The sequence below is a fragment of the Variovorax sp. LG9.2 genome, from assembly GCF_035018885.1.
In the GTDB taxonomy this organism is placed as follows: domain Bacteria; phylum Pseudomonadota; class Gammaproteobacteria; order Burkholderiales; family Burkholderiaceae_C; genus Variovorax.
This window is the reverse complement of record NZ_JASJXB010000007.1, coordinates 113,173-169,691: the sequence shown is the minus strand read 5'-3', so window position 1 is coordinate 169,691 and position 56,519 is coordinate 113,173. Positions and strand designations below refer to the sequence as shown.

Here is a 56,519-nt window from a genome sequence, read left to right as displayed (position 1 = left end):
TCACGATCGAGAAAGTCTTTGAGCTTTCACAACCTTCAAGCAACTGGAGACACCATGAATGCTGCCCTTCCCGTCGCCAACCTGATGTCCGGCGACGAATATCGCGACTCGTTGCGGCGCTACAAGCCCACCGTATTCGTCGACGGACGCCGCGTCGAGAGCGTGGCCGACGAAGTCGCATTCCAGCCCGGCATCAATGCCATCGCGCTCACTTACGACTACGCGTTGAAGCCGCAGTACGAGTCGCTGATGACGGCCATTCAGCACTCCAGCGGCAAGCGAGTAAATCGCCTGTCGCACATCAACACCGGCTCGGGTGACCTGCTCAACAAGCTCGAAGCCGTGCGGCTCGTCTGCCAGGAAACCGGCTGCGCGCAGCGCTACCTCACGCACGATGCGCTGAACGCGATTGGCCAAGTGTCGGCCCGCATCGACGACGCGCGCGGTACGACCGAGAACACCGCCCGATTTACCGAGTATCTGCACCGCATCCAGGACCAGGACCTGACGCTTGGCGTGGCGATGACCGACGCCAAGGGCGACCGCAGCAAGCGCCCGCACGAACAATCGAACATCGACAGCTACCTGCACATCGTCGAGCGCAATGCGCTGCGCAACGGCGTGCGCGGCATCGTGATCTCGGGCACCAAGGCCATCGTGACCGGCGCGCCCTACGTGCACGAACTGCTGGTCATGCCATGCCGCAACATGAGCCGCGAAGACGCGGATTTCGCGGTGTGCTGCGCCGTGCCGCTCGACGCACCGGGCTTGACCATCGTGGCACGCCCGGCCGGTCGGCCAGGCGAAAAGCTCGAGCATGGCGATGCGCTGTTCAGCCGCAAATTCGGCCAGAGCACCGGCGTATGCATGTTCGACCGCGTCTTCGTGCCATGGGACAACGTGTTCTATGCCGGCGAGTGGGAGCACACCGGCCACCTGACCTACAGCTACGCCACCCACCACCGCCACAGCTGCATCGGTGCGCGCGCCGGCTTCGGCGATTTGCTGATCGGCGCCGGCGCGCTGATGTGCGAGGCCAACGGCTTCGACCCCGGCAAGGAAACGCACCTGCGCGAGCAGATGGTCGAACTCATCACCATCACCGAGAGCTTTTTTGCCTGCGGCGTGGCGGCCAGCGTCTACGGCAAGGCCGACGAGCACTGCGACATCTTCATGCCCGACCCGGTGTTCAGCAACATCGGCAAGCTGCTGCTGGCCACCAAGATCTACGACATGCACCGCATCGCGCACTACGTGAGCGGTGGACTGATCGTCACGCTGCCCGGACCTGACGAAGACCACAACCCGGAGACTGCGGCGCGCCTGTCGGAGGTGCTGCGCGCCAGTCCCGACGTGCCATACGAACAGCGCATCGAAACCGCACGCTTTATCGAAGACCTGACTGCCGGCTATCAAGGTGGTTGGTACAGCGTGATCAGCCTGCACGGCGGCGGCTCACCGGCCGCGATGAAGCAGGAGATCTATCGCAACTACCCCATCGGCTCCAAGGTCGAGCTGGTCGAGAGGTTGCTCGATCGCGGCGTAGCGCACGACCCGGACCGCGCCATCACGAAGAACCGGCAACCCGGCAAATGCTGCGACACCGGCTGCACGACGCCGGGACAAGCCGTCATGGTCGATCTGCCGGCACCGCGGTCAGTGCGACTGCCGCCGACGACGCCGTCCCCGGTCTAGGCAGCAACCGATGCCATCTTTCGTCCACGGGCGCCGCGGTTTGAGGCTCGCGGCGTTAGCGGCGGCGGTAGCGCTGGCTTCCTTGCTTGCGTCAGGCTGCACCGGCCTGCGCCCGGCCAAGGCGCCGATCGACACCTTCGTCGACAAGAGCACCTGCACGGCACGCGCCGACACCTTGCTGATCATGTTGCCCGGCGCCTATTCGCATCCCGACGAGTTCGTGCGTGAGAACTTCGTGAGCGCGGTGCGGGAGCGGCAACTCGCTGTCGACATCGTGCGCGTCGATGCGCACCTGGGTTACTACAACAAGGGCGCCGTCATCGAGCGCCTGCAGCAAGACGTGATCGCACCTGCGCGGGCGCGGGGCTACAAGGCGATATGGATCGTCGGCATTTCCATCGGAGGGCTGGGTGGGCTGATCTATGCCAACGCACATCCGGTCGACGTGACGGGGCTGGTCGTGTTGGCGCCCTACCTCGGCGATCGCGTGCAGAGCTTGGATGTCGCCAACGCCGGCGGACTCGTGCGATGGCAAGGGCCGCTCACCGACCCCGTCGGCGACGACCGAGCCGGCGGCGAAAGAGCGCAGCGCGAGACGGCACTGTGGCAATGGCTGAAGGCTTACGCGCGCCGGCCGCTGCCGGTCGATCACCCGCCGCTCTACCTGGGCTATGGCCTCGACGATCGGTTCGCCTTCAGCCATCGACTGCTCGCGGCCGCCTTGCCGCCGGAGCGCGTATTCACCACTGCAGGCGGGCACGACTGGCCCGAATGGACGCGGCTCTGGCGCGCGGTGCTGCCGACGCTGCCGCTGCCGGGTTGCAATGGCTGAGGCCAACTAACTTTGCGCCGTCGGCCGGACAATGATCTCGCCGACATCGACAACGGAAGGCTGCTCTATCGCGAATGCGATGGCACGGGCAATTGCATCCGGCGGTATCCCCATCTTTTCCATCGTGGACTGCGTCTGGGCTTTCAGCTCCGGGCTCGTCATGGAATCCGCGAAGCCGGTGCGGGTCATGCCCGGCGAGATCACCGTTACCCGCAACGCAGTGCCCGCTTCTTGTCGCAAACCTTCCGAGATCGCTCGCACCGCGAACTTGGTGCCCGCATAGACCGCCATGCCTGGGACGATGCGGTGCGCTGCCGTGGACGCGACGTTGATGAAATGACCTGCCCCCTGCTTGCGAAAGGTGGGCAAGGCGGCCGCGATGCCATAGAGCACACCCTTGATGTTGATGTCGATCATCGCGTCCCAGTCGTCGACGCGCGCCGTCACATCCAGTTCGCCGGCATTTTGGAAGGCTCGTTCTGGCTTTGGACCGAGGACGGCGAGCCGCCGTTGTATCTGAACACCGGCGATTTCTACCTCCTGACGCACGGCCAGCCCTACTGCACCGGCAGCGATCCGACACTCGTGCCCATCGATGGGCGCGAAGTGCTTGCCAGTTGCATGGATGCGGATGGCATCGTTCGCTACGGCCAGCACGGCGACAAGGTGAGTGCCGCCGGTGGTCGCTTCGTCTTCGACGCCGATGCGGAGGACCTCTTGCTGAAGTTGCTGCCGCCACTCGTCCATGTGCCGGCCGGATCGGAAGGCGCTCCGTCGCTGCGGGCGCTGCTCGAACTCCTTCGCCTAGAAACCGAGGCCGTACGACCCGGCGGCGCGGTCGTCGCGACCAACCTTGCGAACATGGTGCTGATGCAGAGTCTTCGGTTGCGCATGGCTTCCTGGGCTCATCTGCCGGGCTGGCTGGGTGCGCTTGCGGATCCAAAGATCGGAGCAGCCCTGCACCTGCTGCATGCCGACATCGCGCACCGCTGGACCGTCGACGAGCTTGCATCCAGCGTCGCCATGTCTCGCACGACCTTCGCCGAGCGGTTCAAGGCGATGACGGGTGTTCCACCGCTTCGCTACCTGATCGAATGGCGAGTGGCCGTGGCCAGCGCGGCGCTGAAGTCGAACCACCGCAGCATTTCAGAGGTCGCCGAGATCGTCGGCTACGGCTCGGCGGCGGCCTTCAGCTCCGTATTCTTTAAAGTGACCGGACGACGGCCTGGGCAGTACCGGGTTGAGAGCGCAGTGGTTGAAAGGGACCCGTGACAGGGCCAGGTTCGCCGCGAGGTAGGCATTGCAGTCCGCCGTAGTTGCGGCCGGCGAGCGGGATGTCGATCTCGTCGCCACCTTGCGGACCGTGCCCGGTTTCCCACACCACCGACCGTTCGACTTAGGCCCAAAAGTGGCAACGAGAGCATCCGCCATCCTTTGCAAATTGGTACGGCCGCAGCATGACCCGATCACCCACCGACACAAGCAATTCACATTCCTTTGACTTACATCACGCGAAGCGCTTATGCCGGATAACCGATGAACTTTACAAATTCATATCACAGAATTTGTAAATATCTAATTAGAACAACAAGTTAGGATAGAAATCCAGAAACTGGATGAAATTGACATCAATGAGTGTCGTCAATATCCTACGTACCATGCGTTTATTTGTCTTACCTGCCATCCTCCTCATTGCTTTTGCGGCGCATGCCGCGCCACAACAGGAGCGCAGCGACGACATAGAACGAATGCTTTCGGATAAAGGCTTGATCAGCAAGCTCGATCATGTTCGCCAGACCGTCAGCGATCGCACCTCCGAACTGGTGGTCACCGCCGTCGGTTTCCTGGGCGTACCTTACCGCCGTGGCGGCAACACCGCCGAAACCGGCTTCGATTGCAGTGGCTTTGTCCGCGCCATGTACAACCAGACCATCGGCCTCGTGCTGCCGCGTCGCGCTGTCGAACAGGCTGCAGCCACCGAGCCCATCGCACGCACCGATCTCAAGCCCGGAGACCTCGTGTTTTTCAACACCATGCGCAGGGCGTTCAGCCATGTCGGCATCTACGTCGGAGAAGGCAAGTTCATTCACTCGCCCAAGCCAGGCGCCCAGGTCCGTGTGGAAGACATGAGTGGCAGCTACTGGCAGAGCCGCTTCAATGGCGGACGCCGCGTGCAAGCAGTCCAGGGCGAAGAAGCCAAGGTCGGCGATTGAGCGCTGCCTGAGCGACCAGAGACCGAGGCCCTCCTCTGCAGGGCACGCATGAAAAAACCCGCCGTCGGCGGGTTTTTTGTTGGGCGCAACCTGCTCGACGAGTTCAGCGCTTGACCGGCGGCAAGTCGGTGCAGTGACCGTGGAGCGCCTCTGCGGCCAGGCCGATGCTTTCACCCAGCGTCGGATGCGGGTGGATGGTCTTGCCGATATCGATCGCATCGGCACCCATCTCGATCGCCAGCGCAATCTCGCCGATCATGTCGCCTGCGTGTGTGCCGACGATGCCGCCGCCCAGGATCTGCTCAGTTTCTGCATCGAACAGCAACTTGGTAAAGCCTTCGTCGCGGCCGTTGGCAATAGCGCGGCCTGAAGCGCTCCACGGGAAGAGCCCCTTCTTGATGTTGATGCCTTCCGCCCTGGCCTGGTCTTCGGTGAGGCCGACCCAAGCCACCTCGGGGTCGGTGTACGCCACGCTCGGAATCACGCGGGCATTGAAGGCCGCCGCGGCAAGTTGCTTGTCGCCCTTCTGCTCGCCAGCGATGACCTCGGCTGCCACGTGCGCCTCGTGCACAGCCTTGTGTTCCAGCATCGGCTGACCGACGATGTCGCCGACCGCGAAGATGTGCGAGATGTTGGTCCGCATCTGGATGTCGACAGGAATGAAGCCACGGTCGGTCACGGTGACGCCGGCCTTCTCGGCACCGATCTTCTTGCCGTTGGGCGTGCGACCGACGGCCTGCAACACCAGGTCGTACAACTGCGGCTCTTTGGGTGCGGCCTCACCTTCGAAGGTGACCTTGATGCCGTCCTTGGTCGCTTCAGCGCCGACGGTCTTGGTCTTCAGCATGATGTTGTCGAAGCGTGGAGCGTTCATCTTTTGCCAGACCTTGACCAGGTCGCGGTCAGCGCCTTGCATCAGGCCGTCGAGCATTTCGACCACGTCGAGTCGAGCGCCGAGCGACGAATACACCGATCCCATTTCGAGCCCGATGATTCCGCCGCCCAGGATGAGCATGCGCTTGGGATCGATGCCCAACTCCAGCGCGCCGGTCGAGTCGACCACGCGTGGGTCTTTGGGCATGAACGGCAGGTGCACGGCCTGCGAGCCAGCCGCAATCACGCAGTTGCGGAACTTGACGATCTGCGCCTTGCCGGTCGTGGCCTGGCCATCACCGCTGGTCTCCTGCACCTTCACGTGGAACGCGTCGATGAACTCGCCGACACCGCGCACGGTGGTGACCTTGCGCATCTTCGCCATCGCGGTAAGCCCACCGGTGAGCTTGCTCACCACCTTGTTCTTGCGTGCGAGCAGCTTGGTGCGGTCGATAACGGGCTCGCTAAACGTCACGCCCATGTCGGCGAAGTGCTTGACCTCGTCCATCACCGCAGCGACGTGCAGCAGCGCCTTCGACGGAATGCAGCCGACATTCAGGCAGACACCACCCAAGGTCGCGTACCGCTCGACCAAGATGACCTTGAGTCCAAGATCCGCCGCGCGGAACGCCGCGGAGTAGCCACCGGGACCGGCACCCAGCACGAGCAGATCGCATTCGTGATCCACGGTGCCGCCATACGTACTCGCCAGCGCCGCCTTGCTCCCGCCCCCCACGGGGGAGGGTTTGGGTGGGGGCACGGAAACCGGCGCTGAAGCGGTGGGAGCAGGCGATGCCTGAGCAGCCGCAGCCGGCGATGGCACCGATGCAGCAGGCCCAGCGGCCGCAGCCCCGCTCACCTCCAGCGTCAGCACCACCGACCCCTGCTTGACCTTGTCGCCGACACCCACAGCCAGCGACTTCACGACGCCCGCGGCCGACGATGGAATCTCCATCGACGCCTTGTCGGATTCGACCGTGATCAAAGACTGCTCGGCCTTGACCGTGTCGCCGACCTTCACCAGCACCTCGATCACTGCCACTTCATCGAAGTCGCCGATGTCGGGTACCTGAATTTGTTGTTCGCTCATGGGGACACCTTCAATTTGAGAGTGAGTACATCGGCCGGTCCGGCCGAGTTGCGATCGAATTCACAGCCGGCCGCGATGCCCGCGTCGGCCACCTCACGCGCCGATCGAGCCTTCGCATACACCGCGTGCATCGCGCCGAGTGCAAAGCTGCGTCCGGAGCCGATGCTCCAGAACTGCTTGAACTCGAACACTTCGCGGTAGCTGTAGACGCCATAGATGCCGGTCGCATTCGCCAGCATCAGGCTGAACTGGCTCGACTCGTAAGGGTCGTGCTCGTCTTCCTTCGTCTGCAGAAAAAACGACTCTTTCAGCAGCGGATGCAGCTTGGTGAACGTGCGGTAGATCTCGTCGCGGCTGCGCAGCTTGAGGTCGTCTTTGCCGATCGCTGCCAACGCATGCCGAAGTGCCGGAAAGTGCGCTACCGAACCCGACGCGGCAAAAAGGCTGCGCCTCCCTGCATCGTCGACTTCGAACACCTTGCGGTTGTCTTCCTGCGCATGCGAGAGCCGCGTATCGCCGAAAGTGACCAGCGTGTCCGCCGCGATCACCACCTGGCTGCCCTTGCGGACAGCCACCACCGTGGTCATAGCAAGACTCGACGGAAGTCGGCGAGCACCTGCCCTAAGTAGGTGTTGAAGCGCGCAGCCGATGCGCCATCGATCACCCGATGGTCGTACGACAGCGACAGCGGCAACGTCAGGCGCGGTACGAACTGCTTGCCGTCCCACACCGGCTTCATCGCGCTCTTGGACAAGCCGAGGATCGCCACTTCAGGCGCGTTGATGATGGGCGTGAAGTGCGTCCCGCCGATGCCGCCGAGCGAGCTGATCGACATGCAGCCGCCCTGCATGTCGGCCGAGCCGAGCTTGCCGTCGCGCGCCTTCTTGGCGAGCTCGCCCATCTCGGTGCTGATCTGCAGGATGCCTTTTTTGTCGGCATCCTTGAGCACCGGAACGACCAGACCGTTGGGCGTGTCCGCCGCGAACCCGATGTTGTAGTACTGCTTGTAGACGAGCGTGTCACCGTCCAGGCTGGTGTTGAAATCAGGAAATTTCTTCAGCGCCGACACGACTGCCTTGATCACGAAAGCCAGCATCGTTACCTTGACGCCGGACTTCTCGTTCTCCTTGTTGGTCGAGACGCGGAAGGCCTCGAGCTCGGTGATGTCGGCATCGTCGTTGTTGGTAACGTGCGGAATCATCACCCAGTTGCGATGCAGGTTCGCGCCGCTGATCTTCTTGATGCGCGACAAGTCCTTGCGCTCGACCGTGCCGAACCTGGTGAAGTCGACCTTGGGCCACGGAATCAATCCGAGCGCCGCGCCGTCGCCGGCACCGCTGGCCGGCGCTTTTGCCGCCGATGCTTTGGTACTCGATGCACCGCTCATCACGGCCTTGGTGAAGGCCTGAACGTCTTCCTGCGTGATGCGACCCTTGGGACCAGAGCCCTTCACTTCTTCGAGCGGAACGCCGAGCTCGCGAGCGAACTTGCGAACCGATGGCGATGCGTGCGGCAGGCTCGCGCTGGGTGCGACCGAAGGGTTGTGGCCGGCCGGTGGCGCCGACGCCGCTGGCGCCTCAGCAGGTACTGCCACGCTGGCGGCAACAGGTGCGGCAGCGGCTTGCGCGGCCGCTGTTACCGGAGCCGAAGCCGTCGGTGAAGGCGTCGAAGCGTTGCCGGTGGCGCCCTCCACGATCGCTATCAGGTCGCCGATGTTGACCGTGTCACCGACCTTGACCTTCAGCTCCTTCAGCACGCCGGCAGCCGAAGCCGGAATTTCCATCGAAGCCTTGTCGGTTTCGACGGTGATCAACGACTGTTCTTGCTTGATCGTGTCGCCAAGCTTGACCAGGATCTCGATGACCGAGACGTCCTTGAAGTCACCGATGTCGGGCACTTTGATTTCGACGGGACCGCCGCTGCTCGCGGGTGCTGCGGCGGATGCCGCCGGTGCAGCGGCTGCAGTAGCCGGCGTCGGCGCGGCAACAGCAGCGGGTGCGGGCGCTGCGGCGGGTGCCGGTGCCGGTGCCGCAGCGCCCTCACCTTCCAGCACCAGCACGACCGAACCTTGCTTCACCTTGCTGCCGACCTCGACCTTGATCTCCTTCACCACGCCCGCCTGGCTCGACGGGATTTCCATCGACGCCTTGTCTGTCTCCACGGTGATGAGCGACTGTTCAGCCTTGACCGTGTCGCCCACCTTCACCAGGATCTCGATCACCGCGACTTCGTCGAAATCGCCGATGTCCGGTATCTTGACTTCCACTGCTGCCATGTTTTTATCTCCCGCCTCGAAGGCGTTTCTGGTTGTTCGTTTTGGTGCTTCGTCAGGCCGCAGGATCAAGCGTAGAGCGGATTCACTTTGTCGACGTTGATTGCGTACTTCTTGATTGCGTCAGCCACTTTTTGCACGGGTATGAAGCCGTCCTCGCTCAGAGCCTTGAGGGCCGCCACGACGATGTAATGGCGGTTGATCTCGAAGTGCTCGCGCAGCTTGTTGCGGAAGTCGCTGCGGCCGAAGCCGTCGGTGCCGAGCACCTTGTAGGTACGGCCCTTGGGGATGTACGGACGGATCTGCTCTGCGTAGGCCTTCATGTAGTCGGTCGATGCAACCACCGGGCCGGTGCTCGCGGCCAGTTGCTGCGCCACGAACGAGACGCGCGCAGTGTCGATCGGGTGCAGCAGGTTCCAGCGGTCGACGTCCTGACCGTCGCGGGTCAGTTCGTTGAAGCTCGGGCAGCTCCACACAGACGCCGAAACACCCCAGTCCTGCTCGAGCAGTTCTTGCGCCGCGAAGCTCTCGCGCAGGATGGTGCCGCTGCCGAGCAACTGCACGGTCGGCGCGTCTTTGCCCTTGACGGCCTTGAGCGCCGGACCCTGCTTGGCCAGGTACATGCCCTTGATGATCTGCTCTTCGGTACCGGGCGTGAGGCCGGGCATCGGGTAGTTTTCGTTCAGCAGCGTCAGGTAGTAATAGACGTTGTCCTGCTTCTCCACCATGCGCTTCAGGCCGTGGTGCAGGATGACGCCGACTTCATGCGCGAAGGTCGGGTCGTAGCTCACGCAGTTGGGAATGGTGTTGGCCAGGATGTGGCTGTGGCCGTCTTCGTGCTGCAGGCCTTCGCCGTTCAGCGTCGTGCGGCCCGAGGTGCCTCCGAGCAAAAAGCCGCGCGCCTGCATGTCGCCAGCAGCCCAGGCCAGGTCGCCGATGCGCTGAAAGCCGAACATCGAGTAGTACACGTAGAACGGCACCATGATGCGATTGTTCGTGCTGTAAGAGGTGGCAGCCGCGATCCAGCTGCTCATACCGCCGGCTTCGTTGATGCCCTCTTGCAGGATCTGGCCGGCCTTGTCTTCCTTGTAGTACATGACCTGGTCTTTATCGACCGGGGTGTACTGCTGGCCTGCGGGGTTGTAGATGCCGATCTGACGGAAAAGGCCTTCCATACCAAAGGTGCGCGCCTCGTCGACCAGGATCGGTACCACGCGCGGGCCCAGCGCCTGGTCGCGCAGTAACTGCGTCAAGAAGCGAACGTAGGCCTGGGTCGTCGAGATTTCGCGGCCCTCGGCAGTCGGCTCCATGACGCTCTTGAAGACGTCGATCGACGGCACGGTAAAACTTTCGTCGGCCTTGGTACGGCGATGCGGGAGGTAGCCGCCGAGCGCCTTGCGCCGCTCGTGCAGATACTGCATTTCCGGTGTGTCGTCGGCCGGCTTGTAGAACGGCAGTTCGGCCAGTTGGCTGTCGGGAATTGGAATGTTGAAGCGATCGCGAAAGGCCTTGATGTCCTCGTCGCTCAGCTTCTTGGTCTGGTGAACGTTGTTCTTGCCCTCGCCGATCTTGCCCATACCAAAGCCCTTGACGGTCTTGACAAGCAAGACGGTAGGCTGGCCCTTGTGCTTCACGGCTGCATGGAAGGCTGCGTAGACCTTTTGCGAATCGTGGCCGCCGCGGCGCAATTGCCAGATGTCGTCGTCGCTCAGCTTGGCGACCATCTCGGCGGTGCGCGGATCGCGGCCGAAGAAGTTCTTGCGCACGTAGGCGCCGTCGTTGGCCTTGAACGACTGGTAGTCGCCGTCGTTCGTGTCCATCATGATCTTGCGCAACGCACCGTCCTTGTCGCGCGCCAGCAGCGAGTCCCAACCCTGGCCCCAGATCAACTTGATGACGTTCCAGCCGGCACCACGGAACTCGCCTTCGAGTTCCTGAATGATCTTGCCGTTGCCGCGCACCGGGCCGTCGAGCCGCTGAAGGTTGCAGTTGATGACGAAAACCAGGTTGTCGAGGTTTTCTCGCGCGGCCAGTCCGATGGCACCGAGCGACTCGACCTCGTCCATCTCGCCGTCGCCGCAGAACACCCAGACCTTGCGGTTCTCGGTATTGGCGATGCCGCGCGCGTGCAGGTACTTCAGAAAGCGCGCCTGGTAGATCGCCATCAGCGGGCCAAGACCCATCGAAACGGTCGGGAACTGCCAGAAATCGGGCATCAGTTTCGGATGCGGATAGCTCGACAGGCCCTTGCCATCGACTTCCTGGCGGAAGTTGAGCAGCTGCTCTTCGGTCAGCCGGCCTTCGAGGTAGGCGCGGGCGTAGATGCCGGGCGACACGTGGCCCTGGATGTAGAGGCAGTCGCCGCCGTGCTCTTTGCCGGGTTCCGCACTCTCGGCGTGCCAGAAATGGTTGAAGCCGGCGCCGAACATGGTGGCCAACGAAGCGAATGAGCCGATATGGCCGCCGAGATCGCCGCCTTCGGGCGGGTGATGGCGATTTGCCTTGACCACCATCGCCATCGCGTTCCAGCGCATGAAAGAGCGCAGCCGCTCTTCGATTTCCGCATTGCCGGGCGAGCGTTCTTCCTGGTCGACCTCGATGGTGTTGACGTACGCCGTGGTCGCCGAAAACGGTTTGTCGATGCTGTGCTGGCGCGCATGTTCCAGCAGTTGTTCCAGCAGAAAGTGAGCCCGGTCGGGGCCCTCGCTCTGAATGACAGCGGACAAGGCGTCCATCCATTCGCGCGTCTCTTGCGCGTCCGCGTCATTCGCGGCCGAGCCGAACAGGTTCTCGGGATTTGCCGACATGCTTGTCTCCTGCTTATTGGTTGTGAACGTAATTTAGTGCCGGAATTGGCAACGCGCGGCAGTTTCCCACATTATTTAAGCAATTTCAAATGGCAGATGATGATTTCTTAATGTGATATTTCAGGCATGGCTTCATGGCGGTTCGCAGCCTTCCCCTACACTCGGCCGATGCCCTTTTCTTCCCCGATCGCGGTCGCTCGCAGCGCGGCAAATGCGTCTCCCCTTTCGTGGTGGCGGCGCTGGTGGCGGCGCCAGACGCCGGTGCTGCAAGACGCGGTCGCCATGCTCGCGCCGCTGGCCGCCGTGCTGCTTTTTCTGGGCGTGATCGTTTCGGCCTTCTGGTACCTGCGGGCCGAAGAAGTCGAAAGGGAACAGGAGTCGGTCAAGCGCGATGTCGAGTACGCGCAGCAACGCGTCCGATTGCGGCTGCTGGAACGGCAAGAGCAACTGATGCGACTGGCCCGCGATGCGTCGAACCGCGAGATCGATGCGGCCGAGTTTGGCAGCCGCGCCGAGTCGCTGGTGAGCCAATTCCCGGAACTGCAGGAGATCAGCTGGATCGATGATCGCCGGCGCTTCAAGGCGAGCTACGCGGCGCCGAGCGTGCATCCGTCGCAGCAGCATCCGGTCGGCGAAGTGCTGCGGCCCGGCGATACCGAAAGCAACTACGCGCTGGCTCGCGAACTGCGCCAGCCCGTGTTCTCGCAGCCGATGGCCGGGACCGATCCTCCGAGCATGCTGCAGCTCCACATCCCGCTCTTCGATCAAGGCCTGTTCGCAGGCGCAGTGGTCGGCGAATTTTCTGTCGACGGACTGCTCCGCTACGGCATTCCGCCGGAAGTCTCGGCACGGTATGCCGTGTCGCTGCTCGATGCCAAGGGCGGCCTGTTGGCCGGCAACACCGTCAATCCGCGCGCGGCCGGCACGCGCCTGCTGCCCTGGGCCGAGCACACCAACGAATACGAGGTGCCGGTGTCGCCGGTCGGCAATGGCCTGGTCCTGCGCGCACAGGCGTATCGCACGTCGCAAGGCTTCGTCGGCAACGGCCTCTTCTGGCTGGTCGGCGCATTGAGTGTGCTCACCAGCTGGATGCTCATCGGCACCTGGCGCCACACACGGCGGCGACTGCAGGCGCAACAGGCACTGATCGCCGAAACCAACTTCCGCCGGGCGATGGAAAACTCGATGCTGACCGGCATGCGGGTGCTCGATCTCGAAGGCCGTATCACCTACGTCAACGCCGCCTTTTGCGCGATGACCGGCTGGAGCGAAACCGAGCTGGTCGGCCAGGCGCCGCCATTTCCGTACTGGCTCGAATCCGATCGCGAGGTCATGAACGACCGGCTCGAAGAAGAATTGCATGGCCGGGCCTTGCCAGGCGGTTTTCAGGTGCGGGTGCGGCGCAAGAACGGCAGCATCTTCAACGCGCGGCTGTATGTGTCGCCGCTGATCGACGCCCGCGGCCATCAGACCGGCTGGATGACGTCGATGACCGACATCACCGAGCCGACGCGCATTCGGGAGCAGCTGTCGGCCTCTTACGAGCGTTTCACCACCGTGCTCGAAGCGCTCGATGCGGCGGTGTCGGTCGCTCCGATCGGCAGCGAAGAATTGCTGTTCGCCAATAAGCTCTATCGGCTCTGGTTCGGTTCCAACACCGTCGGCCACCTGGGCATGGTGGCGCAGGCGGGTGTGCCGGCCTCGCAGGCGCACGACGAGGCGCTGGACGATGTCGACCCGTTCGCCGGCTTGCCGATCGACACGCTCACCGCCGCCCAGCCCGCCAACAACGAGATCTTCGTACTCGAGCTCGGCAAGTGGCTCGAAGTGCGCTCACGCTATCTGACCTGGGTCGACGGCCGGTTGGCGCAGATGGTGATTGCGACCGACATCACACCGCGTCGCGTAGCAGAGGAGCAGGCAGCTGCGCAGGCCGATCGCGCGCAGGCGGCGAGTCGGCTCATCACCATGGGTGAAATGGCGTCGAGCGTGGCGCACGAACTCAACCAGCCGCTGACAGCCATCGCCAACTACTGCAACGGCATGGCGTCGCGCATCCGTGGTCAGACGATCGATTCCGAATCGCTGTTGGCCGCGCTCGACAAGACATCCAAGCAGGCGCAGCGGGCCGGCCAGATTATTCAGCGCATCCGGTCTTTTGTGAAACGCAGCGAGCCCAATCGCACGCCGGCCGAGGTGAGCACGATGGTGAGCGAAGCGGTGGAACTGGCCGGCATCGAACTGCGGCGCCGCAATGTGCGACTCAACCACTACGTGGCGGCGCGGTTGCCGATCCTGCAGGTCGACCCGATCCTGATCGAGCAGGTGATGGTCAATCTGCTGAAGAACGCGGCCGAGTCGATCGACAACGCGAACCGGCCACTGGCGCGGCGCAGCGTCGAATTGCGCGTGCTGCCCAAAACGATCGAGGGCCAAAGCGCCGTCGAGTTCTCGGTGCAAGACACCGGCATGGGTCTGGCACCCGAAGTGATGGACCGACTTTACGAAGCATTCTTCTCGACCAAACCAGAAGGCATGGGCATCGGTCTCAACTTGTGCCGCACCATCGTGGAGTCGCATCGCGGCCGCATGCAGGCGGAGAACATCTACAATGGTTCAGATGTCGTCGGATGCCGTTTTTCCTTCTGGATTCCGGTGTTGGATGCTCTTAAATCCATAGCAAACGACGAGGCAAAGGTACCTGCATGAGCTTGATTCCGAAGAAGGGCACGGTCTACGTCGTCGACGACGACGAAGCAGTCCGCGATTCGCTGCAGTGGCTGCTCGAAGGCAAGGACTACCGAGTCCGCTGCTTCGATTCCGCCGAGTCTTTTTTGTCCCGCTACGACCCGCGCGAGGTCGCCTGCCTGATCGTCGACATCCGCATGGGTGGTATGACCGGGCTTGAATTGCAAGACCGGCTGATCGAACGCCGCTCGCCGCTGCCCATCGTCGTCATTACCGGTCACGGCGACGTGCCGATGGCAGTCGACTCGATGAAGAAGGGCGCGATGGATTTCATCCAGAAGCCATTCAACGACGAAGAACTGGTGACGTTGGTCGAACGCATGCTCGAACACGCGCGCAGCGCTTTTGCGCAGCACCAGCAATCGGCCAGTCGTGATGCCCTGCTGTCCAAGCTCACCGGCCGCGAAGCGCAGGTGCTCGAACGCATCGTCGCCGGCCGGCTCAACAAACAGATCGCCGACGACCTCGGCATCAGCATCAAGACGGTCGAGGCGCATCGCGCCAACATCATGGAAAAGCTCAACGCCAACACCGTAGCCGATCTGTTGAAAATCGCGCTGGGTCAGGCGGCCCCCGTCAAAGCCTGATGCTCGCCAGGCAGGCGGCGAACCGATGCCTATGGCTTCGATAGCAATCGATGACTTCAACGCCTGCGCAAGCGGGCGTTTTTACTTGGAAAATCGAATCCGATGACAGCTCAACTGATCGACGGCAACGCACTCTCGCGCACGCTCCGCGCCGAGGTCGCCCAGCGCGCCGCCGCGCTCAAGATCCGCGGCGTGGTGCCCGGCCTCGCCGTGGTGCTGGTCGGCGAGAACCCCGCGAGTCAGGTCTACGTGCGCAACAAGGTCAAGGCCTGCGCAGACAACGGCTTGCACTCGGTGCTCGAGCAGTATCCAGCCGACCTGACTGAAGCCGGCCTGCTGGCGCGCGTCGAGGCACTCAACAGCGACCCGACCATCCACGGCATCCTCGTGCAGCTGCCGCTGCCGCCGCACATCGACGCACAGAAGGTGATCGAGGCCATTGCCCCTGCCAAAGACGTCGATGGCTTCCACGTGGCGAGCGCCGGCGCGTTGATGACCGGGTCGCCCGGTTTCTGGCCCTGCACGCCATACGGCTGCATGAAGATGCTCGAATCCATCGGCTATGACCTGCGTGGCAAGCATGCCGTTGTCATCGGCCGCAGCAACATCGTCGGCAAGCCGATGGCGCTGATGCTGCTCGCCAAGAGCGCGACCGTGACGATCTGCCACAGCGCCACCGCCGACCTCGGCGCGATGACCCGGCAGGCCGACGTGATCGTCGCCGCCGTCGGCAAGCGCAACGTGCTGACCGCCGGCATGGTCAAGCCCGGCGCGGTAGTGATCGACGTGGGCATGAACCGCAACGAAGAAGGCAAGCTCTGCGGCGACGTCGATTTCAACGGCGTCAAGGAAGTCGCCGGCTGGATCACGCCCGTGCCCGGCGGCGTCGGCCCGATGACGATCACCATGCTGCTGGTCAATACCGTCGAAGCCGCGGAACGCGTCGCCGCTTCACAGGCTCTCACCGCATAGGCCTTCACTGCACAGGGCGGTCACCACAAGCCGCCTTCCTACTTGTACTCACGCCGCCTCGCCGCCAGATACACACCATGACCCAAACGACCGCCACGCTCAATCCGCTTCTCGACAATCCACTTCTCGATTTCACAGACCTCCCACTGTTCGACAAGATCCAGCCGGAGCACGTGGCACCGGCGGTCGACGCGTTGCTCGCGGAGTCCGATGCGGCACTTGAAACCGTGACAGCCCCGGGCTTTCCGTCGGACTGGACGGCCATCTCGAAAGTGCTCGACGTAGCGTCCGAGCGCTTCAGCCGAGCCTGGGGCGCAGTGGGTCATTTGAACGCCGTCGCCGACACGCCCGAACTGCGCGCCGCCTACAACGAAGCGATGCCGCGTGTCACCGCGTTCTGGACGCGCTTGGGTTCCGACGAGCGGCTCTATGCTAAGTACAAGGCCATCAATGCGACCACTCTCGACACCGAGCAGCAGCAGGCGCACAAGAATGCGGTCCGCAACTTCGTGCTCGGCGGCGCTGAATTGCAAGGCGCTGCCAAAGAACGCTTCGCCGAAATCCAGGAGCGCCAGGCCGAACTGAGCCAGAAGTTCAGCGAGAACGCGCTCGACGCGACTGATGCGTTCGCGTACTACGCATCGCCCGCCGAGCTCGATGGCATCCCGGAAGACGTGGTGAGCACCGCCCGCGCCGCGGCCGAGTCGGAGGGCAAGGCCGGCTACAAGCTCACGCTGAAGATGCCGTGCTATCTGCCGGTGATGCAGTTCGCAAAAAGCAGCGCGCTGCGAGAAACGCTCTACCGCGCCTACGTGACCCGCGCCAGCGAGTTCGGCGACGCCAAGCTCGACAACACCGCGCTGATCACAGAGATCCTTGCGCTGCGGGAAGAAGAAGCCAAGCTCCTGGGCTACAAGAGTTTCGGCCAGCTCTCGGTCGTGCCGAAGATGGCTGAATCGCCTGAACAAGTCGTCAAGTTCCTGCGTGACCTCGGCGTCAAGGCCAAGCCCTACGGCCAACGCGATCTGGCCGACCTGAAGGCTTTTGCAACGACGCAGCTCGGGTTGACCGACCCACAGCCTTGGGACTGGACCTTCATCGGCGAAAAGCTCAAGGAAGCGCGCTACGCGTTCAGCGAACAAGAGGTCAAGGAATACTTCACCGCGCCGAAGGTGATGGCGGGCCTGTTCAAGATCGTCGAGACCTTGTTCGAGGTGGCCATCCGTCGCGACAGCGCGCCGGTCTGGCACCCGACAGTCGAGTTCTACCGCATCGAGCGCGCCGGCACCACGGTGGGCCAGTTCTACCTCGACCCGTCCGCACGCGCAGGAAAGCGCGGCGGTGCCTGGATGGACGATGTGCGCGCGCGCTGGTTGCGCCCCGACACCGGCGCCCTGCAAACGCCCATCGCGCAACTGGTCTGCAACTTTGCCGAAGGCGTCGATGGCAATCCGCCGCTGTTGACGCACGACGACGTGACCACGTTGTTCCACGAGTTCGGCCATGGCCTGCAGCACATGCTGACGCAGATCAACGAGCGAGACGTGTCGGGCATCAGCGGTGTCGAATGGGACGCCGTCGAGCTGCCGAGCCAGTTCATGGAGAACTTCTGCTGGGAATGGGACGTGCTGCAGCACATGACCTCGCACGTCGACACTGGCGAGCCGCTGCCGCGCGCGCTGTTCGACAAGATGATTGCCGCCAAGAATTTCCAGAGCGGCCTGCAGACGCTGCGCCAGATCGAGTTCTCGCTTTTCGACATGCTGCTGCACACCGAATACCAAGCCGCCACCGCGAAGCCAGGCGATGTGCTCGCGTTGCTGGCGCAGGTCCGCAGCGAAATGGCGGTCATGCCTTCGCCGACCTTCAGCCGGACGCCCAACACCTTCAGCCACATCTTTTCGGGCGGCTACGCAGCGGGCTACTACAGCTACAAGTGGGCCGAGGTGTTGAGTGCCGATGCGTACGCGGCCTTCGAGGAAACAGCGGGCGCCAACGGCGAGCCGAGCATCGAGACCGGCCGCAAGTATCGCGAGGCCATCCTCGAATCCGGTGGCAGCCGCAGCGCCATGGACTCGTTCAAGGCGTTTCGAGGTCGCGAGCCGCAACTCGATGCGTTGTTGCGACACCAGGGCATGGCCGAGCCGCAACTGGCGTGACATTGCGTGGCAGCCGGGGGCGGGTGCTGAGATACTCGGGCGATCGATTCGATCACGGAGCCAGCTGATGAAATTGACCGCCCGACTCTCCGCCCTGCCGCTGTCGCTCGGCCTGTTGCTGGTCGCCGCCAGCGCAGCGGCGCAGCCGGTGTATCGCAACGTCGACAAGAGCGGCAAGATTTCCTTTTCGGATCAGGCACCCGCTGCCAATGCGCAGCCAGCCGCCCCGCGCGCTGGCATTTCGAGCGCGAGCACGGAAGGATTGCCGTACGAGTTGCGGCAAGTCGTGCAGCGGTATCCGGTCATGCTCTACACCAGTGACGAATGCGCACCTTGCGTGTCCGCTCGCTCCTTGCTCATCACTCGCGGGGTTCCGTTCGACGAGCGGCTGATCAAGACCGATGCCGACACCGCCGCCCTGCAGCGGCTGAGCGGGCAAACGTCGTTGCCGGTATTGAGCATCGGCTCGCAGCAGCTCAAAGGGTTTTCGGACGCCGAATGGTCGCAATACCTCGACGCGGCCAGCTATCCGAAGAGCTCGCAACTGCCCGCCGGCTATCGACCGGCACCGGCGCGGCCGCTGGTGGCTCAATCGCCGGCGCCGGCTGCGACCGGCTCGGCCAACACGGCGGGCAACGCGCCAGCAGCGGTAGCGCAGCCAACCGTTCCGCAGTCTGTCAACAACGGGCCGACGCCGAGCAATCCGGCCGGCATCAAGTTTTAAGCCGGCGGCGGTTACGCTATTCCAAAGCCGCCTCCTTCCCGCTCAATCGAACTGCAGGGTCTCGACCCCCGTCGGGGTCCCGAGCAGGCACACATCGGCCTTTTGATAGGCGAAGATGCCGACAGTGACAACACCAGGCCACTGGCTCACTTCGGCCTCGAAGGCACGCGGGTCGGTGATCTTCAGGCCCGACACATCGATGATGTGCTGGCCGTTGTCGGTGACCAGCGGTAGCCCGTCCTTCTCGCGCACCTGCGCCTCGCCACCGAGTCTTGCAAACTGCCGAATGATCCGGCGTGCCGCCATAGGAATCACTTCCACAGGCAGCGGAAAATCCCCCAGCGTGTTCACCAATTTCGATGCATCGGCAATGCAGACGAAGCGCCGCGACTGTGCCGCCACGATCTTCTCGCGCGTAAGCGCAGCACCGCCGCCTTTGATCATGTGGCCGCGGTGATCGATCTCGTCGGCGCCGTCGATGTAGACAGCCAGCTCCTCGACCTCGTTGCTGTCGAACACCGGAATGCCAGCGGCACGCAGCCGCTCCGACGATGCCACCGAACTTGACACCGCACCCTTGATCTCGTTCTTGATCGTGGCGAGCGCATCGATGAATTTGTTGACGGTCGAGCCCGTGCCGACGCCGACGATCTCGCCGCGCGTCACGTAGTCGAGCGCCGCAAGTCCGACTTGGGCCTTCATCTGTTCTTGTGTCAAGGGCGTAGCGGGTGAAGTCATCGCGGAGAATCCAGGTTCATTGAAGTCCGGAATTATCCGGTGTCACCGATTCCGGTGATGCAACGCCCGACACCACGCCCGACACCACGCTTGCTCACGCTGATGCCCCTCTCCTCGCTCTACAGCCTTGCCCGCCCTTTTCTTTTTGGCTTTGACGCCGAGCACGCGCATGAGCTCACTCTCGGTGCGCTGGCCCTTACGCAGAACACGCCATTCGATTTTGCTTATGCGGCACCGCGCGTCGATGACCCGGTGACATTGGCCGGCCTGACCTTTCCGAATCGCATTGGTCTGGCCGCCGGGCTCGACAAGAACGCACGCTGCATCGATGCCTTTGCCGCGATGGGCTTCGGCTTCGTCGAGGTCGGCACCGTCACGCCGAAGGCGCAACCGGGCAATGCCAAACCGCGGATCTTTCGCTTGCCGGAGCGTGAGGCGCTCATCAACCGGCTCGGCTTCAACAACGACGGGCTGGATGCCTTCGTCGCCAATGTTCAGCGTGTCCAGTTTCGCAAACGAAACGCCGCAGCGCCGATGCTGCTCGGCCTGAACATCGGCAAGAACGCCGCGACACCGATCGAGCGCGCAACCGAGGACTACCTGCTATGCCTCGACGGCGTTTACCCGCACGCCGACTACGTGACGATCAATATCTCGAGCCCGAACACTGCCAACTTGCGCTCGCTGCAAAGCGACGAAGCGCTGGATGCGCTGCTCGGCGCTGTGGCCGAACGCGGGACCGTGTTGGCGGCACAGCACGGCAAGCGCGTGCCGCTGTTCGTGAAGATCGCACCGGACCTGGACGCTGCGCAAGTCGGCGTCATCGCCGCGGCATTGCAGCGTCACCACATGGACGGCGTGATCGCAACCAACACCACGCTCTCGCGCGAGGCGGTCAAGGGTCTGCCGCGCGCGGAAGAAGCGGGAGGACTTTCAGGAGCGCCAGTCCGCGAGGCAAGCAATCGCGTGATCGGTCAACTGCGCAAGTTGCTAGGCAAGGGCTTTCCGATCATCGGGGCCGGCGGCGTGTTGAGCGCGACCGACGCTTGCGACAAAATCTCAGCCGGTGCCGATGTCGTACAAATCTACACCGGCCTGATCTACCGCGGGCCCGGCCTGGTGCGGGAAGCCGCTGAGGCGCTGCGCAAGCTCGGCGACTGAGCGCCCGCAACGCATGCCGTCGCGCTCAGATCAGCGGCGACCGAGCAACAGGCCGAGTAGCACGCCCACCGCGAGTGCAGCGCCTGCGATTTGCCATGGCTCGTCGTGCGCATAGGTGTTGGCGCTGTCTGCAGCCTCACGCGCCTTCTTGGCGGCAATGCGCGCCTTTTCGGCGGTCAGTTCCTTGGCGATGGCGATCTTGGCATCGACGCGCTGGCGCAAGGCCTTGATGTGCGGCACCGAGTCGAGTTCTTTGCTGGCGAGAACGCCTCGCACGTCTTCAACCACCGCATCGGCGGCTGCTTCGAGATTGCTGGTAGCACTCATTGAAATGTTCCCTCCGTGGATTGACGCCGGCACTGTGCCGACGACTTTGACACGCCTGCAATTGGCGTGCCGCTCATGGTACAGCCGCCAAACGGCCACCGAGCAATCCGGCGACATGCGTACCGATCGCCAGGCTGCTGGTAAGGCCCGGCGACTCGATGCCGAACAGGTTGACCAGACCCCGTACGCCGTGATCGGCAGGGCCTGATATGACGAAGTCCATCGCCGGCTGTCCCGGGCCAGAGAGCTTGGGGCGCATACCTGCATAACCCGGCAGCAACGCGCCTTCGCGAAGCGCGGGCCAGTAACGTCTGACTTCGGCGTAAAAGGCGTCGCCACGAGCCGGATCGACCACCAGATCGTCGGGCGACGACACCCATTCGACGTCGGGCCCGAACTTGGCCTGACCGCCGAGGTCGATCGTCAGATGAACGCCAAGCCCCCCGACTTCGGGCACCGGATAGATGAGGCGGCTGAAGGGCGCGCGGCCCGCGAGGGTGAAGTAATTCCCCTTTGCGAAATACTCGGTCGGGACTGCGTCGGCGGGCAAACCGGCGAAGCGTCTGGCAAGCGAAGGGGCGGACAGCCCAGCAGCGTTGACGACGCTGTTGCAGCGTACGCACGTACCGTCTTCCAGCTGAAGCTCGATCGCGCGGTCGACGCACTTGGCCGCAACGACTGACGACTTGATCGCCAGAACACCACCCGCGTTTTCCATGTCTCCCTGAAAGCTCAGCATCAACGCGTGGCTGTCGATGATGCCGGTGCTGGGGGAGTGCAGCGCGGCCAGACATTCCAGTTCTGGCTCCATGGCCCGCGCTTCAACGCCGTTCAATCGCACGATGTCGAGGACGCCGTTGCGCAGCGCCTTGACCTGAATGGCATCAAGTTCTTCGATTTGCGCAGGGGTCGTTGCCACGATCAATTTTCCGCAGCGCCGATGCGGCACGCCGCGCTGTGCCGCATACGCGTACAGCGCCGCGTTGCCTGCCACGCAAAGGGTAGCCTTCAACGAATCACGAGGGTAGTAGATGCCAGCGTGAATGACTTCGCTGTTGCGAGAGCTGGTGCCGGTACCGATGGCGTTTTCCGACTCCAGCACGACAACTTTGTGCCCTTGCAATGCCAGGGCACGCGCGACCGCCAAACCCACAACGCCGGCGCCTATGACGGCGCAATCGATGGTCTCCATGACACGAGCTTAGCGTCTTGTCGCAGATTGCTCGAGAGGCGTGTCGGTCAGCGCCATCGGATCAACAAAAAGAAGCGGAAGTTTGGGGCAACCAGCCAGCGAGCGAGTGGCCCGATCTGCAGTACGGCTGTGCAGACGCGAGGACGCATCTAACCTGTCTGACTGAAGGAATTGGTGGGCGGTCCAGGTTTCGAACCTGGGACCCCAGCAGTGTGAATGCTGTGCTCTACCCCTGAGCTAACCGCCCGAGCGCTGCTGCTGCAACACTTTGGATCTCCACGCTAAGGCGCGAAGCCTCAAATTATGCCATAGGGCTCTAGCTGACCTGGCGGAACAGCGTACGTCCGTTGCTGGCCTTGTCGAGCTGCTGCAGCGTCGCGTCGTGTGCCGCCAATTCGACATCGGCTGCGTAGATCACCGGTAAATCGAAGCTGCGCAAATCGATGGCCACGAAGGTACCCAGCGCTGGCTCGTTGGATGCCACATCGATCAGCAAGGCGTCCTGTCCACGCGTGAGGTTGATGTAGACGTCGGCCAGCAACTGGGCATCGAGCTTGGCGCCGTGGAAGGTCCGATTCGAGCGATCGACACCGAAACGGTCGCACAGTGCATCGAGCGAATTGCGCTTGCCGGGGTACACCTGCTTGGCCATGGCCAGCGTGTCGGTAACCTGGCCGACGAAAGTCTTCAACGGCGGCAGGCCGACTCGCTCGAACTCCTTGTTGAGAAAGCCGACGTCGAACGCAGCGTTGTGAATGATCAACTCTGCATCTCGCAGGTACTCGATCACGTCGTTTGCAAGCGCAGCGAACTTGGGCTTGTCGCGCAGGAAATCCGTCGTCAGCCCGTGCACCTTGAGCGCGTCTTCGTGGCTCTCGCGCTCGGGGTTGAAATAAATGTGCAGATCGTTGCCGGTGAGCTTGCGATTGAACAACTCCACGCAACCGAGTTCGATCACACGATCGCCGTTTTCTGCAGAGAGGCCGGTGGTTTCGGTATCGAGAACAACGAGACGCGACATCAGTGGTTTTCCTTGGCGTGATTGATCGAGTACTTCGGGATCTCGATGGTCACGTTCTGCTGCGCCAAGATGGCCTGGCAACTCAGGCGCGATTGCGGCTCAAGCCCCCAGGCGCGGTCGAGCAGATCTTCTTCGCCCTCTTCCGCCTCGTTGAGCGAATCGAAGCCTTGGCGGACCAGCACATGGCAGGTCGTGCAGGCGCAGCTCATCTCGCACGCGTGCTCGATATTGATGTGATGTTCGAGCAGCGCCTCGCAGATCGACGTGCCCGCGGGCGCGGTGATCTCGGCGCCTTGCGGACAGTATTCGGGGTGGGGCAGGATCTTGATGACTGGCATTTTTGTTCTACAGGGATTCGACTTTTCGACCCGAGAGTGCTCGGGCAATACCGGCATTCATGCGCGCTGCGGCAAAGCCTTCTGTCACATGAGCGAGCGCTTTGGTGGCGGCCTCGACAACCGCGGCATCAGTGCTCCGATGGGCTTGGCGCAGCGCCGTCATCGACTGATCGATCAGCGTGCGATCTTCAGAGCTCAGCAGGTCGCCGTCGGCGTCGAGCGCGCTCTGCGTCGCGAGCAGCATGCGATCGGCGTCCACACGTGCTTCGACCAGAGCCCGCGCCTGCATGTCTTGCTGCGCGGTCGCGAAACTGTCTTGCAGCATCGTCGCGATCTGGTCGTCCGACAGGCCATACGAGGGCTTCACGGTGACGCTGGCTTCCACACCACTGCCCTGCTCCTTGGCGCCGACGCTGAGCAAGCCGTCGGCATCGACGGTGAAGGTGACGCGAATGCGCGCAGCGCCAGCCGACATCGGCGGGATGCCGCGCAAAGTGAAACGCGCGAGGCTGCGGCAATCGGCAACGAGATCGCGCTCGCCTTGCACCACATGCAAAGCAAGCGCGGTTTGCCCGTCCTGGTAGGTGGTGAAGTCTTGCGCCATCGCGGTCGGAATGGTCTGGTTGCGTGGGACGATGCGCTCCACGAGCCCGCCCATGGTCTCGATGCCGAGCGACAGCGGGATCACGTCGAGCAGCAACAAATCGTCCGCGCCGCCGTTGCCTGCCAGCTGGTTGGCCTGGATCGCTGCGCCGAGTGCGACGACTTCGTCCGGGTTCAAATTGGTCAGTGGTGCACGACCGAAGAACTCGCCGACCGCATGCTGGATCTGCGGCATGCGCGTCGACCCGCCCACCATGACGATGCCCTGCAGGTCATCGGTCTTGAGCCTGGCATCGCGCAGCGCTTTGCGCACTGCGGCGATGGTGCGGTCCGTGAGCGGCTTGGTCGCCGCATCGAACTGCTGTCGGGTGAGCTCGAACTGCACGTCGGCACTTGACACCTGCACATGAAACAGCGTTGACGCCGAAGTGCTGAGCGCTTCTTTTGCAGCGCGCGCCGCCACAAGCATCGTGGCCCGATCGGCATCGTCTGTCGCGTGCGCACCGGTGTTCGACAGCACGAGATCAGCGATCGCATGATCGTAGTCGTCACCACCCAGCGCAGAGTCGCCCCCAGTCGCGATCACCTCGAACACGCCCTGCGTCAGTCGCAGGATGGAAATGTCGAAGGTGCCGCCGCCCAGGTCATAAACCGCGTAGACGCCTTCGCTGGCGTTATCGAGGCCGTAGGCGATGGCAGCAGCCGTCGGCTCGCTGATGAGCCGAAGCACATTGATGCCTGCGAGCTGCGCGGCGTCCTTGGTGGCTTGGCGCTGTCCTTCGTCGAAATAGGCCGGCACGGTAATGACCGCACCGTAGAGCGAATCATCGAAAGTGTCTTCGGCGCGGAAACGCAGCGTGGCCAGAATCTCGGCGCTGATCTCGACCGGCGATTTGATGCCCGCCGCAGTGTCGACCTTGACCATTCCGCCTTCGTCCACCAACCGATACGACATCGCATCGCGGTTGACGATGTCGGACAAGCCGCGTCCCATCAGCCGTTTGACCGAAGTGATGGTGTTGGCGGCGTCCTGCGCGCGTGCCGCCAGCGCTTCGAACCCGATCTGCCTACGCTCGGCGTCGAGGTAGCGAACCGCAGATGGAAGAATGACGCGGCCCTCGTCGTCGGGCAAGCATTCGGCAACGCCGTTGCGCACCGCGGCCACGAGCGAGTGCGTCGTGCCGAGGTCGATGCCGACGGCGATGCGCCGTTGATGCGGGTCCGGCGCCTGGCCCGGTTCGGAAATCTGCAGAAGTGCCATCGCTCTATTGTCCCAACTGATCGGCTTTGGACTCAACGTCGTCGGCAAAGCGCTCGATGAACATGAGGGCTCTCACCTGCTGCGCTGCCGCAGGGTGGTCGCCCTCTTCGTCGATAAAGCGGTCCAGAGAGGAGAGAGCCACCGCGCGCGCCGTCTCCACCTCGGTCCGTAACGCGTCGACAACTTCTACTTTCGTCGCGTCATCGAGCGTCTCGCGCCACTCCATCTGTTGCATCAGGAATGCGGGCGGCATCGCGGTATTGGTTTCGGCGTTGATCGACGAACCGCGTTGCTCGCACAAATAAGCGGCGCGCTTGACCGGATCTTTCAACCGCTGGTAAGCCTCGTTGATGCGCACCGACCATTGCATCGCCAGTCGCTGCGCGGCCGGGCCTTGCGCCGCGAAACGGTCTGGGTGCGCCTCGCGCTGCAGTTCCTTCCAACGCGCGTCCAGCGCCGCGCGATCCTGCGCAAACATCGTTGGCACGGAGAAGAGTTCGAAGTCGGTGTCGTTAAGGTTCATTGCAATAAAAAAGCCGCCAGCACATGACATGGTGGCGGCTCGGGCGCGAAACGCGCACGGCGTCAAATCCTGAAAGACTCTCCGCAGCCGCAACGATCGCGCTCGTTTGGATTAATGAACTTGAAGCCTTCGTTCAAGCCTTCGCGAACGAAGTCGAGCTGCGTTCCGTCGATATAGGCCAGGCTTTTAGGATCGACGAGCACTTTGACGCCGCGGTCTTCGAAAACCACGTCTTCAGGCGCGAACTCATCGACATATTCCAGCTTGTAGGCGAGCCCGGAGCAGCCGGTTGTCTTGACGCCCAGACGCACACCCACGCCCTTGCCACGCTTACCGAGGTAGCGATTGACGTGGCGCGCGGCCGCATCGGTAAGGGTCACGGCCATGATCAGTGAACCGCTTCCTGAGGCGCAGCCTTGGCAGCCGATGCGGCGTGCTTGGCTTTGTAGTCGTTGACGGCTGCCTTGATCGCGTCTTCTGCCAGGATCGAGCAGTGAATCTTTACCGGCGGCAACGCCAGTTCTTCAGCGATCTGCGCGTTCTTGAGCGCAGCGGCTTCGTCGAGCGTCTTGCCCTTGACCCACTCGGTGACCAACGACGACGACGCGATGGCCGAGCCGCAGCCGTAGGTCTTAAAACGTGCGTCTTCGATCACGCCGGTTTCCGGGTTGACCTTGATCTGCAGCTTCATAACGTCGCCGCAAGCAGGTGCGCCGACCATGCCGGTGCCCACAGAGTCGTCGCCCTTTTCGAACGAACCGACGTTGCGGGGATTTTCGTAGTGGTCTATGACCTTGGATGAATATGCCATGAAGTTACCTCTTGTTTTGTATCGTGTTCAGTGCGCCGACCATTGGATAGCGCTGATGTCGATACCGTCCTTGAACATTTCCCACAGTGGGCTCAACTCGCGCAGCTTGGCGACGTTGTGCTTAATGGTGGAAATCGCGTAGTCGATTTCTTCTTCGGTCGTGAAGCGACCGATCGTCATGCGAAGGCTACTGTGCGCGAGCTCATCGCTGCGGCCGAGAGCGCGCAACACATAACTCGGCTCCAGACTGGCTGATGTGCATGCCGAGCCCGACGACACCGCCAAGCCCTTGATACCCATGATCAGCGACTCGCCTTCGACGTAGTTGAAGCTGATATTCAGGTTGTGCGGCACACGATGCTCGAGGTCACCATTGATGAAGACCTGCTCGACATCTTTCAGGCCATCGAGCAAGCGCTTTTGCAGCGCTGCGGCTTTGGCGTTGTCTGCCTTCATATCGAGTTTAGCGATGCGGAAGGCTTCACCCATTCCGACGATCTGGTGCGTCGGCAACGATCCTGAACGCATGCCGCGCTCATGGCCACCCCCGTGCATTTGCGCTTCGAGCCGGACGCGCGGCTTGCGCCGAACATACAACGCGCCGATGCCTTTGGGACCATAAGTCTTGTGCGAAGCAAGACTCATCAAATCGATGGGCAGTTGCGTGATGTCGATCTCGACCTTGCCCGTCGCTTGCGCTGCATCGACGTGAAGCAGCACGCCTTTTTCCCGGCAGGCGTTACCGATGGCGACAACGTCTTGCACCACCCCGATTTCGTTATTGACGAACATGACGCTCGCCAGAATCGTGTCGGGGCGAATGGCCGCCTTGAACTTGCCGAGGTCGAGCAAACCGTTTTCTTCAACGTCGAGGTACGTGACCTCGAAGCCTTGACGTTCGAGCTCGCGCATGGTGTCGAGAACGGCCTTGTGCTCGGTCTTGACCGTGATGAGGTGCTTGCCCTTGCCTTTGTAGAACTGGGCCGCGCCTTTCAGCGCAAGGTTGATCGATTCGGTAGCGCCGGAAGTCCACACGATCTCACGAGGGTCGGCATTGATCAATTCCGCGACGTAGCCGCGGCCTTTTTCGACGGCCTCTTCCGCCTCCCAGCCCCACGCGTGACTGCGGGAGGCCGGGTTGCCGAAGTGCTCGCTCAACCAGGGAATCATTGCGTCGACGACGCGCGGATCGACGGGCGTGGTCGCGCCGTAGTCAAGATAGATGGGGAAATGAGGGGTGAAGTCCATGGCTGGCTCTGGCTGGCATTGGTTAATTTGAGGGTCGCTGCAGGCAAGGCACCCGAGGGCGCCTTAGTTCATGGCCTTTACGACTTCGCAAAGACATTCCCGAGGGCAAACACCGAATTCGGCGCGTTGATGCGGATAGGCTTCGCCACCGGTTGCGCCGAAATCGCGCGCTTGATCACCGGCTTGTTCTCGATCTGAACACCCTTGGCGAGTTGGTCATCGACCAATTTTTGCAAGGTGACCGAATCGAGGAACTCGACCATGCGCTGATTCAGCGATGCCCAAAGTTCGTGCGTCATGCAGCGACCGGCCTCGCCCAGACAATTCTCTTTGCCACCGCAATGAGTCGCGTCGATGGGTTCATCCACCGAAACGATGATGTCGGCGACAGTGATCTCGGCCGCTTTACGACCGAGGCTGTATCCGCCGCCGGGGCCGCGGGTCGATTCGACCAGTTCGTGGCGGCGCAGCTTGCCGAAGAGCTGTTCAAGGTAGGACAGCGAAATCTGCTGCCGCTGGCTGATGGCCGCCAGCGTGACCGGACCGGTGTTCTGGCGCAATGCCAGATCGATCATCGCGGTGACCGCAAAACGGCCTTTTGTAGTGAGACGCATCGCAAGCTCCTTCAAGTGCTTACCGTTGAAATGACACCGCTGCCAGAGGGCTTCGGGTAGCTTCGTCTCCGCCCTGACCGACCTCTTTAGCTGGTGCACCAGCCGGTATGAGTCGGTCCTTCATCGCGAAGTTCTGGTGTTGTTGACTAATTCGGTCAAGTATAGCGATAAGCCTTCAGTTTTGCTCGGGTAACTCCCGCCGACCCCCTCGGGGGCTGTAGGCCAATCACTCATTTACGGGGCACTGCCTCGGCAATGTTGTCGGTGCGTCCGCCGCCGAAAGCCTGTTCACGCAACTGAGCCAACTGATCCCGGACCCGTGCCGCTTTTTCGAACTCCAGATTGCGCGCGTGCTCAAGCATCAGCTTTTCGAGGCGCTTGATCTCGCGAGCAACATCTTTCTCGCTCATGTCCTCGACCTTGGCGCGCTCCAGATCGAGCTTGGCCATTTCCTTGCCGGTTTTCTCGCTGTAGACGCCATCGATCAAGTCGCGCACTTCCTTCACGATGCTGCGCGGCGTGATGCCTTCGGCCAAGTTGTGGGCGATCTGCTTGGTACGACGTCGATCGGTTTCGTCGATCGCCTTTTTCATCGAATCGGTCATCCGGTCGGCATACAGGATGGCTTTGCCGTTCACATTGCGCGCGGCGCGCCCGATCGTCTGAATCAGCGAGCGCTCCGCACGCAGGAAGCCCTCCTTGTCAGCATCCAGGATGGCAACCAGCGATACCTCCGGAATGTCCAGCCCCTCGCGCAAAAGGTTGATTCCGACCAGCACGTCGAAGCTGCCCAAACGCAGGTCGCGCAGGATTTCGACGCGTTCGACAGTGTCGATATCGCTGTGCAAATAACGCACCTTCACGCCGTTGTCGCTCAGGTAGTCGGTGAGCTGCTCGGCCATGCGCTTGGTCAGCGTCGTGATCAGCACCCGTTCGTTCTTGTCGACGCGCAGACGAATCTCGCCCAGCACATCGTCGACCTGATGCGTGGCCGGCCGCACCTCGACCTCGGGATCGATCAGTCCCGTCGGCCGTACCAGCTGCTCGACCGTGTTGCCTGAATGGTCCTTCTCGTACTGCGCCGGCGTGGCAGACACGAAGATCGCCTGCCGCATGCGCGCCTCGAACTCCTCGAACTTGAGAGGTCGGTTGTCCATCGCGGAAGGCAGGCGAAAACCGTACTCGACCAGCGTCGTCTTGCGCGCACGGTCGCCCGCATACATGCCGTTGAGCTGGCCGATCATCTGATGACTCTCGTCGAGGAACATCAACGCGTCTTTGGGCAGGTAGTCGGTCAACGTCGAGGGCGGTTGCCCCGGCGCAGCCCCCGAAAGATGCCGCGAATAGTTCTCGATGCCTTTGCAATGGCCGATCTCGGCGAGCATTTCCAGGTCGAAGCGGGTGCGCTGCTCTATCCGTTGGGCTTCGACCAGCTTGCCCTGGCTCACGAACTCCTTCACCCGGCCGACCAACTCGTGCTTGATGCCCTCGACCGCAGACATCACCTTGTCGCGTGGCGTCACGTAGTGGCTGGATGGGTACACCGTGAAGCGTGGGATTTTCTGTCGGATTCGGCCGGTGAGCGGATCGAACAGTTGCAGTGTCTCAATCTCGTCGTCGAACAGCTCGATGCGGATGGCCAGCTCGCTGTGCTCCGCCGGAAAAATATCGATGGTGTCGCCACGCACCCGGAACGACCCACGCGAAAAATCCTGTTCGTTGCGCGTGTACTGCATGCGGATCAGCCGCCCGATCACATCGCGCTGGCCGATTTTGTCGCCGATGCGCATGATGAAGCGCATCTGCGTGTAGTCCTCGGGCGTGCCGATGCCGTAGATGGCGCTCACCGTCGCCACGATGACCGTGTCGCGTCGCTCCAGCACGCTCTTGGTCGCCGACAGCCGCATCTGCTCGATGTGCTCGTTGATGGAGCTGTCTTTTTCGATGAACAGGTCGCGCTGAGGCACGTAGGCCTCGGGCTGGTAATAGTCGTAGTAGCTGACGAAGTACTCGACGGCGTTATGCGGAAAAAATTCGCGGAACTCGCTGTAAAGCTGCGCCGCCAGCGTCTTGTTCGGTGCGAAGACGATGGCCGGCCTGCCGAGCCGGGCGATCACGTTGGCCATGGTGAAGGTTTTGCCGGAACCAGTCACGCCCAGCAGGGTCTGGAACACCTCGCCATCGTTCACGCCTTCGACCAAGCCATCAATCGCTTTCGGCTGATCGCCCGCAGGAGGATAGGGCTGGTAAAGCTCGAAGGGCGAGCCGGGAAAAGTGACGAACGTTCCCGACTTTGCGGGCCCGATCGCTGCAAGCTTGTGTGCGTCGGTCACTGTATCGGTGATGGCTTCGGTGGTCTCTGGCATGGCTGTACCCGTCAATTGGCGGTGGCGCCGGTAAAATTCAATGCAACCGGAAAGCTTAAGCGCTTGCCCGGTTGCACGCGAAGCTTTCAATCAAAGGACTTTCTCCATGTCTATGTTTACCGCGGTCGAAATGGCGCCGCGCGACCCGATCCTCGGCCTTAACGAGCAATACGCCGCCGACACCAATCCCGCCAAGGTGAATCTGGGTGTGGGCGTTTATTACGACGACAACGGCAAGCTCCCGCTACTGAAATGCGTCCAGACCGCCGAACAAAACATGATGAAGTCGCCGACTGCACGCGGCTACTTGCCGATCGACGGCATCGTCGCGTACGACAACGCGGTGAAGAGCCTGGTCTTCGGGGCCGACAGCGAGCCGCTGAAGTCGGGCCGCGTCGCGACCGTGCAAGGCCTGGGCGGCACTGGAGGCCTGAAGGTCGGTGCCGACTTCCTTAAGAAGCTGAGCCCGAATGCCAAGGTGCTGATCAGCGACCCGAGCTGGGAAAACCATCGCGCCCTGTTCACGCAGGCCGGCTTCGTGGTCGAAAGCTACCCGTACTACGACGCCGCTACGCGCGGCGTCAATTTCGAAGCCATGCTGGCAGCGCTCGATGCGTCACCTGCCGGCACCATCGTCGTGCTGCATGCCTGCTGCCACAACCCGACCGGCTACGACATCACCGCCGCCCAGTGGGATCAGGTGGTCGACGTGGTCAAGGCTAAGAACCTGACCGCGTTCCTCGACATGGCCTACCAGGGCTTTGCCCATGGCATCCAAGAAGATGGCGCGGCCATCGGCAAGTTCGTCGAAGCCGGCTTGACCTTCTTCGTGTCGACTTCGTTTTCGAAGAGCTTCAGCCTTTACGGCGAGCGTGTCGGTGCGCTGTCGGTGCTGTGCAAGGACAAGGAAGAAACCTCGCGCGTGCTGTCGCAACTGAAGGTCATGGTCCGTACCAACTACAGCAATCCGCCGATTCACGGTGGCGCGGTGGTGGCAGCGGTGCTCGGCGACCCCGCACTGCGTGCGATGTGGGAAGGCGAACTGGCGGAAATGCGCGTTCGCATCAAGGCGATGCGGCAGAAGCTGGTTGACGGACTGAAGGCAGCTGGCGTGAAGGAAGACATGAGCTTCATCACCAAGCAGATCGGCATGTTCAGCTACTCCGGCCTCAACAAAGACCAGATGGTGAGGTTGCGCTCAGAGTTCGGCATCTACGGCACCGACACCGGCCGCATGTGCGTTGCGGCACTGAACAGCAAGAACATCGACTACGTCTGCGCTTCGATCGCCAAGGTCATCTGACCTGCACGGACATCGAAACGTTTGGTTGACACGATTGCGGTGGTGTTTGTAGGGGTTACGCCCCTACAAACACGGGGACCCCGCTGATATATTGCACTGCAACATCCTAGTACAACCACGCAATGCTCTACCAACTCTACGAAGCCCAACGCTCCTTGATGGAGCCGTTTTCGGACTTCGCTCAAGCTGCCTCCAAACTCTATGGCCACGGGGCAGTGTGGGGCAACATGCCCATGGCGCAGCGCATGGCCGCTGGCTACGAGCTGATGTATCGCCTCGGCAAGGACTACGAAAAGCCGAAGTTCAGCATCGAAAGCGTCAAGGTGAATGGAGACGACGTCGTCATCCACGAAGCGATTGCGCTAGACAAGCCGTTTTGCGAGCTGCGTCGCTTCAAGCGGTTCACCGATGACCCGGACACGTTAAAGATTTTGAAAAGCCAGCCCGTCGTGCTCATCGTTGCGCCGCTGTCGGGTCACTACGCCACGCTGCTGCGGGACACTGTTCGCACCATGCTGCAAGGCCACAAGGTCTACATTACCGACTGGAAAAACGCCCGCCTCGTGCCGCTGTCCGAAGGCGAATTCCATCTCGATGATTACATCCACTACGTGCAGGACTTCATCCGGCTGCTGCAAGCCGAATACGGCAACTGCCACGTAATGAGCGTTTGCCAGCCGACGGTGCCGGTGTTGGCCGCTGTGGCGCTTATGGCGAGCAAGGGCGAGACGCTGCCGCTCACGATGACCATGATGGGTGGCCCGATAGATGCGCGCAAATCGCCGACCGCCGTAAACAACCTCGCTACGACCAAAGGCTTCGACTGGTTCGAGAACAACGTCATCTATCCGGTCCCGCAGGGATTCCCGGGCGAGGGCCGGCGCGTGTACCCGGGCTTCCTGCAGCACACCGGATTCGTCGCAATGAATCCTGACCGTCACGCGACCAGCCACTACGATTACTTCAAGGACTTGATGAAGGGCGACGACGCCAGCGCCGAAGCGCATCGCAAGTTCTACGACGAGTACAACGCCGTGCTCGACATGGATGCGGACTACTACCTCGACACCATCAAGACCGTCTTCCAGGACTTCAGCCTGGTGAACGGCAACTGGGACGTGAAGAACGCTGATGGCGAGCTTGAACGTGTGCGTCCGCAAGACATTCGCACGACCGCCTTGCTGACCGTCGAGGGTGAGTTGGACGACATCTCCGGCTCGGGTCAGACGCAGGCTGCGCACGACCTTTGCACCGGTATTGCTGCGAATCAGCGGGAGCACTACGAGGCCAAGGGCGCAGGCCATTACGGCATCTTCAGCGGCCGCCGTTGGCGCGACTTGGTCTACCCGAAGGTGCAGAAGTTCATCGCGGCGCATGACGAGGCACAGCACCGCGCACTCGCCAAGCCTTCAGTAGATGCAGAAGACACGGTAAAGCCGGTTCAGACTGGCGCGAAGCCTTCGGTGAAGCCTGTGACCAAAGCGATCGCAAAGCCAGCGGTCAAGCCAACGGGCAAGCCGGCCGCGACTGTTCGGCAACCCAAGGCAATGGCAGCAGGCACGTTGAAAAGCAAAGTGCGCGCCGGCACGCGCGCGCGCTGAGCGACCGCGCACAAGTCATGACCGAAGCGCCGTCCGGGTCACTGGCCGCGCGCATCAACGACGCCCTTCCGCAAACGCAGTGCACGCGTTGCGGCTATCCGGACTGCAATGGCTATGCCGAGGCCATCGCTGCAGGCGACGCGGCCATCAACCAATGTCCACCCGGCGGTGCGGAGGGCATAGGCCGCCTTTCCTCGCTTACAGGCCGACCGGCAATCGCGCTCGACCCTCACTTCGGAATCGAGGCACCGCGCCTGATGGCGGTCATTGACGAAGCCTGGTGCATCGGCTGCACGCTCTGCCTCGATGCGTGCCCAACCGACGCCATCCTGGGCATCCACAAGCGGATGCACACGGTGATCGAAGCGCACTGTACGGGCTGCGAACTCTGCATTCCGGTATGTCCGGTCGACTGCATCTCGCTCGAAGTAGAAACGCCGGGCTTGAGCGGATGGGATGCATGGTCGTCGACACAGGCAGACCATTCACGGCAACGCTACGAATCCCACAAGGTACGCCGCCCGGCGCGAGAAGAAGCCGCAGCGAAACTGGCTCAGGACGCCTCGGCAGATGCACCTAACGCCGATGTCGATGCCGATGCTCGCAAACGCTCGGTGGTGGAGGCCGCTATGGCACGCGCGCGGGCTGCGGCAGCTGCGCGCAAACCTTGATCTTTCAAGCGGTGATTTGCGGCGTGCCCGCAGCCAGCGCCTCAAAGGCTTTCACCACGCCCGGCGGGGCCTGCACCATCTCGATCAGCACGCCCTCGCCCGCGATGGGAAACTCGTCGTTGGCCCTCGGATGCATGAAGCAGATGTCGAAGCCCGCGGCGCCCTTGCGAATACCGCCGGGCGCAAAGCGCACGCCCTGTGCGGTCAGCCACTCGACCGCGACCGGCAGGTCATCGATCCACAAGCCGATGTGATTCAGCGGCGTGGTGTGCACCGCCGGCTTCTTGTCGATGTCCAGCGGCTGCATCAAGTCGACCTCGACCTTGAACGGCCCGCTGCCGATCGCGCAGATGTCTTCGTCCACGTTCTCGCGCTCGCTGCGAAAGGTGCCCGTCACTTCCAGGCCCAGCATGTCGACCCAGAGCTTTTGCAGCCGCGTCTTATCGACCGCGCCGATAGCGATCTGCTGGATGCCAAGCACTTTGAAAGGACGCGTCTTTGAATCATTGGTTGCGTCGGTCGGCATCACACGAACTCCAGAATGATCTGATCGACAGCCAGCGACTCGCCCTTGGCCGCAGAGACTTTGCCCACGACGCCATCTTGCGATGCGAAGAGCACGTTCTCCATCTTCATCGCCTCGATCACAGCCAACTTCTCGCCCGCCTGCACCTGCTGGCCGGGCTGCACCGACACCTCGACGAGCAGACCCGGCATCGGGGACATCAGGAACTTGCTTAGGTCGGGCGGTGCCTTGTACGGCATCAGTTCGAGCAGGCGCGCACCGAGCGGCGACAGGACCATCGCTTCGATCTGCGTGCCGTCGTGCAACACGCGCAACGCCAGCGGATTCTTGCCCGCGCCGCGCTCGACCTGCGCGACGAAAGGCTTGTCGTTGACCGTACCTTCGACGCGAATACTGCCGAGCGCGCCATTGCTATCGATCTTGAAATTGCTGTCGCCGACAGCCACGGCGCTCGCACCGTTCTTGCCCTGAAAGTCGGTGACGGACACGGGGTGATGAATGTGCTTTCCTTCCGGCCCAAGCTCGACCACCACGAACTGCTCGCCGACCTTCACGCTGTGGCCTTCGAGTTGGCCGCTGATGCCCGAGGCCCGCGCACGATAGCGCCGATGCACATAGGCGGCCAGCGCGATCAAGAAAGCCGGATCGCTGTGAGGCACGTCCTCCGCATGAAAGCCATGCGCGTAATGCTCGGCGATAAAGCCGGTGTTGAAGTCACCCGCGACGAACTGTGGATGCGCCAACAGCGCCGCCTGGAACGGGATGTTGCTGCTGATGCCGCGGATCACGAAGCCATTGAGTGCCTCGCGCATCTTCGCAATTGCATGCTGGCGATCCTTGCCGTGCACGATGAGCTTGGCGATCATCGAGTCGTAGAACATCGGGATCTCGCCGCCGTCGTACACGCCCGTATCGACGCGCACGCCGTAGAGATGCGCGGTATCGGCAGAGAACATCGTCTCTTCCGGCGGCTGGAACTTCACCAACCGGCCGGTCGACGGCAGGAAGCTGCGAAACGGATCTTCGGCATTGATGCGGCATTCGATGGCCCAGCCCTCACGCTTCACGTCGGCCTGCTTCAGCGGCAGCGGCTCACCCGCCGCGACGCGAATCATGAGTTCGACCAGGTCGAGCCCGGTGATGCACTCCGTCACCGGATGTTCCACCTGCAGCCGCGTGTTCATCTCCAGAAAGTAAAAGCTCTGGTCCTTGCCGACCACGAACTCGACTGTGCCGGCACTCTGGTACTTAACGGCCTTGGCCAGCAACACCGCCTGCTCTCCCATCGCCTTGCGCGTGGCGTCCGTGATGAAAGGTGACGGCGCCTCTTCGATCACTTTCTGGTGGCGCCGCTGGATCGAGCATTCACGCTCGTTCAGGTAGATCACGTTGCCCTGCGAATCGCCCAGCACCTGGATTTCGATGTGGCGCGGTTCGACCACGAACTTCTCGATAAAGACCCGGTCATCGCCGAAGCTGTTGCGCGCCTCGTTGCGGCAAGCGGAAAAGCCTTCGAACGCTTCCTTGTCGTCGTTCGCAACACGCAAGCCTTTGCCCCCGCCGCCGGCCGACGCCTTGATCATCACCGGATAGCCGATTTCCCTGGCGATCTCGACTGCGCGTTCGGCGGTTTCGATGGCTTCGTTCCAGCCCGGAATGGTGTTGACCTTGGCCTCGTTCGCCAACTTCTTGGAGGCGATCTTGTCGCCCATCGCCGCGATCGAATAGTGCTTGGGGCCGATGAAGACGATGCCCTCTTCTTCGACCTTGCGCGCGAAGGCTTCGTTCTCCGACAGGAAGCCGTAGCCCGGATGCACCGCTTCGGCACCAGTCTGCTTGCACGCCGCGATGATGCGGTCGACCTGCAGATAACTGTCGCGGCTGGCTGCGCCACCGATGTGCACCGCCTCGTCGGCCAGTTCGACATGGCGCGCTTCCTTATCGGCATCGGAATAAACCGCGACGGTCAGGATGCCCATCTTCTTCGCGGTCTTGATGACGCGACAGGCGATTTCGCCGCGGTTGGCGATCAGGATTTTTTTAAACATGTTCTTCTTCTAGGAGCTCAGAGCGGAATGTTCCCGTGCTTGCGCCACGGGTTCTCGAGCTTCTTGGCCCGAAGCATCACGAGCGAGCGGCAGATGCGCTTGCGCGTCTCGTGAGGCAGGATCACGTCGTCGATGTAACCACGTGCGCTCGCCACATACGGGTTGGCAAAACGCGCTTTGTATTCGGCCTCGCGCGCAGCCAGCTTCTCCGGGTCGTTCTTGTCTTCGCGAAAGATGATTTCGACCGCACCCTTGGCGCCCATCACCGCGATCTCGGCGCGCGGCCATGCGAGATTGACGTCGCCGCGCAGATGCTTCGACGCCATCACGTCGTAAGCGCCGCCGTAGGCTTTGCGCGTGATCACCGTGATCTTCGGCACTGTGCACTCAGCGTACGCATAGAGCAGCTTCGCGCCGTGCTTGATGATCCCGCCGTACTCCTGCCCCGTGCCGGGCATGAAGCCGGGTACGTCGACAAAGGTGACGACCGGAATGTTGAAGCAATCGCAAAAGCGCACGAAGCGCGCCGCCTTGATGCTGCTTTTGATGTCGAGACAACCAGCCAGCACCAGGGGCTGGTTGGCCACGATGCCGACGGTCTGCCCCTCCATGCGGGCGAAGCCGATGACGATGTTTTTCGCGTACTCGGGCTGCAACTCGAAGAAGTCGCCGTCGTCGACCACCTTGAGGATCAACTCCTTCATGTCGTACGGCTTGTTGGCGTTGTCGGGCACCAGCGTATCGAGCGAAAAATCGGGTCGGTCGGCCGGATCGCCCTTGCCGTTGTTGCCAAGGCGCACCGGCGATTTCTCGCGGTTATTGAGCGGCAGGTAGTTGTAGAGCCGGCGCAGCATCATCAGCGCTTCGACGTCGTTTTCGAATGCCCTGTCGGCCACGCCACTGCGCGTGGTGTGCGTGATGGCGCCACCGAGTTCTTCGGCCGTCACGTTCTCGTGTGTCACCGTCTTCACGACCTCGGGGCCAGTGACGAACATGTAGCTCGAGTCCTTCACCATGAAGATGAAATCGGTCATGGCGGGCGAGTACACAGCGCCGCCGGCGCACGGGCCCATGATCATGCTGATCTGCGGCACCACGCCCGACGCCATCACGTTGCGCTGGAACACGTCGGCATAACCGCCGAGCGAGGCCACGCCTTCCTGGATGCGCGCGCCGCCGGAATCGTTGAGGCCGATAACCGGTGCGCCAACCTTCATCGCCTGGTCCATTACCTTGCAGATTTTCTCGGCATGCGCTTCACTCAACGCACCGCCGAAAACGGTGAAGTCCTGGCTGAAGACGAAGACCAGCCGGCCGTTGATCATTCCGTAACCAGTGACCACACCGTCACCTGGAATCTTCTGCTCCGCCATGCCGAAGTCGACCGACCGATGCTCGACGAACATGTCCCACTCTTCGAAGGTGTTGTCGTCGAGCAGCAGTTCGATGCGCTCGCGCGCGGTGAGCTTGCCCTTCTTGTGCTGTGCATCGATGCGCTTTTGTCCACCGCCGAGCCGGGCCTTGGCGCGGCGCTCTTCGAGTTGGTCGATCAGTTCTTGCATGGTTGTTTCTCCAAAGCTGAAGTTCGATTGATTCTTGTATTCCGGGCTACATCTGGCCAGCCGCTATGGCGAGCAAAGTGCGCGCTGCGGTCGACGCCGGCAGCGTGCCTTCGACCACTTGCCGCGTCAGTTGCGGCAACATTTCGCGCACCTGCGGATGATGTCGAAAAGCGTGCTTCAGACCAGCGTCGATGCGCTCCCACATCCAGGACAGCGACTGCTTTTCACGCCGCTTCACCAGCTTGCCATTGCCAGCCTGCAGTGCCTTGAACTGTGTGACCGAGTCCCAGAACGCGTCGACGCCGGTACCGGCGAGCGCACTCAACTGCATCACGCGCGGCAACCAGAAGCGTACGTCGGCGCCGTTGTACGCATCGTGCATCGCATGCACATGATCAGGATTGCCCTGATGGCCGAACAGGCGCAGCGCAGAAGTTATCTGCGCCTGCGCGCGCGTGGCGGCATCCTTGTCGAGATCGGCCTTGTTGATCACGACCAGGTCGGCCAGTTCCATCACACCCTTCTTGATCGCCTGCAGATCGTCACCGGCGTTCGGCAGTTGCATCAGCACGAACATGTCGGTCATGCCCGCCACCGCAGTTTCGCTCTGGCCGACGCCGACGGTTTCGACAATGACGATGTCATACCCCGCAGCCTCGCACACCAGCATCGCTTCGCGCGTCTTCTCTGCCACGCCACCCAGCGTGCCCGACGACGGGCTCGGCCGAATGTAGGCGCGCTCATGCACCGAGAGTCGTTCCATGCGTGTCTTGTCGCCGAGGATCGAGCCGCCCGACACGGAAGACGATGGGTCGATGGTGAGCACTGCGACCCGATGCCCCTTGTCGATCAACAAGAGGCCGAGCGTTTCAATGAAGGTCGACTTGCCGACACCCGGAACGCCCGAGATGCCCAGCCGAAACGACTGGCCCGTGTGTGGCAGCAAAGCGGTGAGCAACTCGTCCGCTTGCGCTCGATGGTCGGCTCGGGTCGATTCCAGCAGCGTGATCGCCTTGGCAATGGCGCGCCGCTGCGCGGGGCCTTCGGCACTCAACAAGGAATCGGACGTGACCGTGGTGCGCTCCCCCGGCATGTTCAGGCCGCAATCGAAGCGCGAATCTGCTCCAGCACATCCTTGGCACTCGCCGGGATCGGCGTCCCCGGGCCGTAGATGCCTTTCACGCCGGCCTCGTAAAGCATCTCGTAATCGCCGCGCGGAATCACGCCGCCGACGAACACGATGATGTCGTCGGCGCCCTGCTTCTTCAGCTCGGCGATGATCGCCGGCACCAGCGTCTTGTGGCCAGCGGCAAGGGTCGAGACGCCGACTGCATGCACGTCGTTCTCGATGGCCTGGCGCGCGCACTCCTCAGGCGTCTGGAACAACGGACCCATATCGACGTCGAAACCAAGGTCAGCGAAGGCCGTGGCGACAACCTTGGCGCCGCGGTCGTGGCCGTCTTGCCCGAGCTTGGAAATCATCACGCGTGGACGGCGGCCCTGCTCTTCAGCAAACAAGGCGATCTCGTTTTGGAGCGCTTCCCAGCCCTCGGCCGAGTCATAGGCTGCGGCATAAACGCCGGTGACCTTCTGCGTGTCGGCGCGATGCCGGCCATAGACTTTTTCCAGCGCGTCGCTGATCTCGCCGACCGTGGCGCGCAGGCGCACCGCATCGATGCTCAGCGCCAGCATGTTGCCCTCGCCGCTCTCGGCGGCGGCTGTCAGTGCATCGAGTGCCACCTGCACGGCGGCCGAGTCACGCGAAGCGCGAATCGCCTTCAGCTTGGCGATCTGGCCGTCGCGCACTTTCACGTTGTCGATCGACAAACTGTCGATCGCGTCTTCAGTCTTTAGCTTGTACTTGTTGACGCCGACGATCACGTCACGGCCGGAATCGATGCGCGCCTGCTTGTCGGCGGCGGCGGCTTCGATCTTGAGCTTGGCCCAGCCGCTGTCGACGGCCTTGATCATGCCGCCCATGGCTTCGACTTCTTCGATGATTTCCCAGGCCTTGTCGGCCATGTCCTGGGTCAGCTTTTCCATCATGTAGCTGCCGGCCCATGGGTCGACCACGCTGGTGATGTGGGTCTCTTCCTGAATGATGAGTTGCGTGTTGCGTGCGATGCGCGAGCTGAACTCGGTCGGCAGTGCAATCGCTTCATCGAGCGCATTGGTGTGCAGGCTTTGCGTGCCGCCGAACACCGCGGCCATTGCCTCGATGGTGGTGCGCACGACGTTGTTGTACGGGTCTTGTTCGGTGAGCGACCAGCCGCTGGTCTGGCAGTGCGTGCGCAGCATCAGGCTCTTGGCGTTCTTGGGCTCGAAGTCTTTCATGATGCGGCACCACAGCAAGCGCGCGGCGCGCATCTTGGCGACTTCCAGATAGAAGTTCATTCCGATGGCCCAGAAGAAACTCAGGCGCCCCGCGAACACGTCGACGTCGAGCCCCTTGGCCAAGGCCGTCTTGACGTACTCCTTGCCATCAGCCAGCGTGAAGGCCAGTTCCAACGCCTGGTTGGCACCGGCCTCCTGCATGTGATAACCGCTGATGCTGATCGAGTTGAACTTCGGCATCTTGTGCGCCGTGTACTCGATGATGTCGCCGATGATCCGCATGCTCGGCGCCGGCGGAAAGATGTAGGTGTTGCGCACCATGAACTCTTTCAGAATATCGTTCTGAATAGTCCCGCTCAACTGGTCTTGCGGCACGCCCTGCTCTTCGCCGGCCACGATGTAGCCGGCCAGCACCGGCAACACGGCGCCGTTCATCGTCATAGATACCGACACCTTGTCGAGCGGAATCTGGTCGAACAGGATCTTCATGTCTTCGACCGAGTCGATTGCTACGCCCGCCTTGCCGACATCGCCCGTCACCCGCGGGTGGTCGCTGTCGTAGCCGCGGTGTGTCGGCAGATCGAACGCGACGCTCACGCCCTGGCCGCCGGCAGCCAGCGCCTTGCGATAGAAGGCGTTGGACTCTTCTGCAGTCGAGAAGCCGGCGTACTGCCGGATGGTCCAGGGCCGCACTGCGTACATCGTGGCTTGCGGCCCGCGCAGGTAGGGCTCGAACCCCGGCATCGTGTCGGTGTACTTCAAGCCCTTGAGGTCGGCGGCAGTGTAGAGCGGCTTGACGCTGATGCCGTCCGGTGTCAGCCAGTTCAGCGCATTGACGTCGCCACCCGGCGCCGACTTTGCAGCCGCTTTGGTCCATGCCTCGAGGCTGACGGGTGGGAAGGTCGGTTCGGGTGTGCTCATGGGCGCCGCTTTTGCAAAGTTGTTCCCAGTGTCTCCGCTGAGTCCGGGCAGTTCAAGACGAGTCTACCCGATCCATAATTATTAATTCAGATGGCGTCATTGCAGTACAGTTCGCGCATGTCCGCTGTCACGCTTACTCCGCGAGCCCTCTACGAAGAGGTGGCCGAGCTGCTGCGCCAACGCATCTTCAATCAGGAGCTGGAACCGGGCGCATGGATCGACGAACTGAAGCTGGCGGAGGAGTACGGCATCAGCCGCACGCCACTGCGCGAAGCGTTGAAGGTGCTGGCCGCCGAGGGCCTGATCACGATGAAGGTGCGACGCGGCGCCTACGTGACCGAGGTGTCCGAGCGCGATCTGGTCGACGTTTATCACCTGCTCTCGCTGCTGGAAAGCGACGCCGCAGCGACCGTCGCGGTCACTGCCACAAAGTCACAGCGGGACGAACTCGAAGCACTGCACGCGCAGCTTCAGGCAGCGCTGAGCATGCCGCGCCCCAACTACGCGGCCTTTCTGGCGCTGAACATCGCCTTTCATACGCGCCTGCTGGAAATTGCCAACAACCGCTGGCGGGTGCAGATGGTGGCCGACCTGCGCAAGATCATGAAGCTCAAAGGCCACAGCTCGCTTTTCAAAGAGCCGCGCGCGCGCGAATCGCTCAGGGAGCACGACGCGCTGATGAAGGCGATCACGGCGCGCGACGGGCCGGCCGCCATGCAGCGAATGCAGGAGCATTTTGAGAGTGGATTGAAGGCTGCAACGGGTGCCCACGTTCCCTGAGGCCCCGAAGCTTCGCCCTACCCGCAGCTCGTGGTCGGCCTCATGTACGAGGCGGTGACACCCTACTTTTGCTTGCACAATACTTGCATCCATAAAGCAGCGGCGCCATTCGGTGACCGAAAACAAGGCAGTTCGAATGAGCAGTGTGGTCGTGACCGGCGCGGGCTCGGGCATCGGAGCAGCGACGTGTCGACGCCTGGCGGCACAGGGCATCGACCTCGTGATCCATACCGGCAGCCGGCGTGCAGCGGCTGACGCCGTGGCAGCGGAATGCAGTGCGGTGCGCACCACGGTGGTGGTCGGCGACATGGCGCTGCCATCGACCGTCGATGCGCTTCTCGATGCTGCGATGGCGCTTGGTGGGGCGCCTGGCGATGCTGGCGGACTGCGCGGCGTGGTCGCCAATGCCGGCTTCGCCGACAAGACCAGCCTCGCCGAACTCGACGACGACATCCTCGAACGATCGCTTCGGACCATGGTCGTTTCCGTCGCGCACCTTCTGCGCAAAAGCCTGCCGCTGCTCGCACTTTCTGGGCAAGGCCGCTTCGTGGCCATCAGCTCCTTCGTGGCGCACCGCTTCACGCTGGGCGCATCGACGTTTCCAGCCACCGCCGCAGCCAAGGCCGGCGTCGAGGCACTGGTCAAAGCAGCGGCGGCCGAGAACGCTGCACGCGGTGTCACGGTCAACGCGGTAGCGCCAGGCTACGTCCGCAAAGACCGCGCCAACGCCGGTGCGCTGACCGACGAGCAATGGAAGCAAGCGCTGTTGCGCGTGCCCGCCGGCCGGCTCGCCACGCCCGATGACATCGCAGCACCCATCGCCTTTTTGCTGAGCCGTGAGGCGGCTTTTATCACCGGCCAGATCCTTCACGTCGATGGCGGCATGACCCTGTGACTGGCCGCACCGTCGTTCCATTTCAACGCTTCTCTTCCTTCCTGTCTTCTCTCATCATCTACGTAAAAAAATCATGACAAACCGTCGTCAGTTCATCACCAGCGTCGCCGCAGCCAGCGCCGCGACCGCCCTCCCGCACGCCGCCTTCGCCCAGACCGATGCGACCGAAAGCGCATGGGCCCGCATCAACCGCACCAAGGTACTGCGCATGGGCGCAGTGGCCGGCGCGGCGCCCTACTATCACAAGGACCTGGCATCGGGCGAGTGGCAAGGCTTCATGATCGACTTCGGCAAGAGCCTCGCCGGGAGCCTCAACGCCAAACTCGACATCAACGAAACCAGCTGGGGCAACTCGGTGCTCGATCTCCAGTCGAACAAGATCGACGTGTTCTTCGGCCTGAACCCGACGCCGGCGCGCGCGTTGGTCGTCGACTTTTCCGACCCGTTGTTCAACAACGCTTTTGTCCTCGTGGCACGCAAGGGGTTCGACCCGAAGACGTGGGAGGAGCTCAACAAGCCCGACGTCAAGATCGCCGTCGATATCGGCTCGTCGCACGACCAGGTCGTCACCAAGACCTGCCCCAACGCGCAGATCATCCGCCTCGAAAAAGCCGCCGATGCCACGCTCGCGCTGCAGACCGGCCGCGCCGATTGCCAGGTCCTCGCCGTGGTGCTGGCACTCACCGTGGTCAGCAAGAACCCGACCGTCGGGCACATCGTGCTGCCGACGCCGACGCAGGCCACGACAACCAACCTGGGCTTCCGCAAGGAAAGCGACCGTCAGTGGGTCGAGTACGTCAACAAGTGGATCGCGCAGACGCGTTCCAGCGGCAAGGTGAAGGAAGTGGTGCTGACCAACATGCAGACCCTGTCAGGCGTGAAGCCGGACCAGGTTCCATCGACGATCAGCTTCTGATCCGAATTCAGCACCCGACAAGAAGAGCGAACGAGAGCCGCCGTGTATCACTGGGACTTCGAATTTCTGTGGGGCTTTCGCAAGCTCCTTCTCATGGGTCTCGGCTACACCGTCGCCTACACGGTCATCTGCACTGTGATCGGGCTGGCGATCGGGCTGGCGGTCGCGATGGGTCGGTTGTCGCAACCCGTTTGGCTGCGCGCGCCGCTGCGGGCTTATGTCGAAGTATTCCGCTGCACACCGGTGCTGGTGCAACTGGTGTGGTTCTATTACGCGCTGCCGGTGCTCACAGGCATCCAGATCTCGGCGGCGCTGGCGGCCATATTGGCGCTCTCTTTGTACGGCAGCTCGTTCTACTCCGAGATCATCCGCGGCGGCATCATCTCTATTGATCCGGGGCAAACAGAAGCAGCACGTGCGCTGGGCATGCGGCGCTTTCAGATGATGCGCCGGGTGGTCCTGCCGCAAGCGTTCAGGCGCATGGTGCCGCCACTGTTGAATCAGTCGATCCTGCAACTCAAGAACACGTCCCTGCTGTCGGTGCTGGCATTGCCGGACCTGCTCTATCAGGGCCAAAGCATCGCTCACGAAACCTATCGGCCGCTGGAGACCTACACCGTGGTCGCACTCGCCTACTTCCTCGTGCTGCTGCCGGCCACGATTCTGGTCAAGCGTGCTGAAACCCGCCTCTCCGGTCCGGCGCACGCATGACAACGTTGCCAACATCTGCGCCCATGATCGAGGTCACGCGCCTGGGCAAACGCTTCGGCGACAACCGCGTGTTGCGCGACGTGTCGCTCTCGGTCGCAAAGGGTGAAGTCATTGCACTGATCGGACCTTCGGGCTCGGGCAAGTCGACCTTGCTGCGCTGCCTCAACCTGCTGACGGTGCCCGACCAAGGCACCGTTCGAGTGGGCGAGCAATCGCTGACCTTCACCGGCGCCGCGACCCGGCTGCCGAAAGACGCGGTGCTCTCCGGCTTCCGCGCACGAACCGGAATGGTGTTCCAGCACTTCAACCTCTTCCCTCACATGACGGTGCTTGGCAACGTCATGGAGGGGCCGCTCACCGTCATGAAGCAGCCGAAGGCGCAAGCCGCCGAGAAGGCACGTGCGCTGCTCGCCAAGGTGGGGTTGCTGGACAAGGCCGACGCCTGGCCCGATCAACTCTCAGGCGGCCAGAAGCAGCGCGTCGCGATTGCACGTGCACTGGCGATGGAGCCGCAGGTAATGCTGTTCGACGAGGTTACTTCGGCCCTGGACCCGGAGCTGGTCGGCGAGGTGTTGCGCGTGATTCAGGCGCTGGCCGAAGAAGGCATGACGATGTTGCTGGTCACACATGAGATGTCGTTCGCGCGCGAAGTGGCTAACCAGGTGGCGTTCATGCGCGACGGCGTCATCGTGGAATGCGGACCGGCGCGGCAGGTCATCGATGCGCCGACGGAAGTCGCTACGCGCGCCTTCCTGGCACGCTTTCACGAAGGCAGGCCGGCCAGCGCCTAGGCCGAAAGCGCGGCGGCCGGCTTGCCCGCAGACGCGTCGAGCCCTGGTCCGGACGCAGGCTTGGCAATCGATACAGCGGCTGCACTGCGCGCGTCCGCATCAGCCTGCGAATGCGCCAGCGCCATGACCTCGTGCGGCGTCGTGCCCTTCAGCTTGTGGTCACTCCACACCTGGCGCCAATGTCGCGCACCGGGCAACCCGTTGCGCAAGCCGAGCATGTGTCGCGCGATGTTCGACCAAGGCGTGCCGTGCGCGGCCGCTTCGCGAACCATGTAGTCGCACATCTGCCGCTCCACATCTTCGCGAGTGAGTTCGACACCGCCATTTCGCGACGTGTCCCCGAAGAACTCCGCGTCCCATCCAGCCAGCCACCAGGGGTTGTGATACGCCTCGCGGCCGATCATCACGCCGTCGAGCAGGCGCAACTGCGTGTGCACTTCGGCGTTGTCGTGGATGCCGCCATTGATCGAAAAACGAAGCGCCGGAAAATCGTGCTTCAGCCGATGAACCAGCGCGTAGCGCAGCGGCGGCACTTCACGGTTTTGCTTCGGGCTCAAGCCCTTGAGCCACGCGTTGCGCGCATGCACGATGAAGGTCTCGCAGCCTGCTTCGCTCACCGTGCCGACGAAGTCACGCACGAACTCGTAGCTCTCCGACTTGTCGATGCCGATGCGGTGCTTGACCGTGATCGGCACATCGACCACGTTGACCATCGCCTTCACGCAATCGGCCACCAGTTGCGGCTCGGCCATGAGACAGGCACCGAACGCCCCGCGCTGCACGCGCTCGCTCGGGCAACCGCAGTTCAGGTTGATTTCGTCGTAGCCCCACTCTTCTCCCAGTTGCGCGCAGTGGGCCAAGTCAGCCGGCTCGCTGCCGCCCAATTGCAGCGCAAGCGGATGTTCTTCTGCATTGAAGCGCAAGTGTCGCGGAACGTCGCCGTGCACCAGCGCGCCGGTCGTGACCATCTCGGTGTAAAGGAGCGCCTGGCGGGTGAGCAGCCGATGAAAGTAGCGGCAATGCGTGTCTGACCAATCCATCATGGGCGCAACGCTGACGCGGTCCGGCGCAGGGCGAAGACTCGGATCGAAGGAAGAAGCGGACATGGGACTTGGACGTTGCGCCGGCAGCGCCGGCAGCGCCGGCAAAGCCTCGGATTGTCTCTCAGGGGTTGCCAAGCTGCCCGTAAGACCCGGCAATTGCAACGTTACTTAGCGGCCCTGGACGAGGGCCGCTTGAAACTTCCGCATGCTCGTATTTCCCGGATGCCGCGCAATATCAGGCACGCGGACCTTCCTTGCCGAACATTCTTCGAATTGCAGCGACGCCCGCGACCAAAGCGTTGGCATAGGTAGATTGGGGATCGGTCGCAGATTTAAGCGGAAGGTAGGGCAACGCGTCTTCCATCGCGTAATCCGTGCCTTCCATCAATACCCAATAGAACTCGCCTTCTTCGAGTTCGTGAACGGTCAGTGCGATATTTCGCAGTGTTGACATGGGTTTAGGCGGGGCCGGTAAATGTTACGAATGGGACCGATTGATCCTATTCAACGGCCCCGACAGCGCCTAAGCACAATTTCACGGTTCTATATGAATGTGACAAATCGTAAGATTTTTGGCGTGAATTTGCCAAGTATTTGTATGCGAACTGGCTGAAATCGCCGCATTGCGTCAGCTTCCGGTTTTTTCCCTACAGCTGAAGTCCTAGCCGCCTTCTAAGCTGTTGCATCGCCCTTCCAGGGCCTACAAATCCGGAGACAACGATGAACCAATTTCATATCGAGCCGACCATGCTGGCCACATTCGGCGGCGCGTTTTATCCGACCGGTTATTCGATGGTGATGTTTCCGGATGCAAAAGATGCGGCCCGCGTCGGGCAGCAACTGATCGACGCTGGCTTCGACGCACAAGACGTGATGCTGGTGCCACCCGCCATCGTCTTGTCGCAGATCACACCGACCGTGAGCGGCGCCGACGACCCCTTGCCGTCAGCTGGCACAGAGGGCGCAACCGTGCGCGCCCTGACCGAGCTGGCTCAAAAGGGGCACGCAGGTCTGTTGGTCAAGACCCACGATGAAGACACCGCCGATCGAATGATGAAAGCGGTGCGCGAAGTGCCGTATTCGATGGCCCAGCGCTATCGCGCGCTGGTCATTGAAGACCTTTGAGCGACGCTCTCCGAGCCAACTGAGCTGAGCCTCGCAAGGCGCTCAACTCGCCATGTGACTGGTCTTGGCGTTGACGATCTCTTCAGGCTCGTTCGCCTCGACCCAGGTCTCGCCATTGAGCCCGGCCTGCAGCCGATCCATGTCGAGTTCGTTGGTCCACTTGGCCACCACGATCGTCGCCACGCCATTGCCCACCAGATTGGTCAGCGCTCGGGCTTCGGACATGAAGCGGTCGATGCCGAGGATCAATGCCAGTGCACCAACCGGCACATGACCCACGGCCGACAGTGTGGCAGCCAGCACGATGAAGCCGCTGCCAGTCACGCCAGCCGCGCCCTTGGAGGTCAGCAGCAGCACCAGCAACAACGTGATCTGCTGCATGATCGTCATCGGCGTGTTGGTGGCTTGCGCCAAAAACACCGCCGCCATCGTCAGGTAGATCGAGGTGCCATCGAGGTTGAACGAATAACCGGTGGGAATCACCAGCCCGACCACCGACTTCTTGGCACCGAGGTTTTCCATCTTCTCCATCATGCGTGGCAATGCCGCTTCGCTCGATGAGGTGCCGAGCACGATCAGCAGTTCTTCACGGATGTACTTGACGAACTTCCAGATCGAAAAGCCGTGGTATTTCGCAATGCTGCCCAGCACCACGAAGACGAAGATCAGACAGGTCAAATAGAAGGTTGCCATGAGCTGCCCCAACTGCACCAACGAGCCGACACCGTACTTGCCGATGGTGAACGCCATTGCGCCAAAAGCGCCAATGGGTGCGACCTTCATGATGTAGCCCACGATGACGAACAGCACATGCGAGAACTTCTCGATCAGGTCGAACACCAGGGTGCCCCGGCCACCGAACTTGTGCAGTGCGAAGCCGAACAAAACTGCGATCAGCAACACCTGCAGGATTTCTCCCTTGGCAAAGGCATCGACGAACTGAGTCGGGATCACGTTGAGCAAAAAGTCGGTGGTCGAAGTCATCTTGCCCGGCCCGGTGAAGGCCGCGATGCCCTTGGTATCGAGCGCTGCAACGTCGATGTTCATCCCCGTGCCCGGATGCACCAGATTGATGATGACCAATCCGACGATCAGCGCGATGGTGCTGACCACTTCGAAGTACAGCAGCGCCAGGCCACCGGTTTTACCGACCTTCTTCATGTCTTCCATGCCGGCGATGCCGACCACCACGGTGCAGAAGATGATCGGCGCGATGATCATCTTGATCAGCTTGATGAAGCCGTCGCCCAGCGGTTTCATGGCCTCGCCGGTCTGCGGGTAGAAGTGCCCGAGGATCACGCCGATGACGATGGCGGTGATGACCTGAAAGTAGAGCGACCTGTAGAACGGCGGCTTCACCGCGGGCGCGGCGGTGGATGGTGCGGTAGACATGGCGTCTCCTTCGTATTTCTTGCTGTTGGACTTATGAATTCAGAACTTGGCTGCCGGTGCGGCTTTCGCAGCTTTTGCGCCGGTGGCGACTTTAGCGCGATCACTCGACGGCGTCCGCTTCGGTCCGCCGTGCGGCGAGCCATGAAAAAACCCGCCAGAGCGGGTTTTCGTCGAGGCGCGTTGCGAGCAAAGCTTCAATGCATGTGAAGTCCGCCGTTCACCGAGAAGTCGGCGCCGGTCGAATAGCCGCCTTCGTCCGTGGCCAGCCATGAAATGATCGAGGCAATTTCGCTCGGTTTTCCCAGGCGCTTGACCGGGATGGTGGCAATGATCTTGTCGAGCACTTCCTGGCGAATGGCGTTGACCATGTCGGTGCCGATGTAACCCGGGCTCACGGTGTTGACCGTCACGCCCTTGTTGGCCATTTCTTGCGCCAGCGCCATCGTGAAGCCGTGCATGCCGGCCTTGGCTGCCGAGTAGTTGGTCTGACCAGCCTGGCCCTTGGCGCCGTTGACCGAGCTGATGTTGACGATGCGGCCCCAGCCCTTCTCGACCATGTCGCCGACCACCTGCTTGGTCACGTTGAACATGCTGTTGAGGTTGGTCTCGATCACCGCGCTCCAGTCTTCCGGCGTCATCTTGATGAACATCCGGTCGCGCGTGATGCCGGCGTTGTTCACCAGCACGTCGATGGCGCCATGGTCGGCCTTGGCCTTGGCAAAGGCGTCGACGGTGGAAGCCCAGTCGCCGACGTTGCCGACTGACGCGAAGAATTCATAGCCTTCGGCCTTTTGTTCGGTCAGCCACTTTGCGTGGTCGCGCGTCGGGCCGCAGCCGGCGATGACGGTAAAGCCGTCCTTGTGAAGACGCTGGCAGATGGCGGTTCCGATGCCACCCATGCCTCCGGTGACGTATGCGACTTTTTTGCTCATGTTATTTCCTGGAATTCGGTACAGCCGGAACTGGCAAGGTGACTTTAGCGAAATTTGCCCTTGCGTCTTCTGAGGAAAACACTGACATGCGCGTGCAACCAGCTGTCACAAGCCGTATCTATACTCGTTCGATGTCATCGATTGAGCTTGCCGGCGTTGCCAAATCCTGGGGCCAGACCACCGCCCTCCACGCCATCAACCTCCAGATCGAAAAAGGCACCTTCTGCGTCTTGCTCGGCCCCTCGGGCTGCGGCAAGTCGACGACATTGCGCATCATCGCCGGGCTCGAAGTGGCAACTGCCGGCCAGGTGCGCATCGACGGTCGCGACGTGACCGACGCGCCGCCGGCGCAGCGCGGCATCGCGATGGTGTTTCAAAACTACGCGCTCTTTCCACACCTGACCGTCGCCGACAACATCACCTTCGGACTCTCGGTTCGCAAGACGCCTGCTGCAGAAATGGCAACGCGGCTGAAAGAAACGGCGACGCTGCTCGGCCTGACGGCTTTGCTCGATCGCCGCCCCGGCCAACTGTCGGGCGGTCAGCAACAACGCGTCGCACTCGGCCGTGCGCTCGTCGCGCAGGCGAGCGTCTGCCTGATGGACGAACCTCTCTCCAACCTCGATGCACAGCTGCGGCAGGAAATGCGGCTCGAACTGCGCGACCTGCAGCAAAAGCTCGGACTCACCGTCGTTTACGTCACGCACGACCAGACCGAGGCGATGAGCATGGCCGACCAAGTGGTGCTGCTGAACCTGGGCCGCGTCGAGCAGGCCGGCGCACCGCGCGAGCTTTACGCACAACCCGCCACGACCTTTGCGGCCCGGTTTATCGGCACGCCGCCGATGAATCTCGTGGCCATCGAGGCCGGCCGCATCGCGGGAAGCGACGTCGCCATCGGACTGACCGCAACAACGCTCGGCGTGCGCCCAGAGTCGATCTCGCTGGCGCCGCACATCGACAACCCCGAGAGCCTTGGCGTGCCGGCGCGCGTCGCCAGCGTCGAGTACCTGGGTGCCGATCTGGTCTTGCGCTGCACGGTCGGCACTCAAACGCTGCTGGTGCGCGCCGACGGCCGCCTCCGGGCGCAGCCCGGAGACACCGTGCGGCTGCACTGGTCGCCGCGCGACAGCCACGGCTTCGACGTCGCCGGTCAACGAATTCACTGACCTGCTTACTGACCCGCTTACTGACCTGCTTTCTTCCGTAGTTTTTTCGAGGACCACTCCCATGAGACGAAATACCTTTCTACGCGCCACCACCCTCCAGCTCGCTGCGGCCATCGCCGTGCTGGCAGGTGCGACGACGCCGCTGCACGCGCAAACACCGGTCGAAGTTCAGTTCTATTACCCGGTCGCCGTCGGCGGCCCGATCGCCAAGACCATCGACGGCTTTGCCGCGGGCTTCATGAAAGACAACCCCGGCATCAAGGTGACGCCGATCTACGCCGGCACCTACCAGGAGACCATCGTGAAAGCGCTCACAGCGCACAAGTCGGGCACGCCGCCGGTGACGTCGGTGCTGCTGTCGACCGACATGTTCACCCTGATCGACGAAGACGCCATCGTGCCGTTCGATACTTTCGCCAAGACGGCTGAAGACAAGGCGTGGATGGGCAGTTTCTACAAGGCCTTCATGCTCAACAGCCAGAGCGGCGGCAAGACCTGGGGCATTCCGTTCCAGCGCTCGACCGTCGTCATGTACTGGAACAAGGAACTCTTCAAAGAGGCAGGCCTTGACCCGGAAAAAGGCCCGACCAATTGGGCCGAGCTGAAAGAAGCCGCCACCAAGCTCACGAAGAAAGACGCCAGCGGCAAGACCACGCAGTACGGCGTCCAGATTCCGTCGAGCGGGTTTCCCTATTGGCTGTTCCAGACGCTGACGACGCCCAACGACGCGATCCTGGCGAACGAGGCCGGCACGCAGGTCAAGTTCGACGATCCGAAGATCGTCGAGGCGCTGCAGTACTGGGTCGACCTGGGCAAGGCCGGCATCCATCCGCCTGGCGTGGTCGAGTGGGGCACCACGCCCAAGGACTTCTTCGAGAAGAAGGCCGCGATCATCTACACGACCACCGGCAACCTGACCAATATCAAGGCCAACGCCAAGTTCGATTTCGGCGTCGGCATGATCCCCGGCAACAAGCGCAAGGGCTCGCCCACCGGCGGCGGCAACTTCTACATCTTCAAGAAGTCGACCCCGGCGCAGCAAGAGGCTGCGTTCAAGTTCGTTCAGTGGGTGACGCAGCCGGAGCGTGCCGCGCAATGGAGCATCGAGACCGGTTACGCCGGCACCTCTCAAGCGGCCTACGACACGCCCGCACTGAAGAAGTACGGCACCGATTTCCCGGTTGCGCTCGTGGCGCGCGACCAGTTGCCGGTGTCGGTGGCCGAGTTTTCGACGCACGACAACCAGCGCGTGACCAAAGCGCTGAACGACGGCCTGCAGTCCGCGCTCACCGGCACCAAGACGCCGGCGCAAGCCATGAAGGACGCGCAGACAGAAGCCGATCGCATCCTGCGCGCCTACAAGTGAACCGACGATCGGTCGATGCGTGGTTGATGCTGCTGCCGGCACTCGTGCTGCTGGTGGCCTTCACGCATTGGCCGGCGGTATCGACACTCGTCGACAGCTTTTTCTCGACGCCGAAAGGCAGCCGCGCGGCCGTGTGGGTCGGCCCTGAAAACTACCAGGCGATGGCAGCCGATCCGGTGTTCTGGAAGGCGGTGCGCAACAACCTTTGGTTTGCCGGCGCGACGATTCCGTGCTCGATCGGCCTCGCGTTGCTGATGGCGTTATGGGTCAACGAGCGCATTCGCGGCCGCGCATTCCTGCGCATGGCGTACTTCACGCCGACCGTGCTGCCGATGATCGCGGTCGCCAACATCTGGCTCTTCTTCTACACGCCGCAATACGGCTTGTTAGAGCAGATCACCGGTGCGCTCGGCCTGCCTTCGCAAAACTGGCTCGGCAGTCCGAGCACGGCTCTCGGGGCGGTAACGGTGGTCGCGATCTGGAAGGAGTCCGGCTTCTTCATGATCTTCTATTTGGCCGCGTTGCAGACGCTCAACCCCAGCCTGCGCGAGGCTGCGGCTATCGAAGGCACATCGCGCTGGTACTTCTTCAGGCGGGTGCAGTGGCCGCTGCTGATGCCGACCACGCTGTTCGTGCTGGTCAACGCTTTCATCAACGCCTTTCGCATGGTCGACCATCTTTTCGTGCTGACGCGTGGCGGGCCCGACAACGCGTCGACGCTGTTGCTCTATTACCTGTACGAGGTGGGCTTCAGCTACTGGGACACGGCATATGCATCGGCGATCACCGTGGTGCTGGTGGTCGTGCTGGTGAGCATTGCGCTGTTCCAGTTCTTCGTGCTCGACAAGCGGGTGCACTACAAATGACCGCGCGTGCGCCCTCCCAACAACTGGCCTACAACGCCCCCGGCTGGCTCGACACCATCGCTGCGTGGCTGCTGGCTCTGTTATGGATCTTGCCGCTGGTCTACGCGGTGTGGACCGCCTTTCACGCGCCCGAGTTTTCAACGCGCTTCAGCCTCACTGCGCCGCTCACGCTCGATAACTTTCGCCGCGCCTGGGCGGCCGCGCCGTTCGCGCGCTACTTCCTCAACACCACGCTGCTGGTCGCGATGATCCTGGTCGCGCAGCTGGTACTCGGCACGCTCGCCGCCTACTCGTTCGCGCGCTATGAGTTCAAGGGCCGCAACATCGCCTTCGCACTGGTGCTCGTGCAACTGATGGTGATGCCCGACATCCTGGTGGTCGAAAACTACAAGACGATGGCGCGGCTCGGCCTGGTCGACACGCTGCTCGCGATCGGCCTGCCCTACTTCGCATCGGCCTTCGCGATCTTCCTGCTGCGCCAGACCTTCATGGGCATTCCGAAGGAGCTAGACGATGCAGCGCGCGTCGAAGGAGCCAGTGCCATGCAGATGTTGTGGCGCGTCTATGTGCCGCTCGCCAAGCCGGTGTATACCGCCTTCGCGCTGGTCTCCGTCAGCTTCCACTGGAACAATTTTCTCTGGCCGCTGATCGTTACCAACAGCGTCAACGCACGGCCGCTCACCGTCGGGCTGCAGGTTTTTTCTTCGGTGGACCAGGGGGTCGACTGGTCGATCATCACGGCCGCCACGCTGATGACGTCGGCGCCGCTTCTGGTGGCGTTCCTGTTGTTCCAGCGGCAATTCGTGCAGAGCTTCATGCGGGCGGGGATCAAATGAAACTGGTGACGTGGAACACGCAATGGTGCCGCGGTCTCGACGATGTGGTCGACGTTGCGCGCATCGTCGACGGCGCGCGCGCCATGGCCGACTTCGACGTGCTGTGCCTACAGGAAATCGCGCAGGGCTTCGACACCCTGCCGGGCCAGCCAGGCGACCAGCCGGCACAACTGCAGGCGCTGTTACCAGGTTTTCGAATCTTCTTCGGCGCTGCGGTCGACGAGTTCACTGCCGATGGCAAACGCCAGCGCTTCGGCAACCTGATCGCCACGCGATTGCCGGTCGCACAGGTGCAGCACCACGCGCTGCCCTGGCCCGCCGATGCCGATGTGCGCAGCATGCCGCGCATGTGCAGCGTGATGACCGTGCGTGACGCCGCGCTCGGGCCGGTGCGCGTGATGACGACGCACCTCGAGTACTACTCCAAGGTGCAGCGCATGGCGCAGGCGCGTGCGCTGCGGCAATTGCACATCGATGGCTGCGCGCAAGCCGCAGCGCCGCCGCTGAAAGATGACAGTGGCTCGCCGTTTCAAACCAAGACGCACACGCCGCACGCGATCCTCTGCGGTGATTTCAATCTGGCGGCAAGTGAGCCGGAGTACCCGGTGATGCAGGCGCCGTTTCAGGTCGACGGCGATGCCGCGGCGCATGCGTTGCACGATGCGTGGCCGCTGGTGCATGGCGCGGCGTTGCACGCGCCGACCTTCCGGCTGTTCGACCGGACCTATGGCCCCGAACCGGTTGCCTGCGACTTCGTCTTCGTCAGCGAAGGCTTGGCGTCGCGTGTGCGCCGCATCGAAGTCGATTCCGTCACGCGCGCGTCGGACCACCAGCCGGTCGTCTTCGAACTGGATTGAGAGTCTGCGCGCAGTTTCGACGCGCCGGTTCGTTTGCGCTTAGCTCTGTCGCCTGTATCAGCGGTCGGGATGTTTCTTCTTGAAGCGCCGCTCTGCGCCGACCAGATGACTGATCAAGAGGTGCGAGATCAGGTTGACGCCGATGCCGCCGAACATCAACGGAAAAAGATAGAGCGCGAACGACACTTCGGAGTCGAAGACAGCGTCGTCGACCAGCGATGGCGTGCCGCGAACCGCCGTTTGCATGTGCTGCAAAAAGTAGACATCGAACCCGGCGATCGCGACCAGCGCGAGGCCCAGCGCCAGCACCGTGTAGCGCGAGACGCTCGGCTTCGCGAAGAGCACGGCGTAGATCGTCACCGGCAGGATCACCGACACGGCGACCATTGCCCAGAAGCTCAACTCCGCGAAGACAGAGTCGATCATGCTGAAGCTTTGCGCATCGAGGTGAGCCGCAACCGGGTCCGCACTTCGAAGCCCGGCGTCTCGTACAACTTGATGGCGGAGACGTTTTCTTCGAATGCGTTCAGCGCTCGATGGTCAACGCCACGCCCATGCCGCCGCCGATGCACAGCGAAGCAATGCCCTTCTTCGCGTTCTGGCGCTGCATCTCGTGCAGCAACGTGACGAGGATGCGGCAGCCCGAAGCGCCGATCGGATGGCCGATGGCAATCGCGCCGCCGTTCACGTTGACCTTGT

At 62.3% G+C, this 56,519-nt stretch carries 53 protein-coding genes and 1 tRNA gene (1 of these 54 running past the window's edge); 24 read left to right on the top strand and 30 right to left on the bottom strand.

Annotated features, from left to right (window positions below; all coding sequences use genetic code 11):
• Nucleotides 1–54: 54 nt before the first annotated feature.
• Nucleotides 55–1,695 carry a 4-hydroxyphenylacetate 3-hydroxylase family protein gene (locus QN413_RS09870; protein ID WP_323496429.1) on the top strand — a complete coding sequence of 547 codons (1,641 nt, stop codon included), beginning with the start codon at nt 55–57 and terminating at the stop codon, nt 1,693–1,695.
• A 10-nt stretch (nt 1,696–1,705) separates the two neighbouring features.
• Complete coding sequence (locus QN413_RS09865; protein ID WP_323496428.1) at nt 1,706–2,527, top strand: alpha/beta hydrolase; 822 nt, start codon at nt 1,706–1,708, stop codon at nt 2,525–2,527.
• 6 nt (nt 2,528–2,533) lie between these two features.
• Here the strand turns inward: QN413_RS09865 and QN413_RS09860 are convergent, their stop codons facing one another.
• Nucleotides 2,534–2,944, bottom strand: coding sequence for an SDR family oxidoreductase (locus QN413_RS09860; RefSeq protein WP_323496427.1), 411 nt, complete (start codon nt 2,942–2,944; stop codon nt 2,534–2,536).
• On the opposite strand from QN413_RS09860, the gene QN413_RS09855 reads away from it, so the two are divergent.
• Nucleotides 2,864–3,799, top strand: coding sequence for an AraC family transcriptional regulator (locus tag QN413_RS09855; RefSeq protein WP_323496426.1), 936 nt, complete (start codon nt 2,864–2,866; stop codon nt 3,797–3,799). The two genes, QN413_RS09860 and QN413_RS09855, sit on opposite strands and share 81 nt — an antisense overlap.
• On the opposite strand, the gene QN413_RS27325 is transcribed toward QN413_RS09855, so the two are convergent.
• On the bottom strand, nt 3,732–3,908 hold the full coding sequence (locus QN413_RS27325; protein WP_416352164.1) for a PQQ-dependent sugar dehydrogenase: 177 nt from the start codon (nt 3,906–3,908) through the stop codon (nt 3,732–3,734). The two genes, QN413_RS09855 and QN413_RS27325, sit on opposite strands and share 68 nt — an antisense overlap.
• Nucleotides 3,909–4,185: 277 nt before the next feature.
• Here QN413_RS27325 and QN413_RS09850 point away from each other — a divergent pair, with 277 nt between their 5' ends.
• Complete coding sequence (locus tag QN413_RS09850) at nt 4,186–4,740, top strand: C40 family peptidase (protein ID WP_187055121.1); 555 nt, start codon at nt 4,186–4,188, stop codon at nt 4,738–4,740.
• 103 nt (nt 4,741–4,843) lie between these two features.
• Here the strand turns inward: QN413_RS09850 and lpdA are convergent, their stop codons facing one another.
• From lpdA to aceE, 4 genes are all read right to left on the bottom strand, one after another.
• Nucleotides 4,844–6,703 (bottom strand): dihydrolipoyl dehydrogenase, encoded by a 1,860-nt coding sequence (gene lpdA, locus QN413_RS09845; RefSeq protein WP_323496425.1) that lies wholly within the window; start codon nt 6,701–6,703, stop codon nt 4,844–4,846.
• The gene (locus tag QN413_RS09840) at nt 6,700–7,290 is read right to left on the bottom strand and encodes an MFS transporter (protein WP_323496424.1); all 591 of its coding nucleotides are present in this window, start codon (nt 7,288–7,290) and stop codon (nt 6,700–6,702) included. Before QN413_RS09840 ends, lpdA begins: the two co-directional genes overlap by 4 nt.
• Entirely contained in the window at nt 7,287–8,978 is a 1,692-nt protein-coding gene (gene aceF / locus QN413_RS09835; protein ID WP_323496423.1) for a dihydrolipoyllysine-residue acetyltransferase, read from the bottom strand. Before aceF ends, QN413_RS09840 begins: the two co-directional genes overlap by 4 nt.
• A gap of 65 nt (nt 8,979–9,043) precedes the next feature.
• Entirely contained in the window at nt 9,044–11,782 is a 2,739-nt protein-coding gene (gene aceE / locus QN413_RS09830) for a pyruvate dehydrogenase (acetyl-transferring), homodimeric type (protein WP_323496422.1), read from the bottom strand.
• 168 nt (nt 11,783–11,950) lie between these two features.
• Here aceE and QN413_RS09825 point away from each other — a divergent pair, with 168 nt between their 5' ends.
• The 5 genes from QN413_RS09825 to QN413_RS09805 all read left to right on the top strand — a co-directional run bounded on the left by QN413_RS09825 (nt 11,951) and on the right by QN413_RS09805 (nt 18,972).
• Nucleotides 11,951–14,491, top strand: a complete 2,541-nt coding sequence (locus QN413_RS09825; RefSeq protein ID WP_323496421.1) for a PAS domain S-box protein — start codon at nt 11,951–11,953, stop codon at nt 14,489–14,491.
• Nucleotides 14,488–15,117 (top strand): response regulator transcription factor, encoded by a 630-nt coding sequence (locus tag QN413_RS09820; RefSeq protein ID WP_187052477.1) that lies wholly within the window; start codon nt 14,488–14,490, stop codon nt 15,115–15,117. The genes QN413_RS09825 and QN413_RS09820 overlap by 4 nt, the downstream gene beginning before the upstream one ends.
• 102 nt (nt 15,118–15,219) lie before the next feature.
• Nucleotides 15,220–16,089 carry a bifunctional methylenetetrahydrofolate dehydrogenase/methenyltetrahydrofolate cyclohydrolase FolD gene (gene folD, locus QN413_RS09815; protein WP_323496420.1) on the top strand — a complete coding sequence of 290 codons (870 nt, stop codon included), beginning with the start codon at nt 15,220–15,222 and terminating at the stop codon, nt 16,087–16,089.
• A gap of 77 nt (nt 16,090–16,166) precedes the next feature.
• Complete coding sequence (locus QN413_RS09810) at nt 16,167–18,248, top strand: M3 family metallopeptidase (protein WP_323496419.1); 2,082 nt, start codon at nt 16,167–16,169, stop codon at nt 18,246–18,248.
• A 67-nt stretch (nt 18,249–18,315) separates the two neighbouring features.
• Nucleotides 18,316–18,972, top strand: coding sequence for a glutaredoxin family protein (locus QN413_RS09805; RefSeq protein WP_323496418.1), 657 nt, complete (start codon nt 18,316–18,318; stop codon nt 18,970–18,972).
• Nucleotides 18,973–19,014: 42 nt separating this feature from the next.
• On the opposite strand, the gene rpiA is transcribed toward QN413_RS09805, so the two are convergent.
• Nucleotides 19,015–19,710: a ribose-5-phosphate isomerase RpiA gene (gene rpiA, locus QN413_RS09800; protein WP_323496417.1), complete on the bottom strand. Its 696-nt coding sequence runs from the start codon at nt 19,708–19,710 to the stop codon at nt 19,015–19,017.
• A gap of 102 nt (nt 19,711–19,812) precedes the next feature.
• On the opposite strand from rpiA, the gene QN413_RS09795 reads away from it, so the two are divergent.
• Nucleotides 19,813–20,871 carry a quinone-dependent dihydroorotate dehydrogenase gene (locus tag QN413_RS09795; RefSeq protein ID WP_323496509.1) on the top strand — a complete coding sequence of 353 codons (1,059 nt, stop codon included), beginning with the start codon at nt 19,813–19,815 and terminating at the stop codon, nt 20,869–20,871.
• Nucleotides 20,872–20,901: 30 nt separating this feature from the next.
• Here QN413_RS09795 and QN413_RS09790 read toward each other — a convergent pair whose 3' ends face one another.
• The 12 genes from QN413_RS09790 to uvrB form a co-directional block, all read right to left on the bottom strand.
• A complete protein-coding gene (locus QN413_RS09790; RefSeq protein WP_187052482.1) occupies nt 20,902–21,198 on the bottom strand; it encodes a glycine zipper domain-containing protein in 297 nt (98 codons plus the stop codon).
• Between the two features lie 73 nt (nt 21,199–21,271).
• Nucleotides 21,272–22,390, bottom strand: a complete 1,119-nt coding sequence (locus tag QN413_RS09785; RefSeq protein ID WP_323496415.1) for an NAD(P)/FAD-dependent oxidoreductase — start codon at nt 22,388–22,390, stop codon at nt 21,272–21,274.
• A 172-nt stretch (nt 22,391–22,562) separates the two neighbouring features.
• Nucleotides 22,563–22,637, bottom strand: a tRNA-Val gene (locus tag QN413_RS09780).
• A gap of 69 nt (nt 22,638–22,706) precedes the next feature.
• Complete coding sequence (dnaQ, locus tag QN413_RS09775; RefSeq protein WP_323496414.1) at nt 22,707–23,411, bottom strand: DNA polymerase III subunit epsilon; 705 nt, start codon at nt 23,409–23,411, stop codon at nt 22,707–22,709.
• Nucleotides 23,411–23,749, bottom strand: a complete 339-nt coding sequence (gene fdx, locus QN413_RS09770; RefSeq protein WP_187052485.1) for an ISC system 2Fe-2S type ferredoxin — start codon at nt 23,747–23,749, stop codon at nt 23,411–23,413. Before fdx ends, dnaQ begins: the two co-directional genes overlap by 1 nt.
• A 7-nt stretch (nt 23,750–23,756) precedes the next feature.
• Nucleotides 23,757–25,613, bottom strand: coding sequence for a Fe-S protein assembly chaperone HscA (gene hscA, locus QN413_RS09765; protein WP_323496413.1), 1,857 nt, complete (start codon nt 25,611–25,613; stop codon nt 23,757–23,759).
• A 4-nt stretch (nt 25,614–25,617) separates the two neighbouring features.
• Entirely contained in the window at nt 25,618–26,136 is a 519-nt protein-coding gene (hscB, locus tag QN413_RS09760; protein WP_323496508.1) for a Fe-S protein assembly co-chaperone HscB, read from the bottom strand.
• A gap of 62 nt (nt 26,137–26,198) precedes the next feature.
• Nucleotides 26,199–26,522, bottom strand: coding sequence for an iron-sulfur cluster assembly protein IscA (gene iscA / locus QN413_RS09755; protein ID WP_187052488.1), 324 nt, complete (start codon nt 26,520–26,522; stop codon nt 26,199–26,201).
• Nucleotides 26,523–26,524: 2 nt separating this feature from the next.
• Nucleotides 26,525–26,947: a Fe-S cluster assembly scaffold IscU gene (iscU, locus tag QN413_RS09750; protein WP_187052489.1), complete on the bottom strand. Its 423-nt coding sequence runs from the start codon at nt 26,945–26,947 to the stop codon at nt 26,525–26,527.
• 27 nt (nt 26,948–26,974) lie between these two features.
• Complete coding sequence (locus tag QN413_RS09745; protein ID WP_187052490.1) at nt 26,975–28,195, bottom strand: IscS subfamily cysteine desulfurase; 1,221 nt, start codon at nt 28,193–28,195, stop codon at nt 26,975–26,977.
• Between the two features lie 77 nt (nt 28,196–28,272).
• Nucleotides 28,273–28,809, bottom strand: a complete 537-nt coding sequence (iscR, locus tag QN413_RS09740) for a Fe-S cluster assembly transcriptional regulator IscR (protein ID WP_187052491.1) — start codon at nt 28,807–28,809, stop codon at nt 28,273–28,275.
• Nucleotides 28,810–29,039: 230 nt separating this feature from the next.
• Nucleotides 29,040–31,175, bottom strand: a complete 2,136-nt coding sequence (uvrB, locus tag QN413_RS09735; RefSeq protein WP_323496412.1) for an excinuclease ABC subunit UvrB — start codon at nt 31,173–31,175, stop codon at nt 29,040–29,042.
• Nucleotides 31,176–31,281: 106 nt separating this feature from the next.
• On the opposite strand from uvrB, the gene QN413_RS09730 reads away from it, so the two are divergent.
• From QN413_RS09730 to QN413_RS09720, 3 genes are all read left to right on the top strand, one after another.
• Nucleotides 31,282–32,478, top strand: coding sequence for an amino acid aminotransferase (locus tag QN413_RS09730; protein WP_323496411.1), 1,197 nt, complete (start codon nt 31,282–31,284; stop codon nt 32,476–32,478).
• Nucleotides 32,479–32,600: 122 nt separating this feature from the next.
• Nucleotides 32,601–34,079 (top strand): polyhydroxyalkanoate depolymerase, encoded by a 1,479-nt coding sequence (locus QN413_RS09725; RefSeq protein WP_323496410.1) that lies wholly within the window; start codon nt 32,601–32,603, stop codon nt 34,077–34,079.
• 17 nt (nt 34,080–34,096) lie between these two features.
• Entirely contained in the window at nt 34,097–34,750 is a 654-nt protein-coding gene (locus QN413_RS09720; protein WP_323496409.1) for an RnfABCDGE type electron transport complex subunit B, read from the top strand.
• Between the two features lie 4 nt (nt 34,751–34,754).
• On the opposite strand, the gene QN413_RS09715 is transcribed toward QN413_RS09720, so the two are convergent.
• The 5 genes from QN413_RS09715 to scpA are packed head-to-tail and all read right to left on the bottom strand — an operon-like array spanning nt 34,755 to nt 42,141.
• On the bottom strand, nt 34,755–35,276 hold the full coding sequence (locus tag QN413_RS09715) for a VOC family protein (RefSeq protein WP_323496408.1): 522 nt from the start codon (nt 35,274–35,276) through the stop codon (nt 34,755–34,757).
• Nucleotides 35,276–37,324: an acetyl/propionyl/methylcrotonyl-CoA carboxylase subunit alpha gene (locus QN413_RS09710; RefSeq protein WP_323496407.1), complete on the bottom strand. Its 2,049-nt coding sequence runs from the start codon at nt 37,322–37,324 to the stop codon at nt 35,276–35,278. Before QN413_RS09710 ends, QN413_RS09715 begins: the two co-directional genes overlap by 1 nt.
• A gap of 17 nt (nt 37,325–37,341) precedes the next feature.
• Nucleotides 37,342–38,886: an acyl-CoA carboxylase subunit beta gene (locus QN413_RS09705; RefSeq protein ID WP_187052497.1), complete on the bottom strand. Its 1,545-nt coding sequence runs from the start codon at nt 38,884–38,886 to the stop codon at nt 37,342–37,344.
• Nucleotides 38,887–38,932: 46 nt separating this feature from the next.
• A complete protein-coding gene (meaB, locus tag QN413_RS09700) occupies nt 38,933–39,979 on the bottom strand; it encodes a methylmalonyl Co-A mutase-associated GTPase MeaB (RefSeq protein ID WP_323496406.1) in 1,047 nt (348 codons plus the stop codon).
• 2 nt (nt 39,980–39,981) lie between these two features.
• On the bottom strand, nt 39,982–42,141 hold the full coding sequence (gene scpA, locus QN413_RS09695) for a methylmalonyl-CoA mutase (protein WP_323496405.1): 2,160 nt from the start codon (nt 42,139–42,141) through the stop codon (nt 39,982–39,984).
• A 117-nt stretch (nt 42,142–42,258) separates the two neighbouring features.
• Here scpA and QN413_RS09690 point away from each other — a divergent pair, with 117 nt between their 5' ends.
• The 5 genes from QN413_RS09690 to QN413_RS09670 all read left to right on the top strand — a co-directional run bounded on the left by QN413_RS09690 (nt 42,259) and on the right by QN413_RS09670 (nt 46,234).
• Complete coding sequence (locus tag QN413_RS09690; protein WP_323496404.1) at nt 42,259–42,921, top strand: GntR family transcriptional regulator; 663 nt, start codon at nt 42,259–42,261, stop codon at nt 42,919–42,921.
• Between the two features lie 136 nt (nt 42,922–43,057).
• A complete protein-coding gene (locus QN413_RS09685) occupies nt 43,058–43,816 on the top strand; it encodes an SDR family oxidoreductase (protein WP_323496403.1) in 759 nt (252 codons plus the stop codon).
• A 73-nt stretch (nt 43,817–43,889) separates the two neighbouring features.
• On the top strand, nt 43,890–44,732 hold the full coding sequence (locus QN413_RS09680; RefSeq protein WP_323496402.1) for a transporter substrate-binding domain-containing protein: 843 nt from the start codon (nt 43,890–43,892) through the stop codon (nt 44,730–44,732).
• A gap of 42 nt (nt 44,733–44,774) precedes the next feature.
• The gene (locus QN413_RS09675) at nt 44,775–45,443 is read left to right on the top strand and encodes an amino acid ABC transporter permease (RefSeq protein WP_323496401.1); all 669 of its coding nucleotides are present in this window, start codon (nt 44,775–44,777) and stop codon (nt 45,441–45,443) included.
• A 23-nt stretch (nt 45,444–45,466) separates the two neighbouring features.
• Complete coding sequence (locus QN413_RS09670) at nt 45,467–46,234, top strand: amino acid ABC transporter ATP-binding protein (RefSeq protein WP_323496400.1); 768 nt, start codon at nt 45,467–45,469, stop codon at nt 46,232–46,234.
• On the opposite strand, the gene dusA is transcribed toward QN413_RS09670, so the two are convergent.
• Entirely contained in the window at nt 46,231–47,340 is a 1,110-nt protein-coding gene (gene dusA / locus QN413_RS09665; RefSeq protein WP_323496399.1) for a tRNA dihydrouridine(20/20a) synthase DusA, read from the bottom strand. The genes QN413_RS09670 and dusA overlap by 4 nt on opposite strands.
• Nucleotides 47,341–47,512: 172 nt before the next feature.
• Nucleotides 47,513–47,731: a hypothetical protein gene (locus QN413_RS09660; protein ID WP_323496398.1), complete on the bottom strand. Its 219-nt coding sequence runs from the start codon at nt 47,729–47,731 to the stop codon at nt 47,513–47,515.
• A gap of 266 nt (nt 47,732–47,997) precedes the next feature.
• Between QN413_RS09660 and QN413_RS09655 the strand changes: the two genes are divergently transcribed.
• On the top strand, nt 47,998–48,402 hold the full coding sequence (locus tag QN413_RS09655) for a hypothetical protein (RefSeq protein WP_323496397.1): 405 nt from the start codon (nt 47,998–48,000) through the stop codon (nt 48,400–48,402).
• Nucleotides 48,403–48,444: 42 nt separating this feature from the next.
• On the opposite strand, the gene QN413_RS09650 is transcribed toward QN413_RS09655, so the two are convergent.
• Together QN413_RS09650 and phbB are read right to left on the bottom strand one after the other, a co-directional pair.
• Nucleotides 48,445–49,794, bottom strand: coding sequence for a dicarboxylate/amino acid:cation symporter (locus tag QN413_RS09650; protein WP_323496396.1), 1,350 nt, complete (start codon nt 49,792–49,794; stop codon nt 48,445–48,447).
• Between the two features lie 194 nt (nt 49,795–49,988).
• Nucleotides 49,989–50,726, bottom strand: coding sequence for an acetoacetyl-CoA reductase (phbB, locus tag QN413_RS09645; protein ID WP_323496395.1), 738 nt, complete (start codon nt 50,724–50,726; stop codon nt 49,989–49,991).
• A gap of 131 nt (nt 50,727–50,857) precedes the next feature.
• Between phbB and QN413_RS09640 the strand changes: the two genes are divergently transcribed.
• From QN413_RS09640 to QN413_RS09620, 5 genes are all read left to right on the top strand, one after another.
• The gene (locus QN413_RS09640; protein ID WP_323496394.1) at nt 50,858–51,895 is read left to right on the top strand and encodes an ABC transporter ATP-binding protein; all 1,038 of its coding nucleotides are present in this window, start codon (nt 50,858–50,860) and stop codon (nt 51,893–51,895) included.
• 61 nt (nt 51,896–51,956) lie between these two features.
• Nucleotides 51,957–53,261, top strand: coding sequence for an ABC transporter substrate-binding protein (locus QN413_RS09635; RefSeq protein ID WP_323496393.1), 1,305 nt, complete (start codon nt 51,957–51,959; stop codon nt 53,259–53,261).
• A 26-nt stretch (nt 53,262–53,287) separates the two neighbouring features.
• Nucleotides 53,288–54,127, top strand: a complete 840-nt coding sequence (locus tag QN413_RS09630; RefSeq protein ID WP_323496507.1) for a sugar ABC transporter permease — start codon at nt 53,288–53,290, stop codon at nt 54,125–54,127.
• Nucleotides 54,124–54,963 carry a carbohydrate ABC transporter permease gene (locus QN413_RS09625; protein ID WP_323496392.1) on the top strand — a complete coding sequence of 280 codons (840 nt, stop codon included), beginning with the start codon at nt 54,124–54,126 and terminating at the stop codon, nt 54,961–54,963. Before QN413_RS09630 ends, QN413_RS09625 begins: the two co-directional genes overlap by 4 nt.
• The gene (locus tag QN413_RS09620) at nt 54,960–55,820 is read left to right on the top strand and encodes an endonuclease/exonuclease/phosphatase family protein (RefSeq protein ID WP_323496391.1); all 861 of its coding nucleotides are present in this window, start codon (nt 54,960–54,962) and stop codon (nt 55,818–55,820) included. Before QN413_RS09625 ends, QN413_RS09620 begins: the two co-directional genes overlap by 4 nt.
• Before the next feature lie 57 nt (nt 55,821–55,877).
• Here the strand turns inward: QN413_RS09620 and QN413_RS09615 are convergent, their stop codons facing one another.
• Together QN413_RS09615 and QN413_RS09610 are read right to left on the bottom strand one after the other, a co-directional pair.
• Complete coding sequence (locus tag QN413_RS09615) at nt 55,878–56,246, bottom strand: hypothetical protein (RefSeq protein WP_323496390.1); 369 nt, start codon at nt 56,244–56,246, stop codon at nt 55,878–55,880.
• Nucleotides 56,247–56,346: 100 nt separating this feature from the next.
• Nucleotides 56,347–56,519, bottom strand: the final stretch of a protein-coding gene (locus QN413_RS09610; protein ID WP_323496389.1) for an acetyl-CoA C-acetyltransferase. The gene runs 1,006 nt beyond the window's last position; only the last 173 of its 1,179 coding nucleotides appear in the window; the start codon falls outside the window, past its right edge; its stop codon occupies nt 56,347–56,349.

Bases quoted from the DNA above. Each gene is read 5' to 3' on its own strand.
- QN413_RS09870 (WP_323496429.1), top strand. From the start codon at position 55: ATGAATGCTGCCCTTCCCGTCGCCAACCTGATGTCCGGCGACGAATAT.
- QN413_RS09865 (WP_323496428.1), top strand. From the start codon at position 1,706: ATGCCATCTTTCGTCCACGGGCGCCGCGGTTTGAGGCTCGCGGCGTTA.
- QN413_RS09855 (WP_323496426.1), top strand. From the start codon at position 2,864: ATGACCTGCCCCCTGCTTGCGAAAGGTGGGCAAGGCGGCCGCGATGCC.
- QN413_RS09860 (WP_323496427.1), bottom strand. From the start codon at position 2,944: ATGATCGACATCAACATCAAGGGTGTGCTCTATGGCATCGCGGCCGCC.
- QN413_RS09850 (WP_187055121.1), top strand. From the start codon at position 4,186: ATGCGTTTATTTGTCTTACCTGCCATCCTCCTCATTGCTTTTGCGGCG.
- lpdA (WP_323496425.1), bottom strand. From the start codon at position 6,703: ATGAGCGAACAACAAATTCAGGTACCCGACATCGGCGACTTCGATGAA.
- QN413_RS09840 (WP_323496424.1), bottom strand. From the start codon at position 7,290: ATGACCACGGTGGTGGCTGTCCGCAAGGGCAGCCAGGTGGTGATCGCG.
- aceF (WP_323496423.1), bottom strand. From the start codon at position 8,978: ATGGCAGCAGTGGAAGTCAAGATACCGGACATCGGCGATTTCGACGAA.
- aceE (WP_323496422.1), bottom strand. From the start codon at position 11,782: ATGTCGGCAAATCCCGAGAACCTGTTCGGCTCGGCCGCGAATGACGCG.
- QN413_RS09825 (WP_323496421.1), top strand. From the start codon at position 11,951: ATGCCCTTTTCTTCCCCGATCGCGGTCGCTCGCAGCGCGGCAAATGCG.
- QN413_RS09820 (WP_187052477.1), top strand. From the start codon at position 14,488: ATGAGCTTGATTCCGAAGAAGGGCACGGTCTACGTCGTCGACGACGAC.
- folD (WP_323496420.1), top strand. From the start codon at position 15,220: ATGACAGCTCAACTGATCGACGGCAACGCACTCTCGCGCACGCTCCGC.
- QN413_RS09810 (WP_323496419.1), top strand. From the start codon at position 16,167: ATGACCCAAACGACCGCCACGCTCAATCCGCTTCTCGACAATCCACTT.
- QN413_RS09805 (WP_323496418.1), top strand. From the start codon at position 18,316: ATGAAATTGACCGCCCGACTCTCCGCCCTGCCGCTGTCGCTCGGCCTG.
- rpiA (WP_323496417.1), bottom strand. From the start codon at position 19,710: ATGACTTCACCCGCTACGCCCTTGACACAAGAACAGATGAAGGCCCAA.
- QN413_RS09795 (WP_323496509.1), top strand. From the start codon at position 19,813: ATGCCCCTCTCCTCGCTCTACAGCCTTGCCCGCCCTTTTCTTTTTGGC.
- QN413_RS09790 (WP_187052482.1), bottom strand. From the start codon at position 21,198: ATGAGTGCTACCAGCAATCTCGAAGCAGCCGCCGATGCGGTGGTTGAA.
- QN413_RS09785 (WP_323496415.1), bottom strand. From the start codon at position 22,390: ATGGAGACCATCGATTGCGCCGTCATAGGCGCCGGCGTTGTGGGTTTG.
- dnaQ (WP_323496414.1), bottom strand. From the start codon at position 23,411: ATGTCGCGTCTCGTTGTTCTCGATACCGAAACCACCGGCCTCTCTGCA.
- fdx (WP_187052485.1), bottom strand. From the start codon at position 23,749: ATGCCAGTCATCAAGATCCTGCCCCACCCCGAATACTGTCCGCAAGGC.
- hscA (WP_323496413.1), bottom strand. From the start codon at position 25,613: ATGGCACTTCTGCAGATTTCCGAACCGGGCCAGGCGCCGGACCCGCAT.
- hscB (WP_323496508.1), bottom strand. From the start codon at position 26,136: ATGAACCTTAACGACACCGACTTCGAACTCTTCTCCGTGCCAACGATG.
- iscA (WP_187052488.1), bottom strand. From the start codon at position 26,522: ATGGCCGTGACCCTTACCGATGCGGCCGCGCGCCACGTCAATCGCTAC.
- iscU (WP_187052489.1), bottom strand. From the start codon at position 26,947: ATGGCATATTCATCCAAGGTCATAGACCACTACGAAAATCCCCGCAAC.
- QN413_RS09745 (WP_187052490.1), bottom strand. From the start codon at position 28,195: ATGGACTTCACCCCTCATTTCCCCATCTATCTTGACTACGGCGCGACC.
- iscR (WP_187052491.1), bottom strand. From the start codon at position 28,809: ATGCGTCTCACTACAAAAGGCCGTTTTGCGGTCACCGCGATGATCGAT.
- uvrB (WP_323496412.1), bottom strand. From the start codon at position 31,175: ATGCCAGAGACCACCGAAGCCATCACCGATACAGTGACCGACGCACAC.
- QN413_RS09730 (WP_323496411.1), top strand. From the start codon at position 31,282: ATGTCTATGTTTACCGCGGTCGAAATGGCGCCGCGCGACCCGATCCTC.
- QN413_RS09725 (WP_323496410.1), top strand. From the start codon at position 32,601: ATGCTCTACCAACTCTACGAAGCCCAACGCTCCTTGATGGAGCCGTTT.
- QN413_RS09720 (WP_323496409.1), top strand. From the start codon at position 34,097: ATGACCGAAGCGCCGTCCGGGTCACTGGCCGCGCGCATCAACGACGCC.
- QN413_RS09715 (WP_323496408.1), bottom strand. From the start codon at position 35,276: ATGCCGACCGACGCAACCAATGATTCAAAGACGCGTCCTTTCAAAGTG.
- QN413_RS09710 (WP_323496407.1), bottom strand. From the start codon at position 37,324: ATGTTTAAAAAAATCCTGATCGCCAACCGCGGCGAAATCGCCTGTCGC.
- QN413_RS09705 (WP_187052497.1), bottom strand. From the start codon at position 38,886: ATGCAAGAACTGATCGACCAACTCGAAGAGCGCCGCGCCAAGGCCCGG.
- meaB (WP_323496406.1), bottom strand. From the start codon at position 39,979: ATGCCGGGGGAGCGCACCACGGTCACGTCCGATTCCTTGTTGAGTGCC.
- scpA (WP_323496405.1), bottom strand. From the start codon at position 42,141: ATGAGCACACCCGAACCGACCTTCCCACCCGTCAGCCTCGAGGCATGG.
- QN413_RS09690 (WP_323496404.1), top strand. From the start codon at position 42,259: ATGTCCGCTGTCACGCTTACTCCGCGAGCCCTCTACGAAGAGGTGGCC.
- QN413_RS09685 (WP_323496403.1), top strand. From the start codon at position 43,058: ATGAGCAGTGTGGTCGTGACCGGCGCGGGCTCGGGCATCGGAGCAGCG.
- QN413_RS09680 (WP_323496402.1), top strand. From the start codon at position 43,890: ATGACAAACCGTCGTCAGTTCATCACCAGCGTCGCCGCAGCCAGCGCC.
- QN413_RS09670 (WP_323496400.1), top strand. From the start codon at position 45,467: ATGATCGAGGTCACGCGCCTGGGCAAACGCTTCGGCGACAACCGCGTG.
- dusA (WP_323496399.1), bottom strand. From the start codon at position 47,340: ATGTCCGCTTCTTCCTTCGATCCGAGTCTTCGCCCTGCGCCGGACCGC.
- QN413_RS09660 (WP_323496398.1), bottom strand. From the start codon at position 47,731: ATGTCAACACTGCGAAATATCGCACTGACCGTTCACGAACTCGAAGAA.
- QN413_RS09655 (WP_323496397.1), top strand. From the start codon at position 47,998: ATGAACCAATTTCATATCGAGCCGACCATGCTGGCCACATTCGGCGGC.
- QN413_RS09650 (WP_323496396.1), bottom strand. From the start codon at position 49,794: ATGTCTACCGCACCATCCACCGCCGCGCCCGCGGTGAAGCCGCCGTTC.
- phbB (WP_323496395.1), bottom strand. From the start codon at position 50,726: ATGAGCAAAAAAGTCGCATACGTCACCGGAGGCATGGGTGGCATCGGA.
- QN413_RS09640 (WP_323496394.1), top strand. From the start codon at position 50,858: ATGTCATCGATTGAGCTTGCCGGCGTTGCCAAATCCTGGGGCCAGACC.
- QN413_RS09635 (WP_323496393.1), top strand. From the start codon at position 51,957: ATGAGACGAAATACCTTTCTACGCGCCACCACCCTCCAGCTCGCTGCG.
- QN413_RS09630 (WP_323496507.1), top strand. From the start codon at position 53,288: ATGCTGCTGCCGGCACTCGTGCTGCTGGTGGCCTTCACGCATTGGCCG.
- QN413_RS09625 (WP_323496392.1), top strand. From the start codon at position 54,124: ATGACCGCGCGTGCGCCCTCCCAACAACTGGCCTACAACGCCCCCGGC.
- QN413_RS09620 (WP_323496391.1), top strand. From the start codon at position 54,960: ATGAAACTGGTGACGTGGAACACGCAATGGTGCCGCGGTCTCGACGAT.
- QN413_RS09615 (WP_323496390.1), bottom strand. From the start codon at position 56,246: ATGATCGACTCTGTCTTCGCGGAGTTGAGCTTCTGGGCAATGGTCGCC.